Below are 57,071 nucleotides of genomic sequence, written 5' to 3' on the forward strand. Positions count from 1 at the left end.
CAGGATAATATGCCAATTGGATCAAATGAGCTTGGCTCTCGTATGAGCGCGGCTATTCCGGCTTCTACGATACGCGTTTATTTTAAAAAGCTTTCGGATGAGGGCGAGATCACAAAGCTTCACATTAGTGGCGGTCGGATACCAACAATCGCTGCGATGAGAAGATATTGGAGTGAAATTTTTGCTATAAGTGATATAAACTTAGAGATAAATGATGCCGAAGAACTGAAAAAGTTATGTGATGAATTTGAACTTTATTGTATGATTTTTGGCACAATCGATAATGAATTGCTAGAAATTTTAAATTTAAATAATAGATATATGATCTTAAATTTTGGTGAAGATGAGATCGTTATTAAATTTGATGCTAGGATGTATAAATTTTTAAGTAATCTTGCTGGAGTTAGTTTAAACAAGCTTGAGCTTATCTGCTCTCAAGTTGGCTTAAGCGAACTAAAAAGTAAAATAAGAGAACTTAAAAGGACTAAAATTTACTTCCAGGAAAATGAAATTTTAGCCTTTGATATGTTTAAAGATAGACGTTTTAAGATGGTTTTTGACCCAAGTTTTAGCTTACAAATGGATGAGAAACTTACATTTTCTCCTATGTTTGATGAAAATTTTATGGGCCTCAAATTTAGTGCGAACTATTTTGGTAACGAAGCACAGATGATCTGTGCTGGCAGTATTTATACTGACTATGTGAAATTTATAAATCTAATAAAGGAGGCTGCGTGAGCGAAGAGGTAAAAGAGCAAAATCTACCTGAGGTTGAGCCTGTGCAAGAACTAGCTAGTGATAGCGTAAATTTGGACGCACTTGGCGATATTTCAAAGGTTGAAAAACTTGAAAAAGAGCTCGGGGAGATAACTGATAAATATTATAGAGCAAATGCTGAGTTTGAAAATATCAAAAAGCGTTATGAAAAAGAGAAGACGGACGTTGCAAACTATGCAAATGAGAAATTTGCTAGGGACTTACTACCAGTCATTGATGCTCTTGAGATCGCTGCGAATTTTGATCCAGAGGATGATGAATTTGCCAAAAAGATCAAAGAGGGTATTTTGATAACTATAAATCAGTTTAAAAAATGCTTTGAAAAGCATGGCGTAAGCGAGATATCAACTGATACTGAGTTTGATCCAAGCGTGCATAATGCTGTTTTAAGGGTCGATAGCGAGGAGAAGCAGAGTGGTCAAATCGTGCAAGCTTTGCAAAAAGGCTATATGATAAATGGTAGGGTTTTGCGCCCAGCTATGGTTAGCGTAGCAAACTAAATTTATAAAAATAAAATCTAATAAAAAGGAAAAATATGTCAAAAGTTATAGGTATAGACTTAGGTACAACAAACTCTTGTGTGAGCGTTTTTGAGCGCGGCGAGAGCAAAGTTATCCCAAACAAAGAGGGTAAAAACACAACTCCATCCGTTGTTGCTTTCACAGACAAGGGTGAAATTCTAGTAGGTGACGTTGCAAAACGTCAAGCAGTTACAAACCCTGAAAAAACGATATATTCTATCAAACGTATCATGGGTTTGATGAGCAATGAAAAAAATGCTGAAGAGGCAAAGGCTCGCTTGCCATATCACGTTGTAGATAGAAACGGCGCTTGCGCAGTTGAGATCGCTGGTAAGGTCTATACTCCGCAAGAAATTTCAGCAAAAATTCTTATCAAACTAAAAGAAGACGCTGAAGCATATCTTGGCGAGAAGGTAACAGATGCGGTTATTACCGTACCTGCATACTTTAACGATAGCCAAAGAAAGGCTACAAAAGAGGCTGGAACGATCGCTGGTCTTAACGTACTTCGTATCATCAACGAGCCAACAGCTGCGGCACTTGCTTACGGCCTTGATAAAAAAGAAGCTGAGAAAATTTTAGTTTATGACCTAGGTGGTGGTACATTTGACGTTACAGTACTAGAAACTGGCGATAATATCGTTGAAGTTTTAGCAACTGGCGGTAACGCATTCTTAGGCGGTGATGACTTTGATAACAAGATAATCGACTGGCTAGTAAGCGAGTTTAAAAACGAAAATGGTATCGATCTAAAAGGCGATATCATGGCACTTCAACGCTTAAAAGAAGCTGCTGAAAATGCTAAAAAAGAGCTAAGCTCAGCTCAAGAGACTGAGATAAATTTACCATTTATCACAGCTGATGCAACTGGTCCAAAACACCTTGTTAAAAAGCTAACTCGTGCTAAATTTGAGGGCATGATCGACTCACTTGTGGGCGAGACTATCACTAAGATAAACGAGGTAACAAAAGACGCTGGTTTAAATAAAAGCGACATCAAAGAGGTCGTAATGGTCGGTGGTTCAACTCGTGTGCCACTCGTTCAAGAAGAGGTTAAAAAAGCATTTGGTAAAGAGCTAAATAAGAGTGTTAATCCAGATGAAGTCGTAGCTATCGGTGCTGCTATCCAAGGTGCGGTTATAAAAGGCGACGTTAAGGATGTGCTACTTCTTGACGTAACTCCACTTAGTCTTGGTATCGAAACACTTGGCGGCGTGATGACAAAGATCATCGAAAAAGGTACTACAATACCAACTAAGAAAAGCCAAGTTTTCTCAACTGCTGAAGATAACCAAAGTGCCGTTACTATCATGGTTTTACAAGGTGAGCGTGAGTTTGCAAGGGATAATAAATCACTTGGAAATTTCAACCTTGAAGGCATCCCAGCAGCTCCAAGAGGTGTGCCTCAAATAGAAGTTGAATTTGACATTGACGCAAACGGAATTTTAACCGTTTCTGCAAAAGATAAAGCGACTGGCAAAGCTCAAAATATCACCATCTCTGGATCAAGCGGTCTAAGCGAAGAAGAGATAAACAACATGGTAAAAGATGCTGAGCTTCACAAAGAAGAGGATAAAAAGCGCAAAGATGCAGTTGAAGCTAGAAACCAAGCAGACGCACTTGTTCATCAAACAGAAAAGAGCATGAGTGAGCTTGGCGAGAAAGTTCCTGCTGAAGATAGAAGCAACATCGAAGCTGCGCTAAACGATCTAAAAGAGGTCTTAAAAGATGAAAATTCTTCAAAAGAGCAGATCGACGCAAAAGTAGAAGCTCTAAGCAAAGCTAGCCACAAACTTGCAGAAGCTATGTATAAAAAAGATGAAAACGCTGGAGCAAACGGCGGAAATAATAAAAAAGACGACGACGTTATAGATGCTGAAGTCGAGTAAAACTCCTAGAGCAGGGCACCTGCCTTGCTCTTTTGTAAATTTATCTTCATAAATTCTTAAAATTGATTCAAAATAAGTAATTTAAATAGTTAAAATTTATATAATGACAAACAAAAAGGCTAAAAATGTACTTATTTTTTTTGATTACTCATTTAATTTGTGCCATTGTATTTATAGGATACGTATTTTTCGATGTTTGCATATATCCATTTGCTAAAAAAACGGTTGATACTAAAACCCTTGAAATAGTTAAAAAAGCCTACACAAAAGGCAGCGCAAAGGTTTTTGGCACGGCATTTTTATTGCTTTTAATAAGTGGCGCTTATATGGCAAAAGACTATTTTGGAGGCGAGCTTGGCTGGTGGCAAAGCAACTTTCAAAAGCTACTGCTTGTAAAAATTTTTGTTTTACTTATAATGTGCCTTGTAACTTTTATATCTGTTTTTAATGTCGTTATTTTAAAAAAGCCTGATCCGTTTGGTAAATTTTCACATTTAATAGCTCTAGTACTTTGCCTGATAATGGTCGTTTTGGCAAAAGTAATGTGGTGGGCTTAAAAATTTAGCTAACAAATCTAAGCAAATCGCTAGCTAGAAGTTAAAAGTATTCTAATCAATACTCTTTAACTTATCTTTATTTAGCCCTTCTTCTATGCGCTTTATCTCTTCACTTCCATCTCTTACGACGTTTTTGTCAAATTCCAAGTAGTCATTTATCTTTTTTGGATATTCAACGTGACTTAGAATAAATTTAAAGACATTTAGCCTAGCTTCTTTTTTGTTATCGCTTGAGACGATGACCCATGGTGAAATGCTATTGTGAGAGGCAAGAAGCATCGAATATTTAGCGATAGAGTATTGATCCCAAAGTTCTTGTGCTTTTTGATCAACGGGTGAAATTTTAAATTGCTTTAATGGATCATTTTGCCTCTCTTTGAAGCGTTTTTTCTGCTCATCCTTTGTGATTGACAGATAAATTTTAAAGAAAATTATGCCAGAGTTTATGATCATCTCTTCAAATTTTGGCACTTCACGTAAAAATTCCTTATGCTCTGCTTGCGTGCAAAAGCCCATCACTGGCTCAACACCAGCTCTATTGTACCAGCTTCTATCAAAGATCACGATCTCTCCGGCACTTGGCAGATGAGTTACATATCTTTGAAAATACCACTGCGTTTTTTCGACATCACTTGGCTTAGCAAGCGCCACTATACGGCAACCCCTTGGATTTAGATGCTCAGTTAGGCGTTTTATCGTTCCTCCTTTGCCGGCTGCATCGCGTCCTTCCATTAACATAAGTACTCTAAGTCCTTTTTCTTTTACGTAATTTTGAAATTTTAAAAGTTCAATTTGAAGCAGTCTAAGCTCTTCCTCGTAGCCAAGTTTCTCGCTTTTTTGGTGTTTTTTGTCTTTTGACATCTTTGCTCCTTTAAAATTTCACATATTTTCACGATTTTACAATAAAATAGAATAAATTTAAGAATTTAGACTAAAATCATCTTTTTTAATTTAGCAAGGATTAGTATGTTTTTAAAATTTCTTTTTTCGATTATTTTATTTGCAGGCTCGCTTTTTGCCGAGGTTTTAGATGTTAGCAAAGCCTTTGTTTTAACTCCAAGCGTTGATAGTCAAAATGTTGAAGTAAAGTTTAACTTTGGTGAAAATATCTATCTTTATAAAGAGAGTTTTGAGATTAAACTAGCTGGCAAAAAGATAAATGAGCTATTAAATTTGCCAAGTAGTGAAAATACGGGAGAATATGAAATTTATCCAAAAGATTTTTCGATTTTTATCCCATTAAATTTAGTAAAAGAAAATCTTTCAAATGGCAAAGCAATACTTGACATTAACTATCAAGGCTGTGCTAAAAACGGCATTTGCTACCGTCCACAAAGTAAAATTTATGAGATAACTGACCAAGCTGGAAAATTTAGCATCGCCACTTTTAAAAAAGAGCAAAAAAGCGATACCGACAGCTTTGCTGAAGAATTTTCTAGCGAGCAAGATATTGCAAATGGGCTTGGAGATAAAAATTTTTTTATCTCGCTTCTTACTTTTTTTGGTTATGGTCTCTTGCTTTCACTAACACCTTGCGTCTTTCCGATGATACCGATACTTTCAAGCATAATCGTCTCAAAAGGTGCTAATTTAAATGCAAAAAAAGGCTTTTTACTATCATTTATCTATGTTGTCGCGATGAGCCTAGCTTACGCACTAGCTGGAGTGGCAGCTAGTCTGCTTGGCTTTGGTATCGCAGGAGCTTTGCAAAACATCTATGTGCTCGGCACTTTTGCGGCCATTTTTGTCATTTTAAGCTTTAGTATGTTTGGATTTTATGATATAAAATTGCCAGCGAAATTTGAAAATTTGATAAGTAAAAAATCGCAAAATAGTTCAGGCTATGTTGGAATTTTTATTATGGGTTTTGCCTCAGCTCTCATTGTATCGCCTTGCGTTGCAGCACCACTAGCGGGCGCGCTTCTTTATATCGCTCAAAGTGGAAATATCTTTTATGGTGGCATTATGCTTTTTGTCATGGGGCTTGGCATGGGAGTGCCACTGCTTATTATTGGGCTAAGCTCTGGAAAGCTCTTGCCAAAACCTGGTAGTTGGATGGATGAAGTGAAAAAATTCTTTGGTTTTTTGATGCTCATCATGGCGATTTGGATCCTTGCGCGTGTGCTCGGAGAATTTTTTGAGCTATTAGGATATGGCATTATAGGCGTTTTTATGGCAGTTTATTTTGGGGCATTTGAAGTAGCAGAGCAAAGCTGGACTAAGTTTAAAAAAGCGTTTTTTATCCTAGTTTTTATATATTCAGTTATGCTAATAGTTGGTTCATTTTTGGGCTCAAAGGAGGCTTTTTCTCCGCTTTCTGGACTAAATTTGGCAAAAAGTGATAGTGCGTTAAAATTTAATTCCGTTAAAAATTTAGATGAACTAAATGAGATAATAAAAAACTCAACCAAACCCGTTCTAGTAGATTTTTATGCTGATTGGTGTGCAAGCTGCAAAGAGATAGAAAAGATCACTTTTAAAGATAGTGATGTTATAGATGCTTTGACAAATTTTGCACTTATTCGTATCGATGTAACAAATGGTGGATCACAAAATGATGAGATGCTAAGAAATTTTGGGCTTATTGATCCGCCTGCGCTTTTGTTATTTAATGGTGGCGATGAGCTAAAATTTCTTAGAACTATCGGTTTTATAGATGCTAAAAATTTTCTAGCAAAGCTTGAAAAAATTAAATAATCTTGTCCTTGCTGTTACAAAGATCATTTAAGATACACTCATGGCAAAGCGGCTTTTTGGCTTTACAGGTGTAACGTCCAAAGAGCACCATGGCTTGATGAAGCTTGCCAAGATCTGTTTTAAAGGCATGGCTAAGATCAGCTTCAGTAGCTTCTGGCGTTTTTGCATGGCTAAGATCAAGTCTGTGCGCCACTCTAAAAACGTGCGTATCAACAGCCATAACATTTGCATTTGTAGCTTCTAAAAGTACGACATGAGCGGTCTTTTGTCCAACTCCAGCAAGCGCTTTTAGCTTCTCTTCATCAAGCGGAATTTCTCCATTATAAAGCTCAACCACGCTGTTTGCCATTTTGATCAAATTTGCAGCCTTGTTATTAAAAAAGCTGCACGAGCTTATCATTAGTTTTAGACTCGCTAAATTTGCGCTAGCTAGCTCATAGATGTCTTTATACGCTTCAAATAAGGCTGGAGTTATTAAATTTACTCTTTTGTCAGTGCACTGGGCTGAGAGCATGACACAGACAAGTAGCTCATATAAATTTCTAAATTTAAGTTCGCTTTTGGCGTCTTTAAACTCTTCTAGAAGTCTTCTTTTTATCTCTAAAATATCTTTTTTTGTTCTCATTTTCGTATTTTACCTTATTTTCTTAAGTTAAATGAAAAGTTATCGCTTTATTTGATATAATCTTGCCCATAAAATCAATTTTTTAAAGGATTTATATGAAAAAATTTTTGTTTCCAGCAGTTTTAAGTTTAGCTGCAGCTGTCACTCTAAATGCAGCAGTAGTTGCAACAGTTGATGGTGATGCTATAAGCGATAGCGATATTTCAAGCCTTTTATCAGCAGCCATGCCAGGATTTGACGCTAGCAAGCTTCAACCAAATGAGAAAAAACGTATAATTGACGATCTAATAAATAGAAAACTTCTTTTAAAAGATGCTAAGTCAAGCGGTATCGAAAAAGATGTAGAGTACATCAAAGCTGTAAAAGCAGCGCAAGAAGGCATCGCGGTTGAGCTTTATATGAGAAAGCTTTTTGACGGCATAAAAGTAAGTGATAACGAACTAAAAGATTTTTACAATAAAAACAAAGCAAGTATGAACGAGCCAGCTCAAGCAAAAGCAAGGCATATCCTAGTTGAAGATGAAAAAACAGCAAACGACATCATCGCTCAACTTAAAAATTTAAAAGGTGAGGCGCTAACTAAGAAATTTGCAGAGCTAGCAAGTCAAAAATCAATCGACAAAGGCTCAGCAGCACATGGTGGTGCACTTGGCTGGTTTGGTCAAAGCCAAATGGTAAAACCTTTTGCAGACGCAGCATTTTCAATGGCTAATGGCACAGTTTCAACTAAGCCAGTTAAAACTCAGTTTGGTTACCACGTTATCTTAAAAGAAGATGGCAAAGCTGCTGGCACTGTAAGCTTTGAACAAGCAAAAGCGGAGATCGAGCAAGCTGTTAAAATGGAGAAATTCCAAGCTGCTGTTAGACAAAAAAGTGAAGCTCTACGCCAAAAAGCAAAGATAGAATATAAGTAAAATTTGGAGGATAAAATGGGCGTTTTAGATATCGTAAAACCTGGTGTTTTAAGCGGAGATGATGTAACAAAACTTTATGCTTATGCCAAAGAGCAAGGTTTTGCAATACCTGCTGTAAATGTCGTAGGCAGCGACTCGGTAAATGCTGTTTTAGAAGCGGCAAAGGTTGCTAACTCGCCTGTTATCGTTCAGTTTAGTAATGGCGGTGCAGGTTTTTACGCTGGTAAAGCCTGCGAAAACGCAGCCGTTCTTGGTGCGATCGCTGGAGCAAAGCATGTTCATTTGCTTGCCAAGGCTTACGGTGTACCAGTCATTTTACACACAGACCATGCCGCAAGAAAGCTTTTGCCTTGGATAGATGAGCTAGTAAAAGCAAGTCATGAGTATAAAAAAACTCACGGCGTGCCACTTTTTAGCTCTCACATGCTTGATCTTAGCGAAGAGAATATCAACGAAAATTTAAGCACGTGTGAGAAGTATCTAAAAGAGCTTAGCGAGCTTGGCATCAGCTTAGAGATCGAGCTTGGCGTCACTGGAGGCGAAGAAGATGGCGTAGATAACACAAGTGTTGATAACGCACTTCTTTACACTCAGCCAGAAGATGTCGCACTTGCTTATGAAAGACTAAGCAAGATAAGTGATAAATTTAGCATCGCAGCTAGTTTTGGTAACGTCCACGGCGTCTATAAACCAGGCAATGTCGTGCTAAGACCAGAAATTCTTAAAAACTCACAAGCTTATGTTGCTAAGAAATTTAATACAAAAGATAGCAAACCTATAAATTTTGTGTTTCACGGCGGTAGCGGCAGTGAGCTAAAGGATATCAAAAATGCTGTAAGCTACGGCGTTATTAAGATGAACATTGATACCGATACGCAGTGGGCTTTCTGGGACGGCGTGCGTGAGTATGAGGCTAAAAATAGAGCATACTTGCAAGGACAGATCGGCAACCCAGAGGGCGATGATAAGCCAAATAAAAAATACTACGATCCAAGGAAATGGCTAAGAAGTGGCGAGGAGAGCATGGTTAAGCGTCTTCAGACTGCTTTTAGCGACTTAAACTGCCTAAATAGGAACTAATCCTATGCAAAATCAAAACGATTTTAGTGAGCTAAGCGTGCCAAAAGAGCGCCAAGCTCACTCTTTCTTTGTCTTTTTTAAAGTTATCTTTATCCCTTTAGCTATCTACATCTTGGCGATACTAGCATATCTTGGCGTTATAAATTTTCAGATGAAGCTTCACACCATCGTGATGATGGGCGTTATACTCTTTGTCGCTTTTATATTTTCACGTCACAGTGCTTTGGTAGCTTACTCAAATTTCTTGGCAAATGCCAAAGACTACAAGATAAGGCTAAAAGAATTTATCATCGCTCATCTTTTTGAAATTTCAGGCGTCAAAAAGGCAAACGCTAAATTTGAAGATTTTTTCGAGAGCTACACAAGAAATTTTAGAAATGACAACCTAGCAAACATCGGCCAAGCAGTCTTTCCTATGCTTGGAATTTTAGGCACATTTATCAGTATCGCTATCTCTATGCCAAGCTTTAGCTCAAGCACTGCAAACGGCCTAGAAAAAGAGATCGCTATACTGCTAAACGGCGTGGCTACGGCGTTTTATGTATCGATATATGGCATATTTTTAGCGCTTTGGTGGATGTTTTTTGAAAAGATCGGCATTAGTAAATTTGAGAAATTTTACAGCGAGCAAAAAGAGCTAAGCCGAGAGTTTTTCTGGCAAGAAAATGAGCTAAATGCAAATTTCATGAAAGCAAGCGTAGGCTACTTTAAAGATAGTCACGATGCCTTTAAAATGGTGCTTGATGATAAATTTATAAAAGAGCTAAGCGAGCAGACAAATGAGAAATTTAACACTTTAAAAGAGCTTTGCGAGGTTGAAAAAAATATCATAAACCAAAGCAAGGCCGAGCTTAGCGCAAGTTTAAAAATGCTAAATGAATCTGGGCTAAAACAAGATGAATTTGTAAAAATCCACTCCGATATGCTAAAGGCAGTAAGCGCGTTTTCTAATGCCTTTAAAGATATGGAGGTTAAAATTTTAACCGAGCATGCAAAGCTTGGCGAAATTTTTAGTAGAAATTTAAACGCCACAAAAGAGAGCCAGATAAAATTTGAGCAGACTATAAAGAGTTTTGACAAGGTTTTAAGAGAATTTTCTCTCTCTTTGATGAAAGAGCAAAACGACGCACTAAAGGAATTTAGAGCCTCGCTCGTGGAGAGTGCGACGATATTTAAGGCAGCATATGAGCAAGAGGGCAGGAACTTGGAGCGAGAAAAAGAGCGTGAGAGCCTCATTGCTGAGCTTAAGAAGAACATAGACGAGATCGATAAAGAAGCAAATTCTGTAATAGAAAAAATCGAAAATCTAGTGCAATGAAAATAAACAAAAATAACGAAGATCAATCGAGCTTTTGGGTTTCGTACGCGGACTTGATGGCGGGTCTACTCTTTGTTTTTATGCTACTAATAGGCGCTGTCGTCGTAAAATACGTCCTAACTCAAAACACTCTTGAAAATAAAGAGCAAGCCATCATCGCAGCTTTAGCAAATTTAAAAGATGCCCAGGGCAAAAATTTCACCCTCGAAGAGCTAAATAATGCCCTAAAAAGCGAGCTCTCAAAGATAAGCGACGAAAATATAAATTTAAAAAAATCAAATGAAATCTTTGTTATCCAGATAGACGCCTTAAAAGAAAAACTAGCTCAGCTTATGGAGGAAAACAAAGACGCAAATGCGAGCATAAAAGAGCTAAATGCCAGCATTTTTGATCTAAATCAAAAGATGATCGTGCTAAATGATGAAATTTCATCAAAAGATAGAGCGCTTAGCGACGCAAACGAAAGTAGCGAGAAAAATTTAGCCAAGATCGCCTTTTTGCTCGAGCAGGTAAGCCAAAGAGAAGCTAAATACGACGAGCTTTTAAGGGACTTAAACGTCACTCGTGACAGAGTGAAAAATTTAACCGGTATCAGGGTAAAAGTGATCTCAGCCCTAAAAGATAGGCTAGGCTCAAGCATTGAGATCGATCCAAACTCAGGTGCGTTAAAGCTTAGCTCCTCAGTACTTTTTGATAAAGGCAGTGCAGTCTTAAAAGAAGAGGTCAAAGAGGAGTTAAAGGCCACGCTTAGTAAATATTTTGACGTGCTTTTAAATGATAAAGATATTGCATCAAATATTGATCAGATAATAATCGAAGGCTTTACAGATAGCGATGGAAGTTATATTTATAACTTAGAGCTTTCACAAAAAAGAGCCTACGCCGTGATGGAGTTTATAAACTCATTTGCTGGCGATGTACGCCTTAGAAAGTTGCTCGTGGCAAGCGGCCGAAGCTACAATGAGTTAGTTTTTAAAGATGGGGCCGAAGACAAAGATGCTTCAAGGCGCATCGAGATCAAATTTTCACTCTCAAACAAAGAGGCCATCAACGAGATAGAGAAATTTTTGGAGTTTAAGGGTGATTGAGCGGATTGTTCTTAAGGGGCGAGAGTTTTGGCTTTTGAGGGATGATCTGCTAGGTGAGTTTAACGGTAACAAGGCAAGAAAGCTAGAGTATTTTTTAAATGCTGATCTTGGCGGCATCAAAGCCATCGTTTCTCACGGCTCAAGCCAGTCAAATGCGATGTATAGCCTAAGTCTTTTTGCCAAGCTAAAGGGGCTTAAATTTTACTACGTCGTCTCTCATTTAAGCTCAAATTTAGAGCAATATCCAGTTGGAAATTTCAAATTTGCGCTTGAAAATGGTATGGAAATTTTTGTAAAAGAGGAACGCGAGAAATTTGCCAAAGAGCTAGCTAGAAGCCAAAATGCACTTTTTATAAACGAGGGCGTGGCGCAGAGTGAGGCTGAGCTTGGCTTTATCACGCAGGCAAATGAGATAAATGAGTGGAGCAAAAAAAGCGGCATAAGGCCTGATATTTTTTTGCCATCAGGCACAGGTACAAGCGCATGCTATCTGGCAAAGCACACCGATCTTAGAGTCTTTACCACTCCTTGCGTAGGTGATAGCGACTATCTAAAAAAGCAAATTTATGAGCTAGACAAAGATAGCAAAGTGCAAATTTTAAATCCGCCAAAGAAGTATCATTTTGGGAATTTATACAAAGAGCTTTATGAAATTTGGCTAGAGGTTTCCAAAAGCGGCGTGGAATTTGACCTAGTGTACGACCCTGTTGGCTTTATCACGCTTTTTGCAAATTTAGATAAGCTTGGGAGCGAAATTTTATATATCCACCAGGGCGGAATTTTAGGTAACATTACACAAAGACAAAGATACGAGAGAAAAATAAAATTAAAGGAGCATAAATGAAATTTTTTCATAGTAGTGACGCTGATTTTGAGAGTAAATTTTTACAGCTTGTTAAACGAAGTGATAATGACATGAGTGCTGTAATGCCGGTGGTTGCTGGAATAATAGATGAGATAAGAAAAGATGGCGATAGTGCACTTTTTGCGCAGATAAGTAAATTTGATAAATTTAATGTCACAAGTAAAAATGACATAATAATCGATGTAAAAGAGATGGAAGCTGCCTATAATTCGCTAGACAATGCTTTGAGAGTAGCTTTAAATTTAGCTCACGATAGGATAAAAAGCTATCACGAGCGTACAAAGCCAAGCGACTGGACATATAAAGATGAGCATGACATCTTGCTTGGCGCAAAATACACAGCGGTTGACCGCGCTGGCCTTTATATCCCAGGTGGTAAGGCGGCATATCCTAGCTCGCTTCTTATGAATGCGATCCCAGCGATCGTAGCCGGCGTAAAAGAGATCGTAGTGTGCACTCCGGCGCCAAATGGCAAGGTAAATACCTTGCTTCTTGCTGCGATGTACCTTTGTGGCATAAAGACAGCCTTTAAAATAGGCGGTGCAAGTGCGATCGCAGCGATGGCGTACGGTACAGCGACCGTACCAAAGGTCGATGTCATCACAGGACCTGGTAATATCTACGTAGCGACTGCTAAAAAGCTAGTTTATGGCGACGTAAATATCGATATGATCGCTGGTCCAAGCGAGATAGGTGTCATCGCTGATGATAGTGCCGATCCTCGCCACATAGCTATCGATATGCTCTCACAAGCCGAGCACGACGAGATCGCAAGTGCCTTTTTGATAACACCGGTAGAGGCTTTTGCAAGGGCTGTGCAAAGACACATTGAAGATGAGCTAAAGACACTAAAACGTGAGCCGATCGCAAGTGCAAGCATAAGAAATAAAGCTGCAATAATAGTGGCAAAAGATTTAAAAGAGTGTTTTGCCCTCATGAATGAGCTTGCTGTTGAGCACCTAGAGATCGCTACAAACGATGCTTTGAGCTATATCGATGATGTGACTCATGCTGGCGCTATATTTTTTGGACACTTTACACCTGAAGCGATGGGGGATTATATCGCTGGACCAAATCACACATTGCCAACTGGCGGAAGTGCGAGATTTTACTCGCCGCTTGGAGTTGAAAATTTCATGAAGCGAAGTTCGATCATTTCAGTAAGTAGAAAAGGTATTATGCATCTTGGCAAATCATGCATGCAGCTAGCCGAAGCTGAAGGACTAACTGCTCATAAAAAATCAGTTGCAGTGAGGCTAGAAGAGTAAAGAAAAATGAATTTTATAGAGATTTTGCAACTTTTTATAGAATTTATAGTAGAATTCATAGCGAATTATTAAAAAGGAGTTGTTATGAAGTTAGGAACTTATACTGCAAACCAGGCTTCAGGAAATTATTATTTAGATCAAGCAAAAAATAGCGAGAAGAAAGCGCTAAATGCTATCTCTGCAAACAGCGAGATCAAAGCTTCAGGTGCAAATTTACAAATCGCAGAGAGTTTGCTTTCACAAACAAATGTCTTGAACGAAGGTTTGGCAAATGCAAACGATATGATCGGTATGCTTCAAATCGCTGATTCAGCGCTTTTAAATTTAAGTAAAAGTACAGATAGAATAGGCGAGCTTTCAAGTAAGCTTACAAATCCTACTCTCTCAGCAAATGAACAAAAAGGCATAAAGGGCGAAATCAACGCACTAAGAAATGCTATGAATGATAGCGTAAAAGAGGCTAAATTTAATGGCAAAAATGTATTTGATGCTGAGCTTGGATTTTTTACAGGCGAGAGTACAAAAAATATAAATTTGGGCACAAATGCTCTTTTAAATGTAAAAGATGACGGCTCAAATACAGGTGAAATTTTAAAAAATATAAATTCACTTCGTTCAGAGATCGGATCAACACAAAATGCTGTATTTAGAGGCATAAATGCTCTAGCCGCAAGAAGTGTGGCAAATGCTAATAGCGTAGAAAATCTTGATAGTAGCGACATCGCAAAGAGCTTGGAAGAAAATTTACAAGCAAATTTAAAACTTCATGCTGCGAGCTTAGCTAAAGCCCATGACACTACGAGTTTGGCCGCAAAACTAGATAAACTTCTAGCTGAATAAATTTTTACCGGTCTTGCGCCGGTAAATTCTTTTTATCTAACTTTATTCTTTAAAAAATATTAAGTTTTTTGTATTTTTATTTTGGGCCGATCTAATGGCTAAATGAGGGCTGAATCTAACCTTTCAATAAAAAAATCAATGTAGATTGTTAGTGAAATTTGTTGCTAAAAAATTTTTAAATTTTATAAAGCTGAAGAGAAAGTCTTAAGGAAAATATCCAAAAGAAAAGGGCTTTTAGCCCTCAATGTAGTTTTTAAGTTTTCTACCAACTTTTGGGTGTTTTAGTTTTTTGATAGCTGAGCTTTCTATCTGGCGGACGCGCTCACGAGTGACATTTAGTGCCTTTCCGATCTCTTCAAGTGTGCGGTCGCTCTCATCCTCAAGTAAGCCAAATCTCATCGAAATGACCGCTTTTTCACGCTCATTTAGCTGTGAAAGCACATCGTCAATTTGCTCTCTAAGGTCACTTTTTAAAATTTGATCAATTGGAGAAAGAGAGCTTTTATCCTCAACAAAATCTCCAAATTTACCGTCCTCTTCGTTTGCGATAGGAGCTTCGAGACTGATAGGCTCTTTTGTGATCTTGATGACTTGTTTTACCTTATCAACACTTAGTCCAACCTCTTTTGCGATAACGCTTACATCAGGCTCTTTTCCCTCTTCTTGGAGGTATTTGCGGTTTATTTTGTTGATACGATTTATCGTTTCTATCATGTGGATAGGTATCCTAATCGTCCTTGCCTGATCGGCGATCGCACGCGAAATAGCCTGGCGGATCCACCATGTGGCGTAGGTTGAAAATTTATAACCTTTTCTATATTCAAATTTATCAACCGCCTTCATAAGGCCGATGTTGCCCTCTTGGATGAGATCTAAAAATGGCAAGCCCCTGTTTGTATAGCGTTTCGCGATACTTACAACTAGACGGAGGTTCGACTTAGCCATTCTAGCTTTTGCCTCGTCAGAAATTTTCTTTCCACGTTTGATCTGCTCTAGAATTTCTTTTAGCCTTGTTGGCTCAAGATCAAAGCCTTGCTTGCTCGCCTCTTTTGTAGTAAATAGCTTTTTGATCTCGACATAAGTTGAGACCATTGTAGCTTCTGGCACACGAGCTGCTATCTCTTCTTTGCTAAGTTTGATGATATCTTTTAGTATGCTTTTGTGATTTTTCTTAAGCTCGTCGCTAAACATCGGTAGGCGATACTCTAAACGTTTTAGCTCTCTGTCAAATTCGTCGTCGCTTTTTAGCGCTGTCTCCATTGATTTTACGATTTCGCTGATTAGCTTACTTGTTGGGCCAAGATCCATTAGCTTCTCTTTTAAAATTTTCTTTTTAAATGCAAGCGTCATCTTTGAAGCCGTGTCATCGCTTTCTACTTTATCTTGTTTATTTGCAGTCTTTAGCCACTCTTTTTTTGCCTTTTCGAGGGCCTTAAAGCTCTCTATAACTTTTTCAGCGCGCTTGTCGTTTTTGGCTGATTTTTTAGGAGCTTCGTTTTCTTCGTTCTCTTCATCTTCCTCGTCTATATCGTCTTCGCTATCTTCATTTTCTTCGTTTTCACTCTCGTCTTCAAAGCTCTTAAAAAGCTCTTTTACACGGCGTTCTCTGTTGATGAGTGGCTCTTTATAGTCAAGTATGAAGTCAATCAAAAATGGTACAGAACAAAATGCATCGATAATGATATCTTCGCCAAGCTCGATCCTTTTGCTAATCTCTACCTCTTCATCTTTTGTAAGAAGCGCGATCTGCCCCATCTCTCTTAGATACATCCTTACAGGACTATCAGATCTTGACCACTCTAAAAGGTCACTTTCGCCTGAAAGATCGAGATCTTCGTCGATATCTTGATCACTTTTTTGAGCATTTTCTTGACGTTTTTTAGCATCAGCTAAATTTCTAAGCTTTGCAGCCTCAGCAGATGTGATGAGCTGGACTTTATTTGTTTTTGCTAGTTGTTCTATCTTTTTTACTATCGTAGCAGTCGGAGCTTTGTCTAATAATTTTACTAATTTTTCGTATGTCAAAAAGCCTTTTGCATTTTCAGCGAAAAGCTCTTCTATTTGAGAAAAAGAGTCTTTTGCGGCGCTCATAAATTTCCTTTCGAATCGTCTAATTGTGATTTAAGTGTTTTTTAAAAGAAAGTGGATTATACCCAAATTTTGTAAATGTGTATAAAAACAAAGTTGGAACGATGATTGCTTAGTAGCTATAAAAATCAAAAATTGATTAGGAAAATTTATGCAAAATGGTTATTATCAAGCCACAGCTGGCATGGTAACGCAGTTTAACAGACTAAATGTCATCTCAAACAACCTTGCAAATGTAAATACGATCGGCTACAAGCGAAATGACGTAGTTATCGGTGACTTTGCGAGAATTTTTAAAGAGACGCAAGATGAGCTTCCGCTTAAAAATCACACAAAAGATGGAGCTAAATTTTTAAATAGAACTCTTAACCGCGTGCCGCAAGTGAGCGAAGAGTATACTGACTTTAGTGCTGGTGGTTTTAAATACAGCTCAAATACGCTTGACTTTGCGATAAAAAGAGATGACGCGTTTTTCTTAGTTGATACCCCAAATGGTGTAAAGCTTAGCAAAAACGGCTCTTTTAGCCTTGATGGCGATGGTTATATCGTCACAAAGGAGGGCTATAAAGTTTTACCAAGTGGCTATGAGGCACAAAACCCTGGTCAAAGAGGCATTCAAGTACCACAAGGTGAAGTGTTAACTGCTGATAAAAATGGAAATTTATACTCAAATAATAATCAATTTTCTAAATTTTTTATCGCTCAGCCAAGAGAGATAAGAGATCTTAAAAAGGTCGGTGACAACCTATTTGAAACTAGAAATTTTAATGACATAAATGAGCTTGATGAAGCTGATAGCGTGATGCAAGGATATGCTCAGATGTCAAACGTAAACCCAGTTTTAGAAATGGTTGGTCTAATAGAAACCCAGCGCTTAGTTGATATGTATCAAAAGGTTATGACAAGCCACATGAGCGACCTTAACCAAGATGCTGTTCAAAAACTAGCCCTAAAAGCTTAATAAAAGGATAAAACTATGATGAGATCACTTTACACTGCGGCTACTGGCATGATAGCACAGCAGACGCAGATAGACGTAACCTCACACAACATTGCAAACGTAAATACTTATGGATACAAGAAAAATAGGGCTGAATTTGCTGATCTTATGTATCAAGTCATGGAGTATGCAGGTACGGCTACAAGCCAGACTACCACAAGCCCAACAGGCATCGAAGTGGGCCTTGGTGTGCGTCCAACGGCGATAAATAAAATTTTCTCTCAGGGTTATTTTAAAGAGACTAGCAACAACCTAGATATGGTAATAGCTGGCAATGGATTTTTTCAGATTCAACTTCCTGACGGCACGACAGCCTATACTAGAAATGGCGCATTTAAGCTTGATGCAAACGGCACTATTGTAAATAGCGATGGCTATCAGCTAATCCCTCAGATTACCGTGCCTGCGAATGCGACGCAAATTTCTATCGGCACAGATGGCACCGTGTCAGTGCTTCAAGCAGGCGAGAGAGAGATGGCTCAGATAGGTCAGATCGAGCTAGCAAATTTCATAAACCCAGCTGGCCTTCACTCAATGGGCGACAACAACTACCTAGAAACAAGCGCTAGCGGTAATGTTGTGGTAGGTGTGGCAGGACTTGACGGACTTGGTACGATCAGACAAGGATTTGTCGAGATGAGTAACGTTCAGCTAGTTGAAGAGATGACCGATCTTATCACTGGTCAGCGCGCATACGAGGCAAACTCAAAGGCGATAACTACGAGCGATTCGATGCTTGAAATAGTAAATGGGCTTAAAAGGTAGGTAGTATGAACGCGACTCTAATCATCGTTGGGCTTATACTACTTTCTTTCACGCTTGAGGTATTTTACTTTTTAAACAAAACGCCAAAAGGCAAGGACTCGATAAAACAGACGCATTAATTTGGGCTCTAAATTAAAATTTGGCACATCTCGTCTAAAATTTCTGCTTTTAGGAGCAAGAATAAAAGTTACTGAGAAATTTTTAAGCTACTGCATGCTTCTTCCAAATCAAGCTCGCAGGCTTTTTTGTAGTAGTTTTTTGCTCTATTTTTATCTTGCAATATACCAGCATCTCCAGCTTCGTAGATGAGTGCAAGGGTGTAGCAAGCAAATGCATTTTTTAGTTCGCAAGCCTTATTGTAAAGCCTAAGCCCTTCTTCTTTCTCTTGTGCTAGGGTGTCTTTTTGTAGATATATATTTCCTAAAAATAGACAGCTATGTGGATTGCCTAGCTCGCAGGCCTTGTTTGCCATAGCTGACATTTTATCGCGCTCATTTTTATTAAAATAGATATATATAAGATCGGTGCAGCTTTCTACGTTATTTAAAGCGCATTCACTTTCAAGCTTAGTGGCATCAAAATTTTTACCCCAAGAAAATAGAACACAAAATAAAATTAAAATTACTTTTTTCATCTTTTGGCTCCATAAATTTTTATTATTTTATAAAATTAGCTCCATTTTTACTCTAAATTTTTCAAATTTTGCTAACATTTCGGCTTTTTATGAAGGTAAAAATTTGACATTTAACTACGTTTTTAAACTATCCATCCCTATCTTTATGGGCTATTTTCCCCTCGGCGTCGCCTTTGGGATACTGGCTAAAAGCATGGGCGTTAGCGCATTTATCGCCGTCGCTCTTAGCACTCTTGCTTACGGCGGCGCGGCTCAGTTTATGATACTCTCGCTTTTTAGCGCGGGCACTGGGCTAGTTGAGGTTTTTATCGTGAGCTATCTGGTAAATTTACGCCATACTTTTTACGGAATTTCACTTTTAAAAGAGTGTAGCGGGATCAAATTTAGGCTTTTAAACATCGCTTTGCTAACAGATGAGACCTTTGCGATATTTAAAAATTTAGGGCTAAAGGATGCAAGTGATCGAAGTTTTGTCTTTACCTGGCTAAACGTACTTTCATGGTCTTACTGGGCGGCTGGAACGCTGCTTGGAGCGATACTTGGTGACTTTATCAAGGCTGATACGAAGGGGCTTGAGTTTAGTTTGACCTCGCTTTTTATAGTGGTCGTCATCGAGATGTTTAAAAATGATAAAAACTACCGCGTGCTCTTTGCGGCGGTCTTTTTTGGCGTGCTTGGAGTGAGCCTATTTCCGGCTAAATTTGTGCTTGTTGGCTCGATGACGCTTTGTTTTATATTTTTGCTTTTGTTCAAGGATAAAATTTGATAAGTGTAAGCTCAAGTGAGACGGTACTTTTTGTGGCGGTGCTTTTAAGTGCTCTAGCTACTTTTATAACGAGGGCAACGCCGTTTTATGCTCTGAAAAACCATAAGTCAAACCCTTATTTAGACGCCATTGAGAAGCATATGGGCATGATGATAATGGTCGTTTTGGTCTGCTACGGCTTAAAAGATACGAAATTTAGCGAGTTTCCTTATGGTTTAAGCGAGATAGTAGCAGTTTTTACGGCTATTTTGATGCATTTAAAATTTAAAAATACCCTTCTTAGCATAGTTATTTCAACTGGAATTTATATGTTTTTGATAAGAATTTTTTAAATAAATATAAAATTTGGAAGTTAATAAATTTTTTAAATAAATGGCATTATAATGACTTTGCAAATTTTAATGCAAAGGAGCTAAAATGCGTTTAATCTTTAAGGCGGTGTTACTCATGATTTTAGGTGCTACTTTAGCGGTTGCAAAGCCAACCATCTACATCCTAGCTACTGGTGGAACGATAGCGGGAAGTGGATCAGGATCGCTTGATGCGAGCTATACTTCTGGAACTGTTACGGTCGATAAACTGATCGCAGCCGTGCCAGATATCAACAAGATCGCTACCATAAAAGGCGAGCAAATTTCAAATATCGGCTCACAGGATATGAACAACGAAGTTTGGCTAAAGCTTGCAAATAGAATCAACGAACTTCTAAATAGCGGCAAAGCCGATGGTATCGTCGTTACTCACGGCACAGACACTATGGAAGAGACAGCTTACTTTCTAAATTTGGTCGTTAAAAGCGACAAGCCAGTCGTGCTTGTAGGTGCGATGAGAAATAGCGGCTCACTAAGCGCAGACGGTCCACTGAATTTATTTAACGCTGTAAACGTAGCTATTAGCAAAGATAGCGTAGGAAAAGGTGTTGTGGTCACTATGAATGACGAAATTCACGCGGCTCGTGAGGTAACAAAGACCAACACAACAGGCGTTGATACATTTAAATCACCAAACAGCGGTAAGATCGGCACAGTCTTTTATGGCAACGTAAAATACTATATGAATCCGATCAGAAAACACACAGCAAAATCAGCATTTGATCTAGAGGGCGTAAAAGAGCTTCCTAGAGTCGATATCATCTACTCTCATGCAAATGACAATCCTGACTTTGTAAACATAGCTGTTAAAAACGGTGCAAAAGGCATCGTTAGCGCTGGTCTTGGCAATGGCAACCCTTACTTTAGCGTACTTGACGCACTTGGCGAGGCTTCAAAAGCTGGCGTAGTGGTAGTTCGCGACTCACGTGTAGGAAGCGGTGAGACAACTATGAACGGCGAAGTAGACGACGCAAAATACGGCTTTTTAACAAGCGATAACCTAAACGCGCAAAAAGCTAGAGTGCTTTTGATGCTTGCGCTTACAAAAACAAGCGACAAAGCCAAAATTCAAGAGTATTTCTTAACTCACTAAAAAAGAGGCGGCTTAGTCCGCCTTTTAAATTTAAGCTATAAATTTGATCGCAGGATCTGATTTATGGATTAAATTTTTATATTTGTTAGCTAAATTTCAAGGCTTTTTATGGACTTCTTACTCTTTTTCGTCACGCTTGCTCCTATCTCGCTAATGCCCGGTATTAACATGACCTATGCTATGAGCGTTGGTATGAGCCTTGACTACAAGCACTCGTTTTTTGTGATGGCTGGGCAGCTTTTAGCACTTGCATTTGTTTCGTTTTGTTGTATGCTTGGCGTGGGTGCGGTGCTGCATCATTTTGAGTACGCATTTAAGGCGCTAAATATCATCGCAGGCCTATATATGCTCTACCTTGGCGTTATGCTATTTTTTGGCAAGGGCGAGCTTAGTATCACAAAAGTCTCAAATTCACCAAGTAAAAAGCAGATGTTTATAAATGGCCTGGTTGTCAGTGTCTCAAACCCAAAGGCTTGGACATTTTTCTCAGCCTTGCTACCTACATTTTTAGATAAAGACGATCCATTTAGCCTAACTCGCATGTGCGTGATCACGGCTTCGCTTCTTTTTGTCGAGTTTTTGGCACTAAATATCTATGCACTTGGTGGAGCTATGCTAAAGAAATTTTTACAAACGCACCTAAGGCTACTTGAAATTTGCACCGCCGTCATAGTCTGCACTATCGGCATGCTTTTACTATTTAGATAAAAGAGAATTTATGAGTTTGACATTTAGTGTAAAAAACAAAAAGAAGCTGCTTGGTGGATATGCAAAAGCTCTAAGTGAGCGTGAAATTTTAGAGCTTGTTGAAGGGCTTTTCTTTTTTAACAGTGAGCAAGAGGAGCCAGGCGCAAATGAGCTGGGCGCTGACGTGATGATCGCAGGTGTGTGGCAAAAGAGCGCTCGTGGCTTTGAGCTAAACTATGAAAATGGAAGATATATCGTTCGAGTCTGCACTCCAAGCGGCGTTGGCGACTGGCAGATCGCGCTTGAGCTACTCTCAAAGCTCTCAGCCCAAACTGGCTCACCAATAGAGTGTGACAACGAGGAAATTTACGATGAAAAGCAAATTTTAAAATTTGATTATGAAGCCGACATAATGTGGGGACTTGAGGCTCTAAAGGAGGCAAAAGAGAAAAATCAAACGCTTTATATCTCTGGCCTGGAGCGCGACGTGGCGTTTGACGCGGTTATGATAGATGAAATTTTTGCAAGCGCTAGCCCTGCGGCTAAATTCGATGAGATGATGAGGCGGGTGCAGTATCTTGACGCTTATAGCGCAAGAGAGAATTTATACGAAGATAAAAACGGGAATGAAATTTTTGGCGCATATACGCTTAGTGAAAATTTACCGACTATCTTGCCTTACGCTCCCTCCCCGTCGTGGCAGACGCAAGAAGTTCTAGGAGAGCGCAAGGTCTCGCGCTGGATACTTACGCTAGTAGTCGGCATAGACGATAGGGACGCGCACGTGCTCGGCGAATGCGAATATGGCGCTTTTATGGCAAATCTGCCAAAAGAAAAATATCGTTTCATAGACGCCGCAAACATACTGGTTGAGCCGCTTAGCGAAGAAGAGATGAGAGAAATTTTTAAAAAGGCAAATGAAGCTTAAGTTAATAAACTGCTGAAATGAAAATTCGCCTCAGGCTTGCTTAAAAATTTAAGTCGGTTTTAAGTGCAGATTTAAACTCGTAAAAGATAGGATTTTACCGGTATTGCCGCTTTTGGGGCTAAATTAGGCGAAATTCAATCTAAAATAATTTATGATTGCTTGGTTTGAAAAAGGATAAAAATGAAAATTTTAAAGGCTATTTTAGCGGCGGCATCGGCGATTTGTTATCTAAACTCGGCTGTTTTACCAGAAAGCGACTGGAGCAAAAGAGAGCTAAAAGGCGAGGTTAAAAGCATGACGGCTACGGAGCACGAATACTCTACGGACGGCTCCGGCACGCTAGAAAATACGCGCGTAAAGCGAACGGAGTTTAACGAAAACGGCTATATAGTGCAAGAAACCGAGCACATAAACGGCGCGCCAAACGGCTCGGTTTTATTTGAGTACGGCAAAGACGGGCTAGTGCGCAAAAAATATCAAGATAGCGCCGTTTATCTTTACGAATACGAATTTGACGGCGAAAATTTGGTCTCGACGGCCAAAGAGCAGCATGTGGAGGATAAATTTTACCCCCGCACGGAGAAAACCACTTACGGCAAGGACGGCAAAATGATCGCTAGGGCGACGTATTCGGGCGGGACGCTAGTGACGGACGATAGCTACGTCTACGACGAAAAGGGCGTTTTAACGCGGATAGAAAATAATATGGAGCTGCGCCACGGCATAGAGATAAGCTTCGAACGCAAGCCAAACGGCGAATACGAAAAAATCACGCAAGCCCCAAACTCAAAATGGGTCTATTACTACGCCGCAAACGGCGACGAGATGGAGTATACGTCGGTAAATTACTTCGGCTCCGAGGCAAAAATCTGGCAAATATTGCAGTTTAAAGATATAACGAGGGACGAGCGAGGAAATTTGACGCGTAAAACCTCGGTCAAATTTAAGCCCGCGGACAAATACTACGAAAACGGCGACATAACGGAAATCGGCCTATATAAAAAGCTAGAAATTAGCTACGAATACTACTAAAGTGAATTTTTGAGCTAAGGCTATTTTTCCGAAAAAATTTTGCCGTTTATTATAGATTTAACCGTTAAAAACCCGACTATCAAAATCGAAGCGACTAGAACCGCAAAAGCGCCGATTCCTAAAACTAAGTAAAAATCGCTTTGCGTAATTTCGTAAGCTTTTAAAAACGCTATGGAGCTAGCGGCCGTCGGGAAAGTAAAAGCCCACCACGATAGGGCGAATTTGAGTTTAATAAATCTTTTATACGAAAAAAGTATAAGCGCTACGAAAAATACGTTTATATTAAGTAGTATCGCTGCAAAAGCGTCGAATTGCTCGGTTAATTTTACGTATCCCAAAAACGCCATAGCCGGCGGCGCTAGCGTAATGACTAGTGTCGGGACGAATTTGTCGGCTAACTTATCGCAAAAAACTAACCTATAAAATATAACGGCGAATAAAATAATCCAGAAAAATAGCCCCAAACTAAAATAATACCAGATCGCTTGAGATTTTTCGGCTATGATCGGGATTAGCAAGTTGCCCACTACGGGGATAAACCATGCCGGATTTAGCGTCGCGATATCGAATTTTTCGTCGATCCAAAAAGAAATTACATAAAGCGTAAAAATCGTTTGCAAGCCTAAAGCCGCGTAAAAAAGCGAGTAGTATAGTCGCGGCGCGTCTTTGTAGGCTAGAGCTAAAAGAAAAAGCGAGATGATGAATCCGCCGAAAAAATTTATCCTTATAGGGTGCGAAAATTCGGCCTTTACCTCTTCTTTAAATTTTAAAAGCTTAAAGAGGTAAAACGCCGAGAGTAGGCAAAATACCGTGCAGTCTAGCGCTCTAAGCGCCGAGAATATCTCGCCCGGTAAATCAAATATCTCGCTTAGTTTCTTATAGGCCGCGCAAAGCCCTCCAAGCCCCATAGTACCGGCAAAAAGCATAATCGGAAGCGATTTTATTTTGCTTTGCGAGTCGTTTTTCTTAACGTCGTGCATTGTTTTTCTTTTCGTATTAAATTTTTATGCAATATTACCTATAATAAGGTTAAATTTTTGTAACGAAGTCACGAAAGGGCAAAATGCTAAGCGAAGAGTTAAAAGAAATTTTGCGCGAGAGGTTTACGAATAATTTCGATCTAGCAAGCGAGGATCTAAATGCGATCTTTGCTAACGCGTATCTAAAAACCGTAAAGAAGGGCGATATATTTTACTCCGGAAACGATTGCTTCGGATTTATCCTTATACTAAAAGGCGTTTTAAGGGCGTTCGTGTCGTCTAGCGCAAAGGAAATAACGATATTTAGGCTAGCTAAAGACGAGAGCTGCGTGCTGTGCGATACGTGTTCTATAAATTCGCTAGAAAATAAAGTAAGCGTCGAAACCGAGCAAGATAGCGAGATCATCGTTATTCCGGCGCGAATTTACAAACCTCTTAAAGAAAAATATCCGAGCGTTTTAAATTTTACTCTAAAAATCGTAGCCGATCGGTTTGCCAGAACGATAAACGTTATGGAACAGGCTTTGTTTTCGCCGCTTTCGGCGCGGATTATGAATTTTTTATCCCAAAGCATCGAAAATCTAAACGAAAATTTTATAAAAATAACTCACGAAGAGCTGGCGAATCATCTAGGAAGCGCTAGAGAAGCGGTATCTAGGGTGCTTAAAGAGCTTGAGAGAAGCGGGCAAATAACGCAAAGCCGCGGCGAAATAAGGCTTGTTTCTTAAAATTCTCGTTTTAAGGTAACTTTGTTACGGAGAGAGCGGCCTTTTTTAGGTAGCATTTCATAAACTCGTTTTAAAGGAGAATTTATGAAAGGACTGCAAAGAAGAGACGCTTTAAAGCTAATGGGGGCCGCGGGACTAGCCGCGAGTATGAGCGGTTGCTCGGCAACGGGCGGCGAAAACGACGATATAAATTCTAAAATCGTCATAATGGGCGCGGGACTTAGCGGTATCGCGTTGGCGGCTAAACTTAGAAGAGATATGCCTAACGCCAAGGTAATTCTCGTGGATAAAGACGAGAAATTTTACTATCAGCTGGGCTTTACGCTAATCGCCGTCGGAATTTACGAAGCTAGCGACGTCGTTTACGAAAAAGCGGATTATATCCCGCAAGGAGCCGAGTGGATACGCAAAAACGTATCGGAGATAAAGCCGGAAGCCAATCTGCTCGTCCTAGACGACGGGAGCGAGCTGGGGTATGATTATCTAATCGTAGCAAGCGGCGTGGAATACGATTTTGAGGCCGTTAAGGGGCTAAGCTTAGAGGATATTAACGATACGAGCGGCAACATATCCTCCGTCTACACTCTACAAGGCGCCGTAAAAAGCAACGAGTTGATGAAAAAATTCTCTCAAAACGGCGGCGCGGCTGTATTTTGCGATCAAAAAACCCCGATGAAATGTAGCGGCGCTAATAAAAAAGTAACATGCATGAGCGAAGATAGGCTGAGGTTGGCCGGTAACCGCGATAAAGGCAGCGTTAATCTTTACGTCGGCGGCGGCAAGCTTTTCGGCGATCCGACTTATGCCGCGGCGATGACTCAAATAATGATAAAAAGAAAGATAAAATTTAATCTTCGCCACCAAATCGTAGCCGTTGATAAAAGCTCAAATACCGCTACTTTCGAGTTTTGGACGGCGTATAGGCAAAACGGTGAAGATAAAATCGCGTCCGAGCTAATCGACGTAAAATACGACTGGCTCCACTTGCCGCCCAAGCAAAAAGGAAGCGAAATTTTAGCTCGCGCCGGCCTAACTAAAGAGGGCGACAAGCTAAATTTCCTAGCCGTCGATAAATACAGTTTGCAAAGCGTTAAATTTAAAAATATATTCGGTATCGGCGATATTTGCGGATTTGCGGCCGGCAAAACGGGGGCTAGCGTTAGGAAAATGTATCCGATTTTAGCTAAAAATTTAGCCGATACGATAAAAGGACGAGAAACTAGCGAGAAATTTACCGGATATACGGCTTGCCCTTTTATTACCAAATACGGCAAGGCCATAATGGTAGAGTTCGACTGGGAGGGAACGGCTCCGACGCTAGAGTGCTTCGGCGCTACCAGAGAGAGCTATATGAGTTGGCTGGTTAAAATTTACGGATTTAAACCTATGATTATGAACGGAATGCTAAAAGCTTTAGCTTAAAGGAGATAAAATGAGCGTTTTAGATAAAACTATACGTTTGATTATAGCGGCGATTTGGTTTTTTATTTTCGGATTTATTTGCGACTGCTGGTTGTGGACGGTCGGACTAATTCCGCTTTTAACGGGATATTACGGCTACTGCCCGCTTTATAAAATTTTTAAGAAAAGGTAAAAATATGGTAAGCGTGAAAAGTAGAATTATCAGGGTCGTACTGGGGCTAATTTTTACGGTAGCGGTTTGGTATTTTTACGAGAGCTACTGGGCGTTAATCGGGTTAATCCCGATTATCGTCGGCGTTACGGGTTTTTTGCCCTGCGTGTAAATTCTTAGGCAGGTGTTCTTTAAATTTAAAAAAATAAAAGAGGGCGTTAAACGCCCTTTACCTTGCCCTTTAGCCGTTTGGGCCGCAAATTTTATTCGCCGTTTGATGAATTATTTAGCTACTTTTGGCTAAAATCTCGAAAATTTAAAAAAGGCGAAACGATGAATAAAGTTTGGAAATTCGGCGACAATATCGATACCGATATAATTATCGCCGCCAGATACTTAAATACTTCCGACGAAAATATCTTAGCAAAACATATAATGGAGGACGCCGATCCTAATTTTAGCTCCAAGATAGATAAGGGCGACATTATCGTAGCGGGCGAAAATTTTGGCTGTGGTAGCTCTCGCGAGCACGCTCCTATCGCGCTTAAAGCTGCCGGTATAGGCGCGGTGATAGCTAAAAGCTATGCGAGAATTTTTTATAGAAATAGCTTTAATACAGGACTTTTGATACTGGAAATCAAAGAAACGGACGAGATAAACGAGGGCGACGAACTAAAAATAGACGTAGATAACGGCGCGATCGTAAATTTAACCAGCGGCAAAGAGTATAAATTTAGCCCCATACCGCCTTTTATGCAAGAGCTTTTAAATGCCGGCGGACTTATAGAATACGCAAAAGTAAAGTTGGATTAAATAATGAGAGAATATAAAATTTGTGTTATAAAAGGCGATGGCATCGGCCCTGAGATCATAGATGAAGCTATAAAAATTTTAGATGTCGTTAGCGCTGAGTTTGGGATAAAATTTGAGTACGACTACAAGCTTATGGGTGGTGCAGCTTATGATGTATTTGGCGTGCCTTTGCCAGATGAGACGCTTAGTTCTGCTCTAAGCTCAGATGCTGTGCTTTTTGGAGCGATCGGCGGCGAGAAATGGGATAGCCTGCCAAGACATCTAAGGCCAGAGAGTGGGCTTTTAAAGATTAGAAAAGAGCTTGAAGCTTATGCGAATTTACGCCCAGCCATTGTTTTTGATGAGCTAGTGGATGCTAGCACGCTAAAGCCAGAGGTTTTAAGAGGCGTTGATTTTGTCGTGGTTCGTGAGCTAACAGGCGGACTTTATTTTGGGCAGCCACGTGAAAAAGGCGAAGATAGAGCGTTTAATACGATGGTTTATTCTAAAATGGAGATCGAGCGCATAGCAAAGATCGCCTTTGAGACGGCTATGCTTCGCAAGAAAAAGGTCTGCATGGTCGATAAGGCAAATGTGCTTGAGACAAGCCAGCTTTGGCGCGAGGTGACTAGCGAGGTGGCAAAGGGCTATCCTGAAGTAGAGCTTAGCTTTATGTACGTTGATAACGCAGCGATGCAGCTAGTAAGAGCTCCAGCAAATTTTGACGTCATACTTACTGAAAATTTATTCGGTGACATCTTAAGCGATGAAGCGAGTATGGTTTGTGGCTCGATAGGACTTTTGCCAAGCGCTAGCATGGGCGGCAAAGTGGGAATTTATGAGCCAATACACGGCTCAGCTCCAGACATCGCAGGGCAAGGCATAGCAAACCCAATCGCAACAATTTTAAGTGCAGCGATGATGCTAAGATACGCATTTAGTGAAAATGAAGCCGCAGATGCGATAGAAAATGCTGTGAAAGAGGCACTTGCAAAAGGTTATAGAACAAAAGATATCGCTGCTTTTAACGCAGTTGAAATTTGCTCAACTAGCGAGATAGGTGATGTTATCGCAGGATTTATCAAAAAATGAAAAATACAATCACTGAAGCACTGATCTACGAAGCTCAGGGGCTAAAAGATGATGCACTTGAAATTTATAAAAATATCTTAAAGCAAGATCCGTCAAACAAAGATGCCCTTAGCGCGATAAACCGTCTGAGCGGACTTCGCAAAGAGCGAGCGATAAAAAACGAGCAGATGAAAGAGTTTTTTATAGCGATGAAAAGTGACGAAGAGATAAATGAATTTAAAAGGTGGTTGATAAGATTATGAAGCTTGATGATATCGCTAGAATGGCAATCAGTGAGGTTAGCGCTGAGCTTGAAAAAATAGAAGCATTGCAAAGTAAGAAGCAAGAAGAGCTCGAGCGTGAGAATCTAAAAAAAGAGCTTTTGGCCATAGAGAATAATGAAAATGCGCTAAATAACGAGCTAAAAGTTGAGGCAAATTTACAAAATGAGCAAGCGTTTGAGATAAAAGAGGAGCCAGCAAGTCTAACAAAAAGTAGAGAGGTGAGCGAAGAGAAAATTTTCTTAGCAAACCTTGCTGAGCGCATAGAAGTGCTTTTTGAAGGGCTTAAACAAACTAGTGAACAAAATCTTGCTTCAAGGCTTGAGCTAACGACAAAATTTTTAGAATTTACCCTTGCAAATATCGAAAATAGACTCCAAAATCTCTCAAAATAAGCCATTGGATGGCTCAAAAAATGAGATAAAAATCAAAAATGAAATTTATAAAAATAGCGAGCTAGACTTTTTTAGATCGCTATTTGCTCCATTTACTTCACGTGTCTATCTAGTTGGTGGCTGCGTGAGAGATGCGTTCTTGGGGCGAGAAATTTATGATTATGACATCGAAGTTTATGACATTGAACCTTTAAAATTTAATGAGCTAATGGCTAGCATAGGCGCTAGCGGTGTTGGCAAAAGCTACTTTATCTACAAATACAAAAACTATGATATTGGGCTTCCAAGAAGCGAGAGCAAAACTGGAAATTCACACAAAGACTTTGCAGTAAGCTATATTAACGATCCCAAAATAGCGAGCCTTAGGCGAGATTTTACGATAAATGCCATGATGATGAATATCTTTAATGGAGAAATTTTAGACTTTTACGGCGGGAAGCAAGATCTAGCAAAAAAGATATTAAGGCACATTGATAGTGAGAAATTTAAAGAAGACCCACTAAGGGTGCTTAGAGGAGTGCAATTTAGCTCTAGGCTTGATTTTAGTATAGCTGATGAGACGCTAGCTCTCATGAAAAGCCTTAGTTTGGAGCATCTAAGCAGAGATAGGATAAATACTGAGCTTATTAAATTTTTTCGTGCAAAGTATCTAGAAAAAGGAGCTTACTATCTTTTTGAGCTTGGACTTTTTAAAGAAATTTTTGGTATGCAAATTTCTATGGACGATGGATTTTTAAGCGATCTTAAGAGTGCTAGAGAATTTGTGGATGATGAGAGATTATTTTTATATCTTTTGTTTGGCAAATTTGAGCTTGACACAAAAGAAATTTTAGAGAAAATGCGTCTGCCAAAGAGCTACTTTTCTATCTTAAAGCAGCCTTATTTTAAGGACATGCCAAGCGATAAAGAGCTAATGCAAATTGCCATAAATATGCCCATAAAATCATGGCTTGGAGCTTATAATAAAGAGCGGATAGAGCGTGCCAAGAAGCTTGGAATTTATGAGACGAAATTTGACCCGAAAGTCGATGTGGCAGAAATTTTATCAGCTGGTTTTAAAAACGAAGAGATCGCAAAAGAGATAAAACGTAGGCAAGAGCTTGAAATTTCAAAATATCTAAGCGAGCATAAGCCTAGAAAAGATTAGTCTTTAAAACTCTTAAAAGCCCATTTTGGCTAAAATAGGCTAGTTTATAACACTTTTTAAGGCAAAGAAAGCTTATGTTTAACATAGTCTTAGTTCATCCTCAGATACCGCAAAATACTGGAGCTATCGGTAGAATGTGCGTTAATGCAAATTTAAAGCTACATATCGTTAAGCCAACGGTCTTTGATCTGAGCGAAAAGGCTGTTAGACGAGCAGGGCTTGACTACTGGAAAATTTTGAATCCAAAAATTTGGGATAGTTTGGAAGAATTTTTAGAAGCAAACTTAAGCCATAAGGATAGATTTTTCTTCGCTACCACAAAGACAAATAGGCTTTACTACGAGGCTAGGTTTAAGCCAGGGGATTTTATATTTTTTGGTGGTGAGAGTACTGGGTTGCCAAGAGAATTTATGGATATAAATTTTAAAAACGCCATAACCATACCAATGGGAAAAGAGGGCAGAAGCTTAAATTTAGCTATGAGTGCTGGCATTATCGCTTATGAGGCGATCAGGCAAAATATCGCTGAATTTGACTTTAGGAGTGAGATTTGAGAGTAGTTTTTGCTTTGGTTTTTACCATTTTAATGGCATTTGCGAGTGAAATTAGCATCGCAACTTATAATGTGCAAAATTTATTTGATTGCAAAGATGATGGTAGCGAGTATCTTGATTTTAAAGTAGGCGTATCAAAGTGGGACTGTGAGGCGGCTGATTCAAAACTACAAAGAACAAGACAAGTCATAAATGCACTAAATACCGACATTATCGCACTTCAAGAGATCGAAAATGAGCAGGTTTTAAAAGCTCTGGTAAGTGATAGCGAGTATAAATTTGTAAGCTTTACAAAGGAGAAAAACTCGCCTGTTGGGCTTGGGCTTATTTCAAAGTTGCAGCCAAGTGGCAGTGAAATTTTTAAAGTTCCAAATGTAAAGACGAGAAATATTTTAAAGGTTGTTTTTGAGACGGAAGGCAAGAAATTTAGCATATTTGTAAATCACTTTCCAACTTATAAAAATGGCATAAATATGCAAAAAAAGGCTGAAAAAACGTTAAGAACGGCTCTGGGTAAAGAGAAAAATGCAATTATTCTGGGTGATTTTAACTCGCCTTTTGGACAAAAATCTATCCTAAATGACATCATCGCAACGAGAAATTTTTATGATCTTTATAAAGAGCTTGAGCCAAAAGATAGATACTCTCATGCAGTGCATGGCAAAAAAAGAGCGATTGATCATGTTTTGCTTTCACCTAGTTTTATGGAAAATGGCGATCTAAGTTATGTTAGTGGCAGTTTTGAAGTCTTTAAACCAAGCTTTACAGTCGATGAAAAAGGCTTTGCAAAGAGTGACCTTTATTCGGATCACTTTGCATTAAAGTTTAAAATCTCAACTGATCCAAGCCCAGTAAAAAAAGGCTTTGTGGGTAAATTTTTTAAAAAAGATGAAAATAAAGCCAATAAAAAAACAAGCGAGCAAAGCTATAAGACGGCCGATGTAGATACGCTTTTTGATCATCCAGAAGCCGTGCCAGTCGTGATTGAAAAAGCGGTTGTTATCTTAAAAGATAAGCATGGCTTTATTTTCTCGAAAAATCACCGCGGAATTTATGTCTATGATCCTAAAAATAGCGTTACTGTAGGCGAAGAGCTAGATATTTTAGTAAGGCGAATGAAAATTTATAAAGATGCGCTTGAAGTCAGCTCTTATGAGATCATAAATGAGCATGGCACAAAAGATATTAGCGAAAATTTACTAGATGCATCGCAATTAAGTGAAGCTAGAAGTGGCGATGTCTTTGCTAAAATTTCGGGCAGACTAGAGAGGGGCTATCTGCATACACCATACGGTAAGATCAGGGTTTATAGTAAGAAAAAGCTAAAAGATGGCGAGTATAGTTTTGAAAACGTGAGAGTTAAAATTTATAAGAGAGAAAACCAAATCGTTGTGGAGTAGAAAGTGCAAATTTTAGATATTTTTATGATCACAGCATTTGTTTTGTTTGCTATTTTTATGATAAGAGGGGTTGTTTTGCAGGCACAAGAAAAGGAGAGAGTAAGAAAAATGATAAGAGAAAAAAGAGAAAATTTTAATAAAAAGAGTGAAATATGAAAGAGTTATTACTTGAGATCGGAGTTGAAGAACTTCCAGCGATACCATTTTTAAGAGAGCTACCAAATATCAATACTAAATGGCAGGCTGTGCTTGAAAAATATAACATTGCAAGCGAGTTTAAATTTTATTACACGCCACGTCGTTTGGTCTTTTTTCATGAGAAATTTCCTAAGGCTCAGCCCGATAGCGTGGCTAGTTTCGTTGGTGCGCCAAAGCAAGTAGCACTAAAAGACGGAGCTTTCACAAAAGCAGCACTTAGCTTTGCTAGCAAATATAGCATAGATGAGAGCGAGCTTAAATTTAAAGAGATAGACGGCAAAGAGGTGCTCTACTACGAAAAAGAGGTAAAAGGCGAGCCAGTCGCTAAGATAATGGGCGATATGGTTGAGGAGTTTTTAAAGAGTCTAAATTTTGGCAAGTCTATGCGCTGGGGCAACGGCGAGTTTGAGTTTATCCGCCCGATAAGATCGTTTTTATGCTTGCTTGGAGATGAGGTCATTAAATTTAACAAATTTGGCGTAGAGAGCAGTAACTCTACCTATCCTCACAGAAGTATCAGCTACGACAAGATAAAAATTTCAAATATAAAAGAGTATTTTGAAGGCTCAAAGAGCCGTGGTGTCGTGCTTGAAGCAGACGAGAGAGAAAAAATAATCCTTGATGAGTTTGAAAAGATCAGCCAAAAAAGTGGGCTAAAGATCGAGATCGATAAAGACTTGTTGGCTGAAGTCGTGGCGATCACTGAGTATCCGACGGCACTTCTTGGCTCATTTGAAGAGGAATTTTTGGAGGTGCCAAGCGAGGTCATCATCACTTCTATGAAAGAAAATCAGCGCTACTTCCCAGTCTTTAAAGGTGGCAAACTGGCAAATGGCTTTGTGGTTGTTAGCAACGCCATAACGCAGGACTATTCGCTCATCATCAAAGGCAACGAAAAGGTGCTAAGAGCAAGACTAAGTGATGCGATGTTCTTTTGGCAAAGCGACCTAGCGCACGAATTTGGCCCAGAAAAACTAAAAAATATAACTTATCTAAAAGAGCTTGGAAGTATCTACGAAAAAGAGCTTAGAGAGCTACAAGTGGCTAAAAAGCTTGCTAGCAACTATGACGAGCTACTCAAAAAAGAAGCTGGCGAGTACAGGGCTAAGCTAGAGCGAGCTGTGATGCTAAGCAAGGCTGATCTTACAACGCAGATGGTTTATGAATTTACCGAGCTTCAAGGTATCATGGGCGCTTACTATGCAAAGGCTAAAAACGAGGATAAAGACGTCGTTTTAGCCATAAAAGAGCAGTATTTGCCAGACGGCGAGGAGGCGGAGTGTCCAAGCAAGGTATTTAGCTCGGTTGTGGCGCTTTCAAATAAGCTTGATACGCTAATGGGGCTCTTTAGTATTGGCAAAATCCCAAGCGGCACCAAGGACCCATACGCTCTAAGACGTGCGGCAAATGGCGTGATAAAGATCGTTTTGGCACATAATTTGAAATTTAATGTAAAAGAAATTTTAGAAGATATCGCAAAAGATTATAAGAAATTTGACGTTGAAGTGCTTATAAATTTCATCCTTGATAGGCTCTACACCTTTTTTGATGCAAATGCTTCTATCGTAAAAGCGTGCATAAAAAGCGGCGAAAAGGATATCTTGGAGCTAACAAAGATGATAGAAGCACTTGCTAAAATTTCTAGCGAGCCAAGCTTTAGAGAGAATTTCTCTACATTTAAGCGCCTTGCAAATATCATCAAAGACGATAAATTTAGCAAGATCAATGAGAGCCTCTTTGAGATAGATGCTGAAAAAGCCCTAAATAATGCGTTTAAGGCGGTTGATAAGAGCCTAGCATACGAGCCAAGGCTAAAAGCGCTATTTGCTCTAAAACCGCAGATCGATGAGTTTTTTGACAAAGTTATGATAAATGTTGAAAACGAGAAAGTGCGAAATAACCGCATAGCTACCATCGGTCAAATTTATAGTGAGATACTAAAAGTAGCTGATATAAAAGAGATCAGCTTTTAAATTTGCGCCAGCTTCAGGCTCTTGCTTGGGCTGGCTTTTTAAAATTTATATTCCTAAAACTACCTAAAAATATCAAATTCTGGCTCATAAGCCTTAGTTTTTACCCCAAAATATCCAAGAACTGAGCTAAAGATAAAATCATGCGAAAAGCTCTCATATTTTCTAGTTTTTAGCCTTTTTAAAAGCTTGCTATTACTTGAAAAGATGATGGCTGGGATGTGTTTTTGCTCATCTGGAGCGATGGAGTAAGGTAGACCATGTAAATATATGCCGTTTTCACCTAGGCTCTCTCCGTGATCTGAGAAAAAGAACATGGTAACTTCAAATTCATCTTTTCTTGCTTCAAGGGCGTTTATCAGCTCACTTTGTAGATAGTCCTCATATAAAATAGTGTTGTCGTAGGTATTTGCTATCTCATCTGGTGTGCATTTATTTAGCTCGGCAGTGTCGCACGTTGGGGTAAATTCTTTAAATTTGCTTGGGTAGCCTTTGTAGTAGATAGGGCCGTGCGAGCCTTGCAGATGTAGCACGATAAAGGTGGTGGAATTTGCATCTTCGATGACCTTTTTTGCTTCATTAAATATCACTTCGTCAAAGCCTTCTGCTCTATGATCTGAAGTATGGTTTTGATCGAGATTGTCGCAAACGCCCTTGCAACCGCCGCTATTGTTGCCAAAAAAAATATGTTTTTATGCCAAGTTTATTGATGATATCAACTAAATTTTCACGAGCTTTTGCTTCACGGTTGCTAAAATTTTCTCGCTTTAAGTCTGAAAATAAGCAAGGCACACTAGTCTCTGTGGCTGTTCCACATGAGTAGAAATTTGTAAAACTTACCACACCTTTTTGCTTAGTAAATTTATTCGTATCATTTTTGGTGTAGCCATTTAGTGAGTAGTTTCTGCTTCTTTGTGTCTCGCCAACTATCAAAACCAAAATTTTCTTTTTATTATCAGCTAGTACCGCATCATCTGCTACATAAGTAAAAGGTAGTGGTTTTTGAGTGATCGATTTTGCTAGTTTTATAGCTGAGTAGATGGGATAGTATGGGAGCAATGCAGTTCTTAAATTCGAATGCTCTCTAAAAATAAGATAAAAATAATTGCAAATATAAGAAAAAGAGTATAGAAAAAAGAGTGGATTATTTTATAAAAAGCCATAATAATAGGACTCAAGTGTAAATGGCTAGAAATTTCAAATAAAAAATAAGATTATTTTTTCTTGCCTTTGGAGTTTTTTGCTTCAGATTTTTTGACTTTCGCATTATCTTTTATGCTAAGTTTTTCTTTAACTTTTTGCATATCGTTAAAGCCAATACCTTGGACTTTTTCAAGTTCATCGATGCTTTTAAATTTATGGGCTTTTCTGTATTTTATAATGTTTAACGCCTAGCCTTTACTTAGCCCAAGCCCCATTAACTCGTTTTTGCTGGCCGTATTTAGATTAGCGCCATATGCAATACTTGCAACTACCAAACAAAGTAAAATTTTAATCCTCATCTTATCTTCCTAAAACAATAATCCATCATTTTCTTGATCTTGTATGATGTCATTTGCCGGTATATTTTGAGGTAGTGGCGAGTCGTTTGTGTAGTATTCGTCACTGCCACCATAATAGCCTTTATAAACACCATCTGGCTGCTCAAATGCACGTCTTAAAGTAGGATAAAGCTTAATGTAGCCTTCCATAAATTTTTTAAACACAGGTGCGGCTGTTCTACCACCACCCTCAACTTTTTTCATAGGGCTGTTATCATCATTTCCGTACCAGATTATCGCTTCAATATCAGGCGAGTAACCACAAAACCAAGCATCGATGTTATTGTTTGTTGTGCCGGTTTTGCCTGCTATTTGGATACCATTTATTTTAGCGTTGCGTCCAGTACCGTTATTTACGACATTTTGAAGAAGTGTCGTCATCAAAAATGCTTGCTCTGGTTTTAGTACCTGCTTTCTTTGTGGTTCATAGTCCATCGAAGCCCCAAAACTATTTTCTATATGCTTAATAAGTGTCGGCTCAACCATCTCGCCCTCATTTGGGAACATCGAGTAAAATTTTGCGAAATCAAGTGGCGAAATCCCAAAACTTCCAAGTGCGATAGATAAATTTTCTGGGATATCGTTAAAGCCCATATCCGTAAGCTGTTTACGAACCGAGCTAAGGCCAAGGTCGTTTAGCAAATTTATGGTTGCGAGGTTACGCGACTGGGTTATGGCTGATTTTATAGTGATATATCCTTGAAAACCGCCGCTATAATTCTTTGGCGTCCACTCTTTGCCATTTCCCATGTCAAATGTCCTGGCGATATCAGCCACTTGAGAAACGACTGAGTAGCCACTATCAAGAGCGATTTGGTATATAAACGGCTTAAAGCTAGATCCTGGCTGGCGCTTGCTTTGAGTGGCACGGTTATAACTGCTTTTTGCGTAGTCAATACCGCCAATTAGTGCCAAAATTTGACCACTTTGTGGATGAGTGACTACTATAGCTCCATTTAGGATTTCTGCATTTGCTTTTTTGTCGCGTTTTAAAATTTCATTGTAGCCATAAACTAGAGCTTCTTGAGCGATCTTTTGAACATTTAGATCAACTGTGCTTTGTATCTTGTAACCGCCAGTTTTTATATCGTCAAATTTTTTAGAGGCCTCTTTTATTATCTCATCGACTACATAAGGGGCTTTATTTCTTGTGAGAGTATCGTCAAAGACCGCTGGCTCTTCAAGCACACCTTTGCGGTACTCGTCCTCATTTATCCAGCCGATGCTATACATTCTCTCAAGTACTCTGTTTGCACGGCTAAGCGATAGGTCAAGGTGCTTTGTAGGATCATAGGTGCTTGGAGCCTTTGGCAAGCCAACTAGCATGGCAACCTCTTTTATGCTTAGCTCATTTAGCTCTTTTCTAAAATATCCCTCAGCTGCTGTTTTTATGCCGTAGTAGCCATGCCCAAAATATACGTGATTTAGGTATCTTTCGATAATATCTTCTTTACTAAGCTCGCTTTCAAGCTTCATAGCAAGCACGATCTCTTTTATCTTTCTTGTAAATTTCTTCTCACGGCTTAGAGCCAAATTTTTAATGAGCTGTTGTGTTAGTGTCGAAGCACCCTCGACCAGCTTTCTAGCTTTAATATCTTTTATGGCAGCCCTTGCCATGGCTTCTATATTTATGCCACCATGCTCAAAGTAGCTCGTATCTTCGATAGCTACGAGCGCTTCGATGACACGCGGCGGGATGTCGTTATACTTTACGTAAATTCTATTTTCTTCAAAGATATTTGCGATGAGTTCGTTATTTCTATCAAAAATTTGTGTTGTAAGCTTTGGTTTATAATCAATAATAGCGTAAGCATCAAATCTAACTTGCGAATAAAAATATAAAAATGCTCCGCCAAGCGAAATGGCAACTATAAAGATAAATGCCAAGATATATTTCATAAAAATGCCTTTAATATTTTTAAATTTAGTCCCATGGCCGTGCTGGTTTCGCCGTGCTGGGAGATGATATATTTTTTATTAAAATTTTCTATCGTCATGGCTCCAGCCTTGCCTTGCCACTCATTATTTTTTATGTATTCATTAAGGTCATGTTCGTCAAATTTCTTAAATTTATACGTAGTCCTACTTACGTTTATAAGCTCAAATTCGCCTAAAAACATCATCGCTGTATAGACGCTACATTCGTTGCCACTTTGTAAATTTAGCATGGCAATCGCTTCTTTTTCATCCTTTGCTTTACCTAAAATTTTATCTCCACACGCCACACAGCTATCTGCAAAGAGCAAATTTTTAAGACCCATGTTTTCTTTTAAAAATTGTTCTTTTTTAGCTTTTACGACATTTTGGACATAAATTTCAGGCTTTACATTTTTTTCTATCTTGCTCTCGTCAAACTGGAAAGAAATTTGAGTGAAATTTATGCCAGCATCTTTTAACAATTTTGCCCTTGTTGGCGAGCTTGAAGCGAGTGTTATCATAAAAATACCTTATAGCTTATACCAAGATAAATAGCTGCTAGCGAAGCTAATAAATTTAATGGTGTGAAGTAATAAATTATAACGATCAAACTCTCGTTTAGCTCGATCATTTCATGCGATCTTAGTGCTTTTAAAGCCTTTTTGTATCTATAAAATATATAACTTAAATTTAATAGCAAAAATAGTTCTATTGCGCATTTTGTTGCCACCATTGCACTTGCCATAGGATTTGTCAAATTTGCATCATAAAATCTAAAAATTATAACCACACTTGTCGCTATCACGCAAAGGATTAGTATGAAAATCGCAATGCCAAAGCGTCTTATAATGTGAAGTAAGATGTGATAGCGTTCCTTGTCTTCAAATTTATTTTTTATAAAGTAACTTCCAACAAGTACAAGACCGGCTTGTAGTCCCACAAAAAGAGCTACAAAGCATACATGCAAAAATAGTACTACTTGGTCAAATTTTATAAAAGCTATATCGTAATGACTCATTTTTCTAAGGCTTGCCTTGCGTACTCAAGTGAGTCTTTTATCGCATCTTCTATCATTGATGCATCTTTGCCACCGGCTGTTGCAAAGTCATCTTTGCCACCGCCATTGCCACCTAGGATTTGCGCTGCAAATTTTACCCAAGCGCCTGCCTTTAAAGGAGCATTTTTAACGCCAGCTGCAAGAGAAATTTTGCCACTCTCATCGGCTTGAATTAGCAAAATAGCAGCACTTTCATGCTCATTTTTAAACTCATCTATCAAGGTTTTTATATCTCCACCATCTATGCTTGTGACGCAAAGCTTGGTTTTATTTATATCTAAATAGACTAGCTCATGAGAATTTTTAGCATTTTTTAGTTTATCTTTTAAAACTCTTAGTTCATTTTTTAGCTTTTTGACCGCATTTAGTGGCTCGGTGCTCTTTAGCTCATCTTTTAGCTCATCAAGCTCAGCTCTAAATGATTTTGCTAAATTTAGCGCAGCCCTTGAGCAAACAGCCTCTATACGCCTAACGCCAGCACTTACGCCGCTCTCTTTTGTGATGAAAAACGATCCGATCTCATCTATATTTTTAACGTGTGTACCGCCACAAAGCTCTTTGCTGACATTGCCAAAGCTAACGACTCTCACATCATCAGCATATTTTTCATTAAATAGTGCAATAGCTCCGCTATTTTTAGCATCTTCAAGTTTCATAAGTTCTGTTTTTGAGTTAGCGCCATTTAGTATCCACTCATTTACAAGGTTTTCAACCTTTGAAATTTCTTCGCTAGTAAGCGCCTTTGGATGAGAGAAGTCAAACCTTAACCTATCTGCCTCGACGTTTGAGCCAGCTTGAGCGATATGCGCGCCAAGCACGTTTCTAAGGGCTGCATGAAGCAAGTGTGTGGCGCTGTGGTGACGTGCGATTTCTACTCTATCGCTGCCAACTTCAAGCTCTACTTCATCGCCAACTTTTAGCGCTGCATTAGTTTTTACTAAAGATAAATTTAGTCCATGAAATTTTTGTGTATCAAGCACATTTGCTTTGCCTACTATCTTACCGCTATCACCGCACTGACCGCCACTTTGAGCGTAAAATGGAGTAACATCAAACATCACCCAACCCTCTTTGCCAGCATCTAAACTATCTACATTTTTAAATTCTTCATCAAGCAGGGCTAGAATTTTACTTTTGCTTTTAAGCTCTTCGTAGCCTATAAATTTATTCTCGCCAAATTTTTCAAGTAGCTCTTTAAAATCACCCTTCGCACTCTTGTCGCCACTGCCTTTCCAAGCAGCTTTTGCACGTGCTTTTTGCTCGCTCATAAGCTCATCAAACCTTGCCTCATCGACCTTTAAGCCCTTTTCTCTAAGCATATCAGCCGTTAGATCAAGTGGGAAGCCAAATGTGTCATAAAGCTTAAACGCAGCCTCTCCACTAAAAATTTCTTTTGTATTTTTAAGCTCGCTCTCAAATAGCTCTAAACCACTAGCGATTGTCGCCAAAAATCTCTCTTCTTCAAGCTTGATCTGCTCTTTTACAGCCGCTTTTTTCTCATTTAAATAGGTGTAGTGCTCGCCCATAAGCTCGCAAACTTTATCGACAAGCTTATACATAAATGGCTCTTTTATGCCTAGCAAGTATCCATGGCGGATCGCACGGCGTAAGATGCGACGAAGCACGTAGCCACGGCCTTCTTTATCAAATGTCGTACCTTGAGCTAGCAAAAATGTGACTGAGCGGATGTGATCGCTTATGACGCGGTAGCTAGCGCCACTTTCATAGACGTATGGCTTACCACAAAGCTTTGCCACTTCGCTAATTAGTGGCATAAAAAGTGCGCTGTCGTAGTTGCTAAATTTACCTTGCAAGATAGCAGTAACGCGCTCAAGTCCCATGCCAGTATCAATACTTGGCTTTGGTAGTGGGCTTAGTTTGCCATCGGCGCTTCTTTCATACTGCATGAAAACAAGATTCCAAATCTCTAAAAATCTATCGCCATCGCCACCCATGTAGTCTTCAGGTGTGTTAAAGTGTTCAGCCCCTTGATCGTAAAAAATTTCACTGCAAGGGCCACATGGTCCAGTATCTCCCATTTGCCAGAAGTTATCGTGATCGCCAAAGCGGTAAATTCTCTCTTTTGCGATGTGAGTGCTCCAAATTTCAAATGCTTCATCGTCGTTTTCGTGAACGGTTACATAAAGCTTATCTTTTGGCAGTTTTAGTACTTCTGTTACAAATTCCCAAGCGTAAGCGATCGCCTCTTTTTTGAAGTATTCGCCAAAACTAAAATTTCCTAGCATCTCAAAAAATGTGTGATGGCGCGCTGTGTAGCCGACGTTGTCAAGGTCGTTGTGCTTACCACCAGCTCTTATGCAGGTCTGACAGCTAGTGCGAATAGGTGGTGTTGGGCGTGGCACTTCGCCTGTGAAAATGCTCTTAAACGGCACCATGCCAGCGTTTGTGAAAAGTAGTGTTGCATCGTTTGGCACGAGTGGTGCAGAAGCTACGACTTCGTGACCTTTTGATTTAAAAAAATCAAGATATGCCTTTCTTATATCTAAATTTTGCATTTTTATCCTCGTTAGTTTTAAATTTTGCTCGATTTTAGCTAAAAATCGTTTGTAAATTTATAAAAAAATACAAAATTAATTTTTGCTTAATATATTTTATAAATTTATTTGTTTAAAAGCGATTTGCAATTAAAATAGCCTAAAAATTTATAACTAAAAGGTCTTTAGTGAAACTCAAAATTGGTATTGTTGGATACAATCTAGTTGGCAAGCGGCACTATATGGAGCTGAGGCGTTCTGACAAATTTGAAGTTTGTGGAGTTTTTGATAAAGAAAATAGAGATGATGCTTGCAGAGCTCCGTTTTTTGATGAGTTTAAAAAATTTATAGAAGTAGCCCAGCCACAAGCTGTCGTACTTTGTTTGCCTCAACATGAGATCGTAGAGGCCTTTTGTCAGTGTGCAAAATATTGCCAAAATATCTTGATTTCAAGGCCAATATTTAAAAGTGTGAGCGAACTAAAAGAGATAAAATATGCTTCAGTGGTAAATAAAGTAAGAGTTTGCACCGGCGTTGATGAGCGCTTTAATCCAACCATCGTTTCATTAAAAAAGGCACTTTTAAAAGAAGAAGAAATTTATAGCATTTCAATTGCGCATTTTAGACCACTTTGCGAAGGAAATATTATAAACGAGCTTTCGCTTTGCGATATAGACCTTGCGAAAAATTTAGTAGATAGTGAAATTTGTAGCTTTTTTTATACTCAGGCAAATAAAACAAATACCAAAATATGCGACAATGTTGGAATAAACATTAAAATGAAAAATCAAATTTTGGTGAGTATTACTGATTCTTTTTGTGGCTCTTTGGAGCGTTTTAAGATAGAAGTAAACGCAAAAGAAGGTGTTTATTTTGGCGATCTTATCGATTATAAGCTTCATAGGGTTAATGAAAATGGACAGATGAATTTAAAAACCGATCCTATAAATAACGAGATAAAAGCTCAATACGATGCTTTTTATGATCTTTGTCAAAGCGGCGAAAGTAGCGAGCTTTCAAGCATTGATGATGCGATAAAAATCAAAGAGTTATTTTGATGAAAAAGGCACTTTTGCTTTTGAATATGGGTGGGGCAAATAGCCTTGCTGATGTAGAAATTTTTTTAAAAAATATGTTTAATGATCCTTATATTTTGGGTATAAAGAATAAATTTTTAAGAAAATTTGTAGCTTTTATAATCACAAAAGGTAGGCTAAAAACGGCTAAGCATAACTACGAACAAATAGGTGGCAAATCACCTATTTGTGAGCTTACAGCTAAGCTTTGCGATAAAATTTCAAGCTTACAAAATGAGTTTGATGCAGTTGATTTTGCGATGAACTATACTTCACCATTTGCAAAAGATGTGCTTAAAAAATACGAAAATTTTGATGAGATAGTGCTTTTGCCACTTTATCCTCATCATTCACAAACTACGATAACTTCGAGTTTAGATGATTTTAAAAAAGCAAAAGATGAGCTAGAGATAAAGGCTAAAATTTTGCTTTGTGGACCATTTTATGATGATGAAATTTACAACAAAATCATAATCTCGCACATAAATGAAGCTATAAATAATATAGATGTAAGCGATGTGGAGCTTATCTTTTCGGCTCATTCGTTGCCTCAAAAAATTATCGATAAAGGTGATGTCTACGAAAAGCATATAAATAAGCATGTGCAAATTCTAAGCAAAATGATAAAAGATAGCGGGTTAAACTTCAAAGAGATAAATTTAGCCTATCAATCGCGCCTTGGCCCTGTAAAATGGCTAGAGCCATCACTAAATGAAATTTTGGCAAAGTGCAAGAGTAAAAAGGCCCTTATCTATCCACTCTCTTTTTGTATAGATAACTCTGAGACCATTTTTGAGCTAGTTATTGAATATGCAAAGATCGCAAAAGAGCTAAAATTTAGCTTCTACAAGGTTGTTTGGTGCCCAAATTTTAGTGATGAGTTTGCTAGTTTTATCTTACAAAAAGCAAAAACAGCCAAAGAGATTAACTTTTAGGAATAAATCTTGCTTATAGAATATATCTCAATACAGTAAAAGGAGATATATGAAAGTACAAAATAACGACATAATCGATTATTTATTGCAATCAGGCTCAAGCAAAACTAAAGATAAAAAAAATAGTTTTGATGAAATTTTAAGCCTTGCTATGGATAAGATTGCAAGCGATGCAAAAATTTCAGATAAGATTGAACAGTTTAAAAAAAGGCTTACTGAAATCGGCGCAGTTGGTTTTATAAGTGAGTTAAATTCTAACAAGATAGAAGAGAAAATAGCCCAAAAGAAAAAGGAGTTAACAGAACTTCTAGGTATAGATGATCCCGCAAAAACACAGGATCAAAAGAATGAGCTGCTTAAGATAATGGATAAAATTTTAAGTGATTACCGCAAAGAGCTAAATGTAGCACTTGCCAATCAGGCTCTACTAGAGAAGCAAAAAAATCTTAATAGTAAGAGTAGTAGCTCGGTTAATTTAAGTTCTGTTTTAAATGAACTAGGACTTGCTTAAAATTTATATAAAAGATATTTAAGCCTATATAACTTTGCCAAAAATCTATATTTTTACGGCAAAGTTATGCCAAATTTTATAGCAGCCCCGTATATTATTGCGCTAATTAATCCAGCAAAAAAGCCAGCTACCATATCATCGCCCATTACACCAAGGCCACCTTTTACATTGCGATCGATCCCACCTATTATCGAAGGCTTTTTAATATCAAGCACTCTAAAAAGCACAAGCGAGAGTATTAGCTGAGAGATCGTAGCTCCACTAATGGCAATAGCAAGCCAAACTCCAGCAACTTCGTCTATAACGATAAAACTTTCATCGTGAGAATTTACCTTTTTTTCAAAATCATCAATAACACTAATGCTTACCAAAAATAGCAAAATACTAGCTAGAAAAAGCGTGGTTGATGATAAAAAATAAAGCACAAAATAAGCTACCACAGCACCAGCGATAGAACCCCAAGTACCAGGTGCTTTTGGCAAAAGTCCAAATCCAAAAAAAGTTAAAAACAGTTTTTGCATAAATTTCCTTAAGTCATCGAGGATGTTTGATAAAGCTTCATAAGCTCTTCGTAAAAGTCACGGTCAGTTTTGTTTTCAAGTAATCCTGAATTTACAAAAAGATCATCACAAAGCTTTTGCACGTCTTTGAAGCGATTTGTAAAGAGTTTGCTTAAAACTAGTGCAGAAATTTCTGGCCTCACAAGAATGGCTGGTGGCATAATGCCGTTAAATAGCAGCTCCTTGATAACATCTGGATGATATTTGATCTGATGATGTTGTCCGTGTGGGCAACTTTTGGTGCTAACTAGCGTCTTGCATTTGTTGCAATAAACTAGCTCTGGTAGTACGATTACCTCTAAATTTAGGTCGTTTTTATAAATATCAAGAATCGTATGAGCTTCATTGTGATCAAAAAACATTCCAATTCCTGAGTGATTTTGTCCGATGACTAGCTTATTTGCTCCAAATCTTGAAGCAGCGATACACTCAAGTGTTGGGTTTGCATGTGAGCTAAAAAGAGTCGTGTTTTTTAGAGCAAAGACAAAGACCTTTTTTGTTGGCAAATAATTTTGTATAAAATAGTCTAACACTTGCTTTCTAATCTCGTAATCAACGTGCTTTTCTTCACGTGTTCGTATTAAAAAAATGATTACTAAATCAGCCTTGTCAATAGTCATTCTAACAAGACGCTCGTGAGCTCTATTAAATGGATCAGCCGTTAAAAAGACCGCCGTTATCTTTTTAGCGCCATCTTCTTTTATTAGATCATTTAGTGCATTTTTGCTTATTTGCATACTTTCATCATAAAGCTCAAATTTGCCACTAATACCGTATTTGCCTAAATTTAGCTCTTTATCATTGCTAGCTTCGTTTGCTAAAAATATATTTTTAGCTCTCATGTTCTCGTCAAATTTAAAGACCTTGGCAACATTGATGTGTCCAACGATCTTACCATCAAGACTTAGATTTACCTTTTGTCCAGGAACAAGCTTGCTGGCAATATTTTGATTTAGCTCGCCAAATGGAGCAAATCCAAAAGAATACGGCATCGGCTCACCATTAAAATAGCCTTTCTTACTCACCTCTTTTATCTGTTCATCGTCCATCAGCGAGTCATAATCTGAGAGAATTTTATTTTTTATTAGCTCCAAAGCACCAAAAACTTCGGTATTTATAGAAATTTCACTATTTTTTCTTGCTGACGTCATATTTCTTTCTCTTTTCCCAAAGTGATTTTCTAGAAATTCCAAGCTTTTTGCTAAGTTCTGTATCAGGGAATTTATCTTGATAATTAACGATTATGTACTTTATATATTCATCGATCGTAACGATCTCATCGATATTGAAATTTTTATCGCGTCCTGAAAGCTCAAGCTCATCAAATGGAGCTTTTTGCGTAAAGTCGCTAGTTGATATCGCTACTTTTTTCTTTTTGCAAAGTTCTAAAATTTTCTCTTTTTCCTCTTGTTTTAGGTCTTCTAAATTTGTGATATAAATTAGCTCTTCGCTGTTTTTAGCTAGGACTTTTTCAAGCTCACTAAAACAGGCTTTGCCTAAAAATAAAAATGGTGTCTTGTTTGCTTTTACATAGTTAAATATAAATTTATCGCTGTATCCGTTTTTGCTCGATTTTAAAAGCAGTGGAAATTTTATCTTTTTTGCCTCAAAGCTAGAAATTTCGTACTCTTTTAAAGCGTAATTTACGTAGCTTTCATAGTTTTTGATCTCGTTTTTGAAATTTCTAAATTCCTCAAAATGCTTTATCTTTCTAACTAGCTCTTCTATCATAAATGGCTTTTGAATGTAATCAACCGCCCCTGCTTGAATGGGTTTTAACACAGTGTCGCTGTTGATGTAGGCGATCAGTAAGATAATGATAGAGCTTTTAAATTTTTCTATAACAGGGTAAAAATCCTGCCCCGGAAGTGTAGTAGACAGTAATACCACGTCAAAATTTTCAAACTTTAATGCCTCTTTTACGCTCTTGGCGATCTCACAGTCGTAGCCAAAATCAGCTAGTTTACTAGCCATCGAGCCAGCTAGGTAAATTTCATTTTCTACTATTAAAATTTTCATATTTGCTTCCAGTTGTAAAATTTAAGGCTAGCACTTGCCATGACTGCAATGCCTTCACATCTGCCAACAAAACCAAGTCCTTCAGTCGTTGTCGCCTTTACATTTATACGGCTCTGGCTTAATTCTAGCGCTTCTGCGATATTTGCTTCCATTTTTGACTTTAGCTTTGAAAGTTTTGGTCGCTGAGCCATGATCGTGATATCAGCGTTTGTTAGCACAAAACCCATGCTTTGCACCCTTTTGTAAGCTTCCTCAAGCAAGTAAATGGAACTAATATCTTTAAATTTAGCGTCCGTATCAGGAAAAAGCTCGCCTATATCGCCAAGCCCAGCAGCTCCCAAGATAGCGTCAGTTAGCGCATGAAGTGCCACGTCACCGTCGCTGTGAGCCTTTAGCCCAAACTCATAGTCGATCTTCTCACCGCAAAGAATCAAAGGACGACCTTTTTCAAACTCATGCACATCAAAGCCGTTTCCCACAAAGACCTCATTTTCGGGCTCTTTTAAAGCAGAAATTTTGGCAAGATCCTCTTTGTAAGTGATCTTTCTTGCCATTTCATCACCTAAAATTTGCCAAACGCTTGCGCCAATGGCTCTCATGGCCGAGCTATCATCTGTGTAAATTTCACCGCCGCTAAGAGCTTTTTTAAGAAGTGCTGTGCGAGAGAGTTGTGGTGTTTGGATAAGTTTTACTTTATCTCTATCAACCACATTTTCGCCAAGATAAGCGGTGTCTGCGATCTTTAGTGCTGGAACTACACAATCAGCCTGAGCGGCTGCCTCTATAATTTTGTGAAAAAGTTCGCTTGAGATACAAGGGCGAGCGATATCGCTAACTAAGACAAATTCGCTATTTACTAGCTCAAGTGCGTTTTTTAGGCTATCTTGTCTGGTTTCGCCACCATCAACAAATTTATAATTTGGAGCAAATTTTGACATATATTTGCACTCTTTGCTAACGACAATGATCTCTTTGAATGTGTAAAAGTTACTCAAATTTTTAGTAGCAAATAGCCAAAGTGGATCGCTTCCTATTCGAAGCCATTGCTTCTTTACCGGTAGCTCAAAACGGCTAGAATTTCCTGCTCCAAGCATTATAAGTGATATATCAAGCAAGATAACTCCTTTGAAAATTGTTACAGAATTATACATCTCAAAACTTCAAAATTTCTTTTTAAAAAGTAAATTTTTAAAAGCTTATTTAGTTAGTTTAAATCAAAAAAGGACTAAAATGAGGTTTTTAAAAATCAAAAAAGGCCTTATATGAGAGATAAGACGCAGATGTATTATGCTAGGCGCGGCGAGATAACGCAAGAGATGAGCTATGTGGCAAGGATCGAAGGGCTTAGTGAAAATTTGGTGATGGATGAGGTGGCAAAAGGTAGCATCATCATCCCAGCAAATATAAATCATAAAAATTTAAAGCCAATGGGCATAGGCAGAAAGCTAAAGACAAAGGTCAATGCAAATATCGGCAACTCAAGCCTAAGTAGCGACATTTGCGCTGAGCTTAGAAAACTTGAAATTTGCCTAGAATTTGGCGCTGACACGGTTATGGATCTAAGTACGGACGGCGATTTAGACGCTATTAGAAGTGCGATCATCGAGCATTCAAGCGTGCCAATTGGCACAGTGCCTATGTATGAAATTTTAAAAGAGGCAAAAGAGGTTACAAATATCACAAATGAGCTCATTTTAGAGATACTTGAAAAGCAAGCGAAGCAAGGAGTTAGTTACTTTACGATACACGCTGGATTTTTGCGTGAGTTTTTGCCACTTGTTAAAAAGCGTAAAATGGGCATAGTAAGCCGCGGTGGCAGCTTAAGTGCAAGCTATATGTCAAAGTTAAATAGACAAAATCCTTTTTATGAAATTTTTGATGAAATTTTAGAAATTTGTGCAAAATATGATGTCTCGCTCTCGCTTGGCGACGGACTTCGACCAGGATGTCTTTTTGATGCGACAGATGAGGCACAGCTTAGCGAGCTAAAGGTGCTTGGAGAGCTTACGCTTCGTGCATGGGAAAAAGATGTGCAGGTGATGATAGAGGGGCCTGGTCATGTGCCATTAAATCAAATTGAGTATAATATGAAAATCGAACAAGAGCTCTGCCATGACGCCCCATTTTACGTGCTTGGGCCGCTTGTCTCAGACATAGGTGCAGGATACGATCATATCACGTCAGCCATCGGTGGTACGATGGCAGCATATCACGGCGCTAGCATGCTTTGCTACGTGACACAAAAAGAGCACCTTGGCTTGCCAAACGAAAATGACGTAAGAGAGGGCATCGTAGCTCACAAGATAGCAGCTCATGCCGCAGACGTCGCACTTGGCAAAGCGGGAGCTATAGAAAAGGATCACGAGATGAGTGATGCTAGATACGCATTTGACTGGAATAAGCAGTTTGAGCTTAGCTTTGATCCAAAAAAGGCTAGAGAACTTCACGACGAGAGCTTGCCAGAAGATGCGTTTAAGAGCGCTCATTTTTGTTCGATGTGCGGACCAAAATTTTGTGCATATAAAATTTCAAAAGATCTAGAAAAAGGAGAAAAATGTTAAATAAAGAAGAGGTCTTAAACAGACTAAAAGGTGTTATTTATCCTGGCTTTGAAAAAGATATAGTTAGCTTTGGCTTTGTAAAAAATGTAGAAATCGGCGATAAAATTTTAATCGAAGTCGAGATAGTTAGCTCAAGCCCAGAAGTGGCAAATGAGCTAAAAACGGACATCAAACGTGTCATGGGCTCAAATGAGTATGTGCTAAATTTGATCCAGCCAAAGATACCTGAGGAGAAAAGTAACACTCAAAGTGGCAAAAATATCGCGCCACAAGTTAAAAATTTCGTAATGGTAAGCTCAGGAAAAGGTGGTGTTGGTAAATCAACTACGACTCTAAATTTAGCCATCTCAATGGCAAAACTAGGCAAAAAGGTTGGAATTTTGGATGCTGACATCTACGGACCAAATATCCCAAGAATGCTTGGCGAAGTAAATACCCAGCCACAAGTCGTTGGTAACAAGCTAAAACCGATACTTAGCCACGGAGTTGAGATGATGAGTATGGGCGTTTTGATGGAAGAGGGCATGAGCCTCATCTGGCGTGGCTCGATGATAATGAAAGCGATCGAGCAGCTACTAAAAGACGTGCTTTGGAGCGAGCTTGATGTATTGTTTCTAGACATGCCTCCAGGAACGGGCGACGCGCAGCTAACTCTAGCTCAAAGCGTGCCAGTAACGGCAGGTGTCTGTGTCACAACGCCACAAGTGGTAGCGCTTGACGATAGCAAACGTGCGCTTGATATGTTTGAGAAGCTCCACATCCCAATCGCTGGTGTCATCGAAAATATGAGCGGTTTTATCTGCCCAGATAATGGCAAAGAGTATGACATCTTTGGCAAAGGCACTACTGAAGAGGTAGCAAAAGCTTACAACACACAAATTTTAGCTGAAATCCCTATCGAGCCAGCTGTTCGTGTGGGCGGCGATAATGGCAAGCCAGTTAGCTTCTACGAGCCAAACTCAGTCACTGCAAAACGCTATGAGAGTGCGGCTGCTAGACTTTGGGAAGTGATAGAAAATATAAATAGTGATGGCGGAGCTGATAACTCAGCGATCCAGCCAGTAAATGACGGCAAGAGTGCTTGCTCGAAGTAAAATTTACAAAAGATAAAATTTAGAGCAAATTTTAAAATTTGCCAGTTTGAATTTGGCTACCAAAATTTAGCTTTGCTTGATGCTTGGCTTAAATTTTGGAGCCAAAATGCGCTTCAAATCAAAAATTTAAATTTAACAGGAGAAAAGATGAAAGCGATCGTAACCGTAGTCGGAAAAGATAGAGTCGGCATCGTTGCTGGCGTCTCAGCAAAGCTTAGCGAGCTAGGGCTAAACATAGATGATATCTCACAGACTATTTTAGATGAGTTTTTTACGATGATGGCAGTGGTTTCAAGTGATGAAAATAAAGACTTTACGGCCTTAAGAGCAGAACTTAACGAGCTTGGAGAGAGCCTAAAAGTAAAGATAAATATCCAAAGTTCCGCTATCTTTGATGCGATGCATACAATCTAAGGAAAAACAATGGACATCAAAAACGTAACCGAAACGATCTCGATGATCGAAGAGCAAAATTTTGACATCAGAACGATCACGATGGGCATTAGTTTGCTTGACTGTATCGATCCTGACATCAACAAAGCTTGCGACAAAATTTACGCAAAAATCACCACTAAAGCCAAAGACCTAGTCAAAGTGGGCAATGAAATTTCTGCTGAGCTAGGCATACCAATCGTCAATAAAAGAGTGAGTGTGACGCCTATCTCGATAATCGGCGCCGCAACGGACGCAAAAGACTACGTAATGATCGCAAAGATGCTTGATAGAGCGGCTATTGAGGTTGGTATTGATTTTATAGGTGGTTTTTCAGCTCTTGTGCAAAAGGGCTATCAAAAGGGCGATGAAATTTTGATAAATTCTATCCCGCAAGCACTTTCTCAGACTTCAAAAGTATGTGCAAGTGTCAATGTCGGCTCAACAAAAAGTGGCATAAATATGAGCGCTGTGCGTGACATGGGACGCATCATAAAAGAGACGGCGGCAGCATCTCGGATGGGCTGCGCTAAGCTTGTCGTTTTTGCAAACGCAGTCGAAGACAATCCTTTCATGGCTGGGGCATTTCACGGCGTAGGCGAGGCTGATGTGGTGATAAATGTGGGCGTTTCTGGCCCAGGTGTGGTAAAAAGAGCCCTTGAAAAGGTGCGCGGTGAGAGTTTTGACGTGGTGGCTGAGACCGTTAAAAAAACAGCGTTTAAGATTACTCGTATCGGTCAGTTAGTTGGTCAAATGGCAAGCGAGCGCCTTGGGGTTAAATTTGGTATCGTCGATCTCTCTCTTGCCCCAACACCAGCTGTGGGCGACTCGGTAGCTCGTGTGCTTGAAGAGATGGGGCTTGAGGCTGTTGGTACGCATGGCACGACTGCGGCACTTGCTTTGCTAAATGACGCGGTCAAAAAAGGTGGCGTCATGGCGTGCAATCAAGTTGGCGGCTTAAGCGGTGCATTTATCCCAGTTTCTGAGGATGAGGGTATGATAGCGGCGGTGCGCGCTGGATCGCTAAATTTAGAAAAGCTTGAAGCGATGACGGCGATATGCTCAGTGGGACTTGATATGATCGCCATACCTGCTGATACGCCAAGCGAAAGTATAGCTGCGATGATCGCTGATGAGGCGGCTATTGGCGTTATAAATCAAAAAACAACGGCCGTTCGTATCATACCTCTTGGACGTGAGGGCGATATGATCGAGTTTGGCGGCCTTTTAGGAAGAGCGCCTGTGATGAAGATAAACAAAGCCTCAAGTGCTGACTTCATCGCTCGTGGTGGACAAATTCCAGCACCTATTCATAGTTTTAAAAACTAATCTTCAAAGTCTGCTTTAAATTTGCGGACTTTTTCTTAAATTTATCCTAATCTTTTCAACTACTTTTAGTTAAAATAATAAAAATTTTAAACCAAGGAATTAAAATGAAAATTTTATCACTGCTTACGGCGCTACTTTTTGGAGCGGTATGTGGCTTTGCAAATGATGGCAAAGTAAGAAGTATCGACATCTACGTCACGCCATACTACTCAGCAAATGCTGGCAAGGTGGAGTACGTCAAGGTCTATGACAAGATAGATGAGCTTTTAAAAAGTGGCAAAGTAGAAGACTTTAAAAAGGCTGAAAAGATCGTGCAAGACGCCCCACAAATGGTCTCTCCGATAACTCTTTTTGTCATTTCAGCTCGTGCATACGATCTTGGACTTCGCGATGATGCGGTGTTTTGGTTTTATGTGGCAAAAAATCGCTCGATTTTGCTAAGAGGTGTTATAGACATGGAGGGCGAGAAATTTACTGACGTGGTGGCCGCGATAGGGGCGTTTATGAAGCTTGTTGGCGACGTGGTCAATCCTTATGCATTTTGCGATATCAAAAAGCAACAAGAGATCGCTGATAAAGCGCTTGGATGGACTAAGAAAAATGCCTATGAAGCGATGTTCTCGCCAGAATTTAGCTCGCCTCACGAAGATAGAAAAGCAGCCCTTGCAAAAGGCATAGAAAAGCTAGAAGCCCGCAATAAAAAAGAGAAAGATTACTTTTTAGATAAAGATAATCTTGCTAACTTTAAAGCTATGCGCAAGCAAAATGGCACTGATGAGAAATTTTGCTTCTAAATAGCGAGAAAAACTGAAAATTTGCTTGTAAATTTAACTTTTGCTTTATGCTAAAAGGGCAAATTTACAAGTTATCTTCATTTTAGATGATAAATTTTAGCTCATTACAAATCTGCTTAAATTTCGCTCTTTTTCGTAAGAGTAGCAAAACCATAAAAATGAGAATAAAAAATGACTTTAAAATTTGGCGAACTTGAAAAAGTTGCAACAGATGATGGCTTTATCTGGTATGCGGAGACGGTGCTAAAAAGCGAAATTTTTGGCCAAGTGCTCTTTTGCCTTATCTCGGCAAATGGGGCAGACGTGGATGATGAGACTACTTTGCTAGCAGAGCGCATCGCCAGCGATATCGATTGGTACGTAAAAGAGGCGCTTACGTTTTTACGAGATGAGCTTAAGCAAAAATACTTTTTGAGCAAGGACGAGCTTAGAGCGCTTGATGTGCCAGTTTGCGACCTGCCCTTTAGCTCGCCACAGTCCACCTTTTATGCGCAAGATAGGCAGTGGCTGATGAGATTTGCTGAGGGTGCGCTTGATATTTGCGAACCTTTCGGTATTGGGGTGATTTTTGAAGGTGAAAAGCCACTTCGTTTAGAAAATTTAGAGCTTAGCCAGGAGTGCTAATCGCGGATAAATTTTGCTTTTAAACGGTGAGATAAATTTGGTTGCTGTTTTAGGTTTTTAGCCCAAAACAGCAGAAATTTGCACTTATGCGTTGCAGCAGCAATAATCACTTGGATCTTTTTCTTTTGTGATCCTAGCTCTTAGGTCGTGACGGATGATCTCTATCGACCAGAACCATATCATGTGGCCGACAAATTCAGATACATGCTCGTACCAAGGAAGGGCCCAAAGTGGTGGAGTAAGCCCTAAAATAGGCAATGCGATCACGTGAACAGCGATATTTACGATAACGCCAACTAGTAAGCCTTGCCATATTGTAATCTTTGGAAATTTCTCAGCCAAAACACAATAAGCAACCGCAAAAACGATCGAAAATAATATATGCGTCATCATTACGTAGTTAAATGCATGCCCTGCAAACTCGTAAATAGCGGCATTTGGATCAGCTACGCTCAAATAATCCCTTAAAAATACATAAGGCGGATTTAAGAAATTTCTAGAGCAATCGATCGCATCGGCTGCTCTAATGGCACTCTCTGGTCCGCAAGCAGCGTTAAACATATCCATCGGACTTCTTGGAGGAAGTGGAAATTCTGCTCCCCATTTGACAAAGGCTGAGACAACACCAGCAACAAGGCCGATCAATGCAGCCAGAGCAAATCTAGGTTTTGTTACCAAATTTGACATTTAAACTCCTTCTTTAAATTTGCAAAATCTTATTGCAATTTATTTTATGATAAGATTAATCATTATTAAAAATACAAAAATATTTAAAAATTTTAATGGACTTAAAATCATAAAATTTTTAGCCATTTTTGGCTAGACTAAGAAAAAATTTAAAGGAGAATAGATGTCTAAAGAGTTTAAAGATGCAAATGAATTTAAGGAATTTTTTGAAGAATTTAGAAAAAAAGATGGCTACAAAGATCCACTTGCTTTTGGTATCGCTAGGATCGATCGTGGACAAAAAAATACAGATAAAATTTTGCAAGCTATATTTGCTGTTGTAAATTACAAAGAGAGCTTTTTAAGTGCTGCTGCTTATATCTATGCTTTGCAAAAATGTGATGTTAAGGTTGACTTTAACGGCTCTGAATTTGTAGCTGATCTTACGCCAAAAGTGGTAAAAAAAGCTAGCAAGCTCTTTAGCGTCTTTGAAAAAGAGATAAGCTCTCATAAAAATGTACAAAATTTACATGCCGTAAAAATGGCATTTGATGATAATCTTGAACTAAATGAGAATAAATTTAAACTTGTGTTTTTGTTTGATGATGCAAAGCCACTTAGCGTGGAGGCCGTATATCTCAAGCTTTACTTGATATCGCTTTGCAAGGTTGCACCTAGGACGATCGTGCTTGATGGAGCTTTTGGTGTGTTGCCAAATGTTGCATGGACTAGCCAAAATACGCCAATTGAGCTTGAATGGCTAAGAGAAAATGAAATTTCTCTAAAGATGTTTGGCGAATATCCAGCGATCGTTAGCGTCGATAAATTCCCAAGATTTTTAAGCCACATCATTCCAGCGGATAATACGAGAATTTTAGACTCAGCCAAGGTTCGCATGGGCGCTGCTGTGCATCCTGGCACAGTCGTTATGCCTGGTGCTGCCTACATCAACTTTAACGCAGGTACAACTGGTGGCGTGATGGTTGAAGGTAGGGTCAGCAGCTCTGTCGTAGTGGGCGAGGGCAGTGACGTAGGCGGAGGGGCAAGTATACTTGGCGTGCTAAGTGGCACAAACGGCAACCCTGTAAGTATCGGCAAACACTGCTTGCTTGGGGCAAACTCAGTTACAGGCGTACCTCTTGGTGATAACTGCATCGTAGATGCTGGTATAGCAGTGCTTGAGGGCACAAAGGTCTATATATCAGCTAGCGAGCGCGAAAAGCTAGCTAAACTAAATCCAGAGTTTAAATTTGAAGCTGAAATTTACAAAGCGCTTGAGCTTGGTGGGCTAAATGGACTTCATTTTAGACAAAACAGCCAAACAGGCCAGATCACTGCAAGTGCGAGCAAAAGGGCGATCAAGCTAAATGAGGCACTTCATTAAAAGGAGCTAGCATGAAAGTTGGCATTTTGATGTTTGACAAGCTAAATCTACTAAGCTTTGCCAAAATTTATGATTTTTTACATAAATTTGAGGATTTTAATATCAAAACCTACGCCATAAAGCCTGAGATAGTCGATGAATTTGGCGTCAGACTTCATCCTGAATTTTACGCTGAAAGCCTTTATGGCGTGGATGTCTTAGTCGTGCCAGATGGCGTTGGAGCACTTGGATTAAGATACGATGAGATATTTTTAAGCTGGGTTAAAAGCTCAGCGAGTGCGAAATTTAAGATAGGTTTTGACCTTGGCACATTAATCCTTGGTGGGGCTAGATTTTTAGAAGACAGAGAGGCTTGCATAAGGGGCGGATACAAAAATGCACTTAGTGACTACTGCGATGTTAATGATGCCAAGATGTGCGAAAGTAGGGGTGTCATAAGTGTTAGTGAATTTGATGATAGAATCAAAGAACAGCTGGTAACGCTACTAGATAAAGATAAAATTTAATGGCTTTGACTCTTAAATTACGATAGAAATTTTATATTTTTAGTAAGCTTATAGCTTGTTTATAGCGCTATTTACCGCTTGTAGGTGTGCTACATTATCCACTCCGTGAAATCAAAATTTAAATTATTTCCAAGCTTTGTTATCTGCTCTAAAATTTCATAATAATTTTTCTATTTGCTTAAATAATGCTAGAGATAGAAAATGGCTTAATACCATCTTCTCTTAAAAAGTAGTGTGCCAAAGCCCTTGTCATGCATCCATTACCGTCATCATAAGGATGGATAATCAAAAACTAAAGATGTGCAATAAAACTTTTTAGATATACGTTTTCAAGGCTTTTGTTAATAAAATTTTAAAAGTTCTCATCTCTTCTTCTATACCTCTACTGGCAAGGCTTCATAGTGGATTTGCACATTTTATGGAGAGCCTGAGACGACGCTCATCTCATCATCTCTAAACTTGGCTCGTTTTATCTTACAAGTTTTGCTTTGGATATATTCAAACAAGGTATTGTACCAGCCATGTAGCCGCTCGAGGTTTATATAGTCTTTGTTTAAATTTACTTCAAGCATTAGCGAGACTAGATTAACACTGTGTCTAGTCGCATGAGTATCAGCTAGCCAGTCAAAATTTTCATCTAGCCTCTTTTTTATCTACGAGCGAACGCTTGATCTTTTA

At 39.0% G+C, this 57,071-nt stretch carries 61 protein-coding genes and 1 pseudogene (1 of these 62 running past the window's edge); 44 read left to right on the forward strand and 18 right to left on the reverse strand.

Annotated features, from left to right (window positions below):
- From CYP54_RS07490 to CYP54_RS07505, 4 genes are all read left to right on the forward strand, one after another.
- On the forward strand, positions 1-738 hold a 738-nt coding region (locus tag CYP54_RS07490; protein ID WP_103604782.1), incomplete at its 5' end, for an HrcA family transcriptional regulator.
- A complete protein-coding gene (grpE, locus tag CYP54_RS07495) occupies positions 735-1,277 on the forward strand; it encodes a nucleotide exchange factor GrpE (RefSeq protein ID WP_103604783.1) in 543 nt (180 codons plus the stop codon). The genes CYP54_RS07490 and grpE, both read left to right, overlap by 4 nt.
- Positions 1,278-1,312: 35 nt before the next feature.
- Entirely contained in the window at positions 1,313-3,187 is a 1,875-nt protein-coding gene (dnaK, locus tag CYP54_RS07500; protein WP_021091424.1) for a molecular chaperone DnaK, read from the forward strand.
- A gap of 125 nt (positions 3,188-3,312) precedes the next feature.
- Entirely contained in the window at positions 3,313-3,744 is a 432-nt protein-coding gene (locus CYP54_RS07505; RefSeq protein ID WP_103604784.1) for a trehalose-6-phosphate synthase, read from the forward strand.
- 51 nt (positions 3,745-3,795) lie between these two features.
- On the opposite strand, the gene ppk2 is transcribed toward CYP54_RS07505, so the two are convergent.
- Entirely contained in the window at positions 3,796-4,605 is an 810-nt protein-coding gene (ppk2, locus tag CYP54_RS07510) for a polyphosphate kinase 2 (RefSeq protein WP_087578978.1), read from the reverse strand.
- Between the two features lie 105 nt (positions 4,606-4,710).
- Between ppk2 and CYP54_RS07515 the strand changes: the two genes are divergently transcribed.
- Positions 4,711-6,441, forward strand: a complete 1,731-nt coding sequence (locus CYP54_RS07515) for a protein-disulfide reductase DsbD (protein ID WP_103604785.1) — start codon at positions 4,711-4,713, stop codon at positions 6,439-6,441.
- Here the strand turns inward: CYP54_RS07515 and nth are convergent.
- A complete protein-coding gene (gene nth / locus CYP54_RS07520; RefSeq protein ID WP_103604786.1) occupies positions 6,434-7,066 on the reverse strand; it encodes an endonuclease III in 633 nt (210 codons plus the stop codon). The two genes, CYP54_RS07515 and nth, sit on opposite strands and share 8 nt — an antisense overlap.
- 95 nt (positions 7,067-7,161) lie before the next feature.
- Here nth and CYP54_RS07525 point away from each other — a divergent pair, with 95 nt between their 5' ends.
- From CYP54_RS07525 to CYP54_RS07555, 7 genes are all read left to right on the forward strand, one after another.
- Positions 7,162-7,980: a peptidylprolyl isomerase gene (locus tag CYP54_RS07525; RefSeq protein WP_085658279.1), complete on the forward strand. Its 819-nt coding sequence runs from the start codon at positions 7,162-7,164 to the stop codon at positions 7,978-7,980.
- 15 nt (positions 7,981-7,995) lie between these two features.
- The gene (gene fbaA / locus CYP54_RS07530) at positions 7,996-9,060 is read left to right on the forward strand and encodes a class II fructose-bisphosphate aldolase (RefSeq protein ID WP_103604787.1); all 1,065 of its coding nucleotides are present in this window, start codon (positions 7,996-7,998) and stop codon (positions 9,058-9,060) included.
- Between the two features lie 4 nt (positions 9,061-9,064).
- On the forward strand, positions 9,065-10,378 hold the full coding sequence (locus CYP54_RS07535) for a MotA/TolQ/ExbB proton channel family protein (RefSeq protein WP_103604788.1): 1,314 nt from the start codon (positions 9,065-9,067) through the stop codon (positions 10,376-10,378).
- Positions 10,375-11,466: an OmpA family protein gene (locus tag CYP54_RS07540; protein ID WP_103604789.1), complete on the forward strand. Its 1,092-nt coding sequence runs from the start codon at positions 10,375-10,377 to the stop codon at positions 11,464-11,466. Before CYP54_RS07535 ends, CYP54_RS07540 begins: the two co-directional genes overlap by 4 nt.
- Complete coding sequence (locus CYP54_RS07545) at positions 11,459-12,310, forward strand: pyridoxal-phosphate dependent enzyme (RefSeq protein ID WP_103604790.1); 852 nt, start codon at positions 11,459-11,461, stop codon at positions 12,308-12,310. The genes CYP54_RS07540 and CYP54_RS07545 overlap by 8 nt, the downstream gene beginning before the upstream one ends.
- On the forward strand, positions 12,307-13,599 hold the full coding sequence (hisD, locus tag CYP54_RS07550) for a histidinol dehydrogenase (RefSeq protein WP_103604791.1): 1,293 nt from the start codon (positions 12,307-12,309) through the stop codon (positions 13,597-13,599). Before CYP54_RS07545 ends, hisD begins: the two co-directional genes overlap by 4 nt.
- A gap of 84 nt (positions 13,600-13,683) precedes the next feature.
- Positions 13,684-14,439, forward strand: a complete 756-nt coding sequence (locus CYP54_RS07555; protein ID WP_181001550.1) for a flagellin — start codon at positions 13,684-13,686, stop codon at positions 14,437-14,439.
- 234 nt (positions 14,440-14,673) lie between these two features.
- Here CYP54_RS07555 and rpoD read toward each other — a convergent pair whose 3' ends face one another.
- The gene (gene rpoD / locus CYP54_RS07560; protein WP_103604792.1) at positions 14,674-16,530 is read right to left on the reverse strand and encodes an RNA polymerase sigma factor RpoD; all 1,857 of its coding nucleotides are present in this window, start codon (positions 16,528-16,530) and stop codon (positions 14,674-14,676) included.
- Between the two features lie 148 nt (positions 16,531-16,678).
- On the opposite strand from rpoD, the gene CYP54_RS07565 reads away from it, so the two are divergent.
- Positions 16,679-17,488, forward strand: coding sequence for a flagellar hook-basal body protein (locus CYP54_RS07565; protein WP_103604793.1), 810 nt, complete (start codon positions 16,679-16,681; stop codon positions 17,486-17,488).
- Positions 17,489-17,503: 15 nt separating this feature from the next.
- On the forward strand, positions 17,504-18,292 hold the full coding sequence (gene flgG / locus CYP54_RS07570) for a flagellar basal-body rod protein FlgG (protein ID WP_021091447.1): 789 nt from the start codon (positions 17,504-17,506) through the stop codon (positions 18,290-18,292).
- A 187-nt stretch (positions 18,293-18,479) separates the two neighbouring features.
- Here flgG and CYP54_RS07580 read toward each other — a convergent pair whose 3' ends face one another.
- Positions 18,480-18,926 (reverse strand): tetratricopeptide repeat protein, encoded by a 447-nt coding sequence (locus tag CYP54_RS07580; RefSeq protein WP_103604795.1) that lies wholly within the window; start codon positions 18,924-18,926, stop codon positions 18,480-18,482.
- Positions 18,927-19,029: 103 nt separating this feature from the next.
- Between CYP54_RS07580 and CYP54_RS07585 the strand changes: the two genes are divergently transcribed.
- From CYP54_RS07585 to CYP54_RS07610, 6 genes are all read left to right on the forward strand, one after another.
- Positions 19,030-19,692: an AzlC family ABC transporter permease gene (locus CYP54_RS07585; RefSeq protein WP_103604824.1), complete on the forward strand. Its 663-nt coding sequence runs from the start codon at positions 19,030-19,032 to the stop codon at positions 19,690-19,692.
- Positions 19,689-20,024 carry a branched-chain amino acid transport AzlD family protein gene (locus tag CYP54_RS07590; RefSeq protein ID WP_087580637.1) on the forward strand — a complete coding sequence of 112 codons (336 nt, stop codon included), beginning with the start codon at positions 19,689-19,691 and terminating at the stop codon, positions 20,022-20,024. Before CYP54_RS07585 ends, CYP54_RS07590 begins: the two co-directional genes overlap by 4 nt.
- 85 nt (positions 20,025-20,109) lie before the next feature.
- Positions 20,110-21,156, forward strand: a complete 1,047-nt coding sequence (locus CYP54_RS07595; RefSeq protein ID WP_103600153.1) for a type II asparaginase — start codon at positions 20,110-20,112, stop codon at positions 21,154-21,156.
- 108 nt (positions 21,157-21,264) lie between these two features.
- On the forward strand, positions 21,265-21,864 hold the full coding sequence (locus CYP54_RS07600) for a LysE family translocator (RefSeq protein WP_103604796.1): 600 nt from the start codon (positions 21,265-21,267) through the stop codon (positions 21,862-21,864).
- A gap of 10 nt (positions 21,865-21,874) precedes the next feature.
- On the forward strand, positions 21,875-22,771 hold the full coding sequence (locus CYP54_RS07605; RefSeq protein ID WP_103604797.1) for a DUF4299 family protein: 897 nt from the start codon (positions 21,875-21,877) through the stop codon (positions 22,769-22,771).
- A gap of 180 nt (positions 22,772-22,951) precedes the next feature.
- Positions 22,952-23,803, forward strand: coding sequence for a hypothetical protein (locus CYP54_RS07610; RefSeq protein ID WP_103604798.1), 852 nt, complete (start codon positions 22,952-22,954; stop codon positions 23,801-23,803).
- Positions 23,804-23,823: 20 nt separating this feature from the next.
- Here the strand turns inward: CYP54_RS07610 and CYP54_RS07615 are convergent, their stop codons facing one another.
- The gene (locus CYP54_RS07615) at positions 23,824-24,783 is read right to left on the reverse strand and encodes an SLAC1 anion channel family protein (protein ID WP_103604799.1); all 960 of its coding nucleotides are present in this window, start codon (positions 24,781-24,783) and stop codon (positions 23,824-23,826) included.
- Between the two features lie 83 nt (positions 24,784-24,866).
- Here CYP54_RS07615 and CYP54_RS07620 point away from each other — a divergent pair, with 83 nt between their 5' ends.
- From CYP54_RS07620 to glyS, 13 genes are all read left to right on the forward strand, one after another.
- Positions 24,867-25,511, forward strand: a complete 645-nt coding sequence (locus CYP54_RS07620) for a Crp/Fnr family transcriptional regulator (RefSeq protein ID WP_103604800.1) — start codon at positions 24,867-24,869, stop codon at positions 25,509-25,511.
- A gap of 84 nt (positions 25,512-25,595) precedes the next feature.
- Positions 25,596-26,933: an NAD(P)/FAD-dependent oxidoreductase gene (locus CYP54_RS07625; RefSeq protein ID WP_103604801.1), complete on the forward strand. Its 1,338-nt coding sequence runs from the start codon at positions 25,596-25,598 to the stop codon at positions 26,931-26,933.
- Between the two features lie 10 nt (positions 26,934-26,943).
- A complete protein-coding gene (locus CYP54_RS07630; protein WP_021091464.1) occupies positions 26,944-27,105 on the forward strand; it encodes a YgaP family membrane protein in 162 nt (53 codons plus the stop codon).
- Positions 27,106-27,109: 4 nt separating this feature from the next.
- Positions 27,110-27,256, forward strand: coding sequence for a YgaP-like transmembrane domain (locus tag CYP54_RS07635; RefSeq protein WP_181001552.1), 147 nt, complete (start codon positions 27,110-27,112; stop codon positions 27,254-27,256).
- 161 nt (positions 27,257-27,417) lie between these two features.
- Positions 27,418-27,897, forward strand: coding sequence for a 3-isopropylmalate dehydratase small subunit (locus CYP54_RS07640; RefSeq protein ID WP_054196874.1), 480 nt, complete (start codon positions 27,418-27,420; stop codon positions 27,895-27,897).
- 3 nt (positions 27,898-27,900) lie between these two features.
- Positions 27,901-28,968, forward strand: coding sequence for a 3-isopropylmalate dehydrogenase (gene leuB / locus CYP54_RS07645; RefSeq protein ID WP_103580272.1), 1,068 nt, complete (start codon positions 27,901-27,903; stop codon positions 28,966-28,968).
- Complete coding sequence (locus CYP54_RS07650; RefSeq protein ID WP_021091490.1) at positions 28,965-29,210, forward strand: hypothetical protein; 246 nt, start codon at positions 28,965-28,967, stop codon at positions 29,208-29,210. Before leuB ends, CYP54_RS07650 begins: the two co-directional genes overlap by 4 nt.
- On the forward strand, positions 29,207-29,623 hold the full coding sequence (locus CYP54_RS07655; protein WP_084042059.1) for a CiaD-like domain-containing protein: 417 nt from the start codon (positions 29,207-29,209) through the stop codon (positions 29,621-29,623). Before CYP54_RS07650 ends, CYP54_RS07655 begins: the two co-directional genes overlap by 4 nt.
- On the forward strand, positions 29,583-30,770 hold the full coding sequence (locus CYP54_RS07660; protein WP_103604802.1) for a tRNA nucleotidyltransferase/poly(A) polymerase-related protein: 1,188 nt from the start codon (positions 29,583-29,585) through the stop codon (positions 30,768-30,770). Before CYP54_RS07655 ends, CYP54_RS07660 begins: the two co-directional genes overlap by 41 nt.
- Before the next feature lie 74 nt (positions 30,771-30,844).
- A complete protein-coding gene (locus tag CYP54_RS07665) occupies positions 30,845-31,324 on the forward strand; it encodes a tRNA (cytidine(34)-2'-O)-methyltransferase (RefSeq protein ID WP_103577356.1) in 480 nt (159 codons plus the stop codon).
- Positions 31,321-32,724 carry an endonuclease/exonuclease/phosphatase family protein gene (locus CYP54_RS07670; protein WP_103604803.1) on the forward strand — a complete coding sequence of 468 codons (1,404 nt, stop codon included), beginning with the start codon at positions 31,321-31,323 and terminating at the stop codon, positions 32,722-32,724. Before CYP54_RS07665 ends, CYP54_RS07670 begins: the two co-directional genes overlap by 4 nt.
- Positions 32,725-32,727: 3 nt before the next feature.
- A complete protein-coding gene (locus CYP54_RS09920; RefSeq protein WP_180382094.1) occupies positions 32,728-32,880 on the forward strand; it encodes a hypothetical protein in 153 nt (50 codons plus the stop codon).
- Entirely contained in the window at positions 32,877-34,895 is a 2,019-nt protein-coding gene (gene glyS, locus CYP54_RS07675; protein ID WP_103604804.1) for a glycine--tRNA ligase subunit beta, read from the forward strand. Before CYP54_RS09920 ends, glyS begins: the two co-directional genes overlap by 4 nt.
- A 59-nt stretch (positions 34,896-34,954) precedes the next feature.
- Here glyS and CYP54_RS10225 read toward each other — a convergent pair.
- From CYP54_RS10225 to alaS, 6 genes and pseudogenes are all read right to left on the reverse strand, one after another.
- A pseudogene (locus CYP54_RS10225) lies at positions 34,955-35,951 on the reverse strand (phosphoethanolamine transferase).
- Positions 35,952-36,106: 155 nt separating this feature from the next.
- A complete protein-coding gene (locus tag CYP54_RS10325; protein ID WP_181001558.1) occupies positions 36,107-36,274 on the reverse strand; it encodes a ComEA family DNA-binding protein in 168 nt (55 codons plus the stop codon).
- Between the two features lie 129 nt (positions 36,275-36,403).
- Entirely contained in the window at positions 36,404-38,332 is a 1,929-nt protein-coding gene (locus CYP54_RS07690; protein WP_103604805.1) for a transglycosylase domain-containing protein, read from the reverse strand.
- The gene (gene maf / locus CYP54_RS07695) at positions 38,329-38,871 is read right to left on the reverse strand and encodes a septum formation inhibitor Maf (RefSeq protein ID WP_103604806.1); all 543 of its coding nucleotides are present in this window, start codon (positions 38,869-38,871) and stop codon (positions 38,329-38,331) included. The genes CYP54_RS07690 and maf overlap by 4 nt, the downstream gene beginning before the upstream one ends.
- Positions 38,868-39,368: a 3-isopropylmalate dehydratase gene (locus CYP54_RS07700; RefSeq protein WP_103604807.1), complete on the reverse strand. Its 501-nt coding sequence runs from the start codon at positions 39,366-39,368 to the stop codon at positions 38,868-38,870. Before CYP54_RS07700 ends, maf begins: the two co-directional genes overlap by 4 nt.
- Entirely contained in the window at positions 39,365-41,923 is a 2,559-nt protein-coding gene (alaS, locus tag CYP54_RS07705) for an alanine--tRNA ligase (RefSeq protein WP_103604808.1), read from the reverse strand. Before alaS ends, CYP54_RS07700 begins: the two co-directional genes overlap by 4 nt.
- A gap of 167 nt (positions 41,924-42,090) precedes the next feature.
- On the opposite strand from alaS, the gene CYP54_RS07710 reads away from it, so the two are divergent.
- From CYP54_RS07710 to CYP54_RS07720, 3 genes are read left to right on the forward strand one after another with little or no spacing between them, the layout of a single operon-like run.
- Positions 42,091-42,960, forward strand: a complete 870-nt coding sequence (locus tag CYP54_RS07710) for a Gfo/Idh/MocA family protein (RefSeq protein ID WP_084042049.1) — start codon at positions 42,091-42,093, stop codon at positions 42,958-42,960.
- On the forward strand, positions 42,960-43,913 hold the full coding sequence (hemH, locus tag CYP54_RS07715) for a ferrochelatase (protein ID WP_103604809.1): 954 nt from the start codon (positions 42,960-42,962) through the stop codon (positions 43,911-43,913). The genes CYP54_RS07710 and hemH overlap by 1 nt, the downstream gene beginning before the upstream one ends.
- Before the next feature lie 49 nt (positions 43,914-43,962).
- Entirely contained in the window at positions 43,963-44,424 is a 462-nt protein-coding gene (locus tag CYP54_RS07720; protein ID WP_054196859.1) for a hypothetical protein, read from the forward strand.
- Positions 44,425-44,477: 53 nt separating this feature from the next.
- On the opposite strand, the gene CYP54_RS07725 is transcribed toward CYP54_RS07720, so the two are convergent.
- From CYP54_RS07725 to CYP54_RS07740, 4 genes are read right to left on the reverse strand one after another with little or no spacing between them, the layout of a single operon-like run.
- Positions 44,478-44,945: a phosphatidylglycerophosphatase A family protein gene (locus CYP54_RS07725; protein WP_103604810.1), complete on the reverse strand. Its 468-nt coding sequence runs from the start codon at positions 44,943-44,945 to the stop codon at positions 44,478-44,480.
- 8 nt (positions 44,946-44,953) lie between these two features.
- Positions 44,954-46,135: a sulfate adenylyltransferase gene (locus tag CYP54_RS07730; RefSeq protein WP_103604811.1), complete on the reverse strand. Its 1,182-nt coding sequence runs from the start codon at positions 46,133-46,135 to the stop codon at positions 44,954-44,956.
- Positions 46,113-47,003, reverse strand: coding sequence for a response regulator (locus CYP54_RS07735; RefSeq protein WP_103604812.1), 891 nt, complete (start codon positions 47,001-47,003; stop codon positions 46,113-46,115). Before CYP54_RS07735 ends, CYP54_RS07730 begins: the two co-directional genes overlap by 23 nt.
- A complete protein-coding gene (locus CYP54_RS07740) occupies positions 47,000-48,118 on the reverse strand; it encodes a bifunctional 2-C-methyl-D-erythritol 4-phosphate cytidylyltransferase/2-C-methyl-D-erythritol 2,4-cyclodiphosphate synthase (protein ID WP_103604813.1) in 1,119 nt (372 codons plus the stop codon). The genes CYP54_RS07735 and CYP54_RS07740 overlap by 4 nt, the downstream gene beginning before the upstream one ends.
- Before the next feature lie 147 nt (positions 48,119-48,265).
- On the opposite strand from CYP54_RS07740, the gene thiC reads away from it, so the two are divergent.
- The 6 genes from thiC to CYP54_RS07770 all read left to right on the forward strand — a co-directional run bounded on the left by thiC (position 48,266) and on the right by CYP54_RS07770 (position 53,837).
- Positions 48,266-49,564 carry a phosphomethylpyrimidine synthase ThiC gene (gene thiC / locus CYP54_RS07745; protein WP_103604814.1) on the forward strand — a complete coding sequence of 433 codons (1,299 nt, stop codon included), beginning with the start codon at positions 48,266-48,268 and terminating at the stop codon, positions 49,562-49,564.
- Complete coding sequence (locus CYP54_RS07750; protein WP_087577746.1) at positions 49,558-50,658, forward strand: Mrp/NBP35 family ATP-binding protein; 1,101 nt, start codon at positions 49,558-49,560, stop codon at positions 50,656-50,658. The genes thiC and CYP54_RS07750 overlap by 7 nt, the downstream gene beginning before the upstream one ends.
- Before the next feature lie 147 nt (positions 50,659-50,805).
- Complete coding sequence (locus CYP54_RS07755; protein WP_021091480.1) at positions 50,806-51,072, forward strand: ACT domain-containing protein; 267 nt, start codon at positions 50,806-50,808, stop codon at positions 51,070-51,072.
- A gap of 9 nt (positions 51,073-51,081) precedes the next feature.
- On the forward strand, positions 51,082-52,419 hold the full coding sequence (locus CYP54_RS07760) for a PFL family protein (protein WP_103604815.1): 1,338 nt from the start codon (positions 51,082-51,084) through the stop codon (positions 52,417-52,419).
- A 104-nt stretch (positions 52,420-52,523) separates the two neighbouring features.
- Positions 52,524-53,213, forward strand: coding sequence for a cytochrome-c oxidase (locus CYP54_RS07765; protein WP_103604816.1), 690 nt, complete (start codon positions 52,524-52,526; stop codon positions 53,211-53,213).
- Positions 53,214-53,384: 171 nt separating this feature from the next.
- Positions 53,385-53,837, forward strand: coding sequence for a hypothetical protein (locus CYP54_RS07770; RefSeq protein ID WP_103604817.1), 453 nt, complete (start codon positions 53,385-53,387; stop codon positions 53,835-53,837).
- Positions 53,838-53,921: 84 nt separating this feature from the next.
- On the opposite strand, the gene CYP54_RS07775 is transcribed toward CYP54_RS07770, so the two are convergent.
- Positions 53,922-54,524, reverse strand: a complete 603-nt coding sequence (locus CYP54_RS07775) for a YagU family protein (RefSeq protein WP_103604818.1) — start codon at positions 54,522-54,524, stop codon at positions 53,922-53,924.
- A gap of 163 nt (positions 54,525-54,687) precedes the next feature.
- Here CYP54_RS07775 and CYP54_RS07780 point away from each other — a divergent pair, with 163 nt between their 5' ends.
- Both CYP54_RS07780 and CYP54_RS07785 read left to right on the forward strand, forming a co-directional pair.
- A complete protein-coding gene (locus CYP54_RS07780) occupies positions 54,688-55,887 on the forward strand; it encodes a tetrahydrodipicolinate N-succinyltransferase N-terminal domain-containing protein (protein WP_103604819.1) in 1,200 nt (399 codons plus the stop codon).
- An 11-nt stretch (positions 55,888-55,898) separates the two neighbouring features.
- The gene (locus tag CYP54_RS07785) at positions 55,899-56,393 is read left to right on the forward strand and encodes a type 1 glutamine amidotransferase family protein (protein WP_103604820.1); all 495 of its coding nucleotides are present in this window, start codon (positions 55,899-55,901) and stop codon (positions 56,391-56,393) included.
- Between the two features lie 416 nt (positions 56,394-56,809).
- Here CYP54_RS07785 and CYP54_RS09930 read toward each other — a convergent pair whose 3' ends face one another.
- Positions 56,810-56,965 (reverse strand): hypothetical protein, encoded by a 156-nt coding sequence (locus CYP54_RS09930; RefSeq protein WP_181001556.1) that lies wholly within the window; start codon positions 56,963-56,965, stop codon positions 56,810-56,812.
- A gap of 81 nt (positions 56,966-57,046) precedes the next feature.
- Positions 57,047-57,071: the end of a DUF4172 domain-containing protein gene (locus tag CYP54_RS10330; protein ID WP_103604821.1), read on the reverse strand. Its footprint extends 203 nt past the window's final position; only the last 25 of its 228 coding nucleotides appear in the window; the start codon falls outside the window, past its right edge; the stop codon is at positions 57,047-57,049.

This window comes from Campylobacter concisus (genome assembly GCF_002914005.1).
GTDB classification, from domain to species: Bacteria; Campylobacterota; Campylobacteria; order Campylobacterales; family Campylobacteraceae; genus Campylobacter_A; species Campylobacter_A concisus_N.

Excerpts from the sequence above, each read along its gene's own strand:
- dnaK (WP_021091424.1), top strand. The coding sequence starts at position 1,313 with ATGTCAAAAGTTATAGGTATAGACTTAGGTACAACAAACTCTTGTGTG.
- CYP54_RS07505 (WP_103604784.1), top strand. The coding sequence starts at position 3,313 with ATGTACTTATTTTTTTTGATTACTCATTTAATTTGTGCCATTGTATTT.
- ppk2 (WP_087578978.1), bottom strand. The coding sequence starts at position 4,605 with ATGTCAAAAGACAAAAAACACCAAAAAAGCGAGAAACTTGGCTACGAG.
- CYP54_RS07515 (WP_103604785.1), top strand. The coding sequence starts at position 4,711 with ATGTTTTTAAAATTTCTTTTTTCGATTATTTTATTTGCAGGCTCGCTT.
- nth (WP_103604786.1), bottom strand. The coding sequence starts at position 7,066 with ATGAGAACAAAAAAAGATATTTTAGAGATAAAAAGAAGACTTCTAGAA.
- CYP54_RS07525 (WP_085658279.1), top strand. The coding sequence starts at position 7,162 with ATGAAAAAATTTTTGTTTCCAGCAGTTTTAAGTTTAGCTGCAGCTGTC.
- fbaA (WP_103604787.1), top strand. The coding sequence starts at position 7,996 with ATGGGCGTTTTAGATATCGTAAAACCTGGTGTTTTAAGCGGAGATGAT.
- CYP54_RS07535 (WP_103604788.1), top strand. The coding sequence starts at position 9,065 with ATGCAAAATCAAAACGATTTTAGTGAGCTAAGCGTGCCAAAAGAGCGC.
- CYP54_RS07540 (WP_103604789.1), top strand. The coding sequence starts at position 10,375 with ATGAAAATAAACAAAAATAACGAAGATCAATCGAGCTTTTGGGTTTCG.
- hisD (WP_103604791.1), top strand. The coding sequence starts at position 12,307 with ATGAAATTTTTTCATAGTAGTGACGCTGATTTTGAGAGTAAATTTTTA.
- CYP54_RS07555 (WP_181001550.1), top strand. The coding sequence starts at position 13,684 with ATGAAGTTAGGAACTTATACTGCAAACCAGGCTTCAGGAAATTATTAT.
- rpoD (WP_103604792.1), bottom strand. The coding sequence starts at position 16,530 with ATGAGCGCCGCAAAAGACTCTTTTTCTCAAATAGAAGAGCTTTTCGCT.
- CYP54_RS07565 (WP_103604793.1), top strand. The coding sequence starts at position 16,679 with ATGCAAAATGGTTATTATCAAGCCACAGCTGGCATGGTAACGCAGTTT.
- flgG (WP_021091447.1), top strand. The coding sequence starts at position 17,504 with ATGATGAGATCACTTTACACTGCGGCTACTGGCATGATAGCACAGCAG.
- CYP54_RS07580 (WP_103604795.1), bottom strand. The coding sequence starts at position 18,926 with ATGAAAAAAGTAATTTTAATTTTATTTTGTGTTCTATTTTCTTGGGGT.
- CYP54_RS07595 (WP_103600153.1), top strand. The coding sequence starts at position 20,110 with ATGCGTTTAATCTTTAAGGCGGTGTTACTCATGATTTTAGGTGCTACT.
- CYP54_RS07600 (WP_103604796.1), top strand. The coding sequence starts at position 21,265 with ATGGACTTCTTACTCTTTTTCGTCACGCTTGCTCCTATCTCGCTAATG.
- CYP54_RS07605 (WP_103604797.1), top strand. The coding sequence starts at position 21,875 with ATGAGTTTGACATTTAGTGTAAAAAACAAAAAGAAGCTGCTTGGTGGA.
- CYP54_RS07610 (WP_103604798.1), top strand. The coding sequence starts at position 22,952 with ATGAAAATTTTAAAGGCTATTTTAGCGGCGGCATCGGCGATTTGTTAT.
- CYP54_RS07615 (WP_103604799.1), bottom strand. The coding sequence starts at position 24,783 with ATGCACGACGTTAAGAAAAACGACTCGCAAAGCAAAATAAAATCGCTT.
- CYP54_RS07620 (WP_103604800.1), top strand. The coding sequence starts at position 24,867 with ATGCTAAGCGAAGAGTTAAAAGAAATTTTGCGCGAGAGGTTTACGAAT.
- CYP54_RS07625 (WP_103604801.1), top strand. The coding sequence starts at position 25,596 with ATGAAAGGACTGCAAAGAAGAGACGCTTTAAAGCTAATGGGGGCCGCG.
- CYP54_RS07630 (WP_021091464.1), top strand. The coding sequence starts at position 26,944 with ATGAGCGTTTTAGATAAAACTATACGTTTGATTATAGCGGCGATTTGG.
- CYP54_RS07635 (WP_181001552.1), top strand. The coding sequence starts at position 27,110 with ATGGTAAGCGTGAAAAGTAGAATTATCAGGGTCGTACTGGGGCTAATT.
- CYP54_RS07640 (WP_054196874.1), top strand. The coding sequence starts at position 27,418 with ATGAATAAAGTTTGGAAATTCGGCGACAATATCGATACCGATATAATT.
- leuB (WP_103580272.1), top strand. The coding sequence starts at position 27,901 with ATGAGAGAATATAAAATTTGTGTTATAAAAGGCGATGGCATCGGCCCT.
- CYP54_RS07650 (WP_021091490.1), top strand. The coding sequence starts at position 28,965 with ATGAAAAATACAATCACTGAAGCACTGATCTACGAAGCTCAGGGGCTA.
- CYP54_RS07655 (WP_084042059.1), top strand. The coding sequence starts at position 29,207 with ATGAAGCTTGATGATATCGCTAGAATGGCAATCAGTGAGGTTAGCGCT.
- CYP54_RS07665 (WP_103577356.1), top strand. The coding sequence starts at position 30,845 with ATGTTTAACATAGTCTTAGTTCATCCTCAGATACCGCAAAATACTGGA.
- glyS (WP_103604804.1), top strand. The coding sequence starts at position 32,877 with ATGAAAGAGTTATTACTTGAGATCGGAGTTGAAGAACTTCCAGCGATA.
- CYP54_RS07690 (WP_103604805.1), bottom strand. The coding sequence starts at position 38,332 with ATGAAATATATCTTGGCATTTATCTTTATAGTTGCCATTTCGCTTGGC.
- maf (WP_103604806.1), bottom strand. The coding sequence starts at position 38,871 with ATGATAACACTCGCTTCAAGCTCGCCAACAAGGGCAAAATTGTTAAAA.
- CYP54_RS07700 (WP_103604807.1), bottom strand. The coding sequence starts at position 39,368 with ATGAGTCATTACGATATAGCTTTTATAAAATTTGACCAAGTAGTACTA.
- alaS (WP_103604808.1), bottom strand. The coding sequence starts at position 41,923 with ATGCAAAATTTAGATATAAGAAAGGCATATCTTGATTTTTTTAAATCA.
- hemH (WP_103604809.1), top strand. The coding sequence starts at position 42,960 with ATGAAAAAGGCACTTTTGCTTTTGAATATGGGTGGGGCAAATAGCCTT.
- CYP54_RS07720 (WP_054196859.1), top strand. The coding sequence starts at position 43,963 with ATGAAAGTACAAAATAACGACATAATCGATTATTTATTGCAATCAGGC.
- CYP54_RS07725 (WP_103604810.1), bottom strand. The coding sequence starts at position 44,945 with ATGCAAAAACTGTTTTTAACTTTTTTTGGATTTGGACTTTTGCCAAAA.
- CYP54_RS07730 (WP_103604811.1), bottom strand. The coding sequence starts at position 46,135 with ATGACGTCAGCAAGAAAAAATAGTGAAATTTCTATAAATACCGAAGTT.
- CYP54_RS07735 (WP_103604812.1), bottom strand. The coding sequence starts at position 47,003 with ATGAAAATTTTAATAGTAGAAAATGAAATTTACCTAGCTGGCTCGATG.
- thiC (WP_103604814.1), top strand. The coding sequence starts at position 48,266 with ATGAGAGATAAGACGCAGATGTATTATGCTAGGCGCGGCGAGATAACG.
- CYP54_RS07750 (WP_087577746.1), top strand. The coding sequence starts at position 49,558 with ATGTTAAATAAAGAAGAGGTCTTAAACAGACTAAAAGGTGTTATTTAT.
- CYP54_RS07755 (WP_021091480.1), top strand. The coding sequence starts at position 50,806 with ATGAAAGCGATCGTAACCGTAGTCGGAAAAGATAGAGTCGGCATCGTT.
- CYP54_RS07760 (WP_103604815.1), top strand. The coding sequence starts at position 51,082 with ATGGACATCAAAAACGTAACCGAAACGATCTCGATGATCGAAGAGCAA.
- CYP54_RS07765 (WP_103604816.1), top strand. The coding sequence starts at position 52,524 with ATGAAAATTTTATCACTGCTTACGGCGCTACTTTTTGGAGCGGTATGT.
- CYP54_RS07770 (WP_103604817.1), top strand. The coding sequence starts at position 53,385 with ATGACTTTAAAATTTGGCGAACTTGAAAAAGTTGCAACAGATGATGGC.
- CYP54_RS07775 (WP_103604818.1), bottom strand. The coding sequence starts at position 54,524 with ATGTCAAATTTGGTAACAAAACCTAGATTTGCTCTGGCTGCATTGATC.
- CYP54_RS07780 (WP_103604819.1), top strand. The coding sequence starts at position 54,688 with ATGTCTAAAGAGTTTAAAGATGCAAATGAATTTAAGGAATTTTTTGAA.
- CYP54_RS07785 (WP_103604820.1), top strand. The coding sequence starts at position 55,899 with ATGAAAGTTGGCATTTTGATGTTTGACAAGCTAAATCTACTAAGCTTT.
- CYP54_RS09930 (WP_181001556.1), bottom strand. The coding sequence starts at position 56,965 with ATGCTTGAAGTAAATTTAAACAAAGACTATATAAACCTCGAGCGGCTA.